The 51549-nt window shown below is 59.0% G+C and carries 40 protein-coding genes and 5 pseudogenes; 20 read left to right on the forward strand and 25 right to left on the reverse strand.

Going from position 1 to position 51549, the window contains the following annotated elements:
- Positions 1 to 4: 4 nt before the first annotated feature.
- The 10 genes from groES to O7B34_RS29510 form a co-directional block, all read right to left on the reverse strand.
- Positions 5 to 301 (reverse strand): co-chaperone GroES, encoded by a 297-nt coding sequence (gene groES, locus O7B34_RS29465; protein WP_337149320.1) that lies wholly within the window; start codon positions 299 to 301, stop codon positions 5 to 7.
- Positions 302 to 741: 440 nt separating this feature from the next.
- Positions 742 to 1506, reverse strand: coding sequence for an ABC transporter ATP-binding protein (locus O7B34_RS29470; protein ID WP_337149321.1), 765 nt, complete (start codon positions 1504 to 1506; stop codon positions 742 to 744).
- An 8-nt stretch (positions 1507 to 1514) separates the two neighbouring features.
- Entirely contained in the window at positions 1515 to 2513 is a 999-nt protein-coding gene (locus tag O7B34_RS29475; RefSeq protein WP_337149323.1) for an ABC transporter substrate-binding protein, read from the reverse strand.
- Positions 2514 to 2580: 67 nt separating this feature from the next.
- The gene (locus tag O7B34_RS29480) at positions 2581 to 3378 is read right to left on the reverse strand and encodes an ABC transporter permease (RefSeq protein WP_337149340.1); all 798 of its coding nucleotides are present in this window, start codon (positions 3376 to 3378) and stop codon (positions 2581 to 2583) included.
- Positions 3379 to 3433: 55 nt separating this feature from the next.
- Complete coding sequence (locus O7B34_RS29485) at positions 3434 to 4783, reverse strand: LLM class flavin-dependent oxidoreductase (RefSeq protein WP_337149324.1); 1350 nt, start codon at positions 4781 to 4783, stop codon at positions 3434 to 3436.
- Positions 4784 to 4822: 39 nt separating this feature from the next.
- The gene (locus O7B34_RS29490; RefSeq protein ID WP_337149325.1) at positions 4823 to 5749 is read right to left on the reverse strand and encodes a TauD/TfdA dioxygenase family protein; all 927 of its coding nucleotides are present in this window, start codon (positions 5747 to 5749) and stop codon (positions 4823 to 4825) included.
- A gap of 81 nt (positions 5750 to 5830) precedes the next feature.
- The gene (gene msuE, locus O7B34_RS29495) at positions 5831 to 6472 is read right to left on the reverse strand and encodes an FMN reductase (protein WP_337149326.1); all 642 of its coding nucleotides are present in this window, start codon (positions 6470 to 6472) and stop codon (positions 5831 to 5833) included.
- Positions 6473 to 6685: 213 nt separating this feature from the next.
- Positions 6686 to 7561: a hypothetical protein gene (locus O7B34_RS29500; protein ID WP_337144067.1), complete on the reverse strand. Its 876-nt coding sequence runs from the start codon at positions 7559 to 7561 to the stop codon at positions 6686 to 6688.
- 140 nt (positions 7562 to 7701) lie between these two features.
- Entirely contained in the window at positions 7702 to 8721 is a 1020-nt protein-coding gene (locus tag O7B34_RS29505) for a LysR family transcriptional regulator (RefSeq protein ID WP_442921015.1), read from the reverse strand.
- 359 nt (positions 8722 to 9080) lie between these two features.
- On the reverse strand, positions 9081 to 10457 hold the full coding sequence (locus O7B34_RS29510) for an alpha,alpha-trehalose-phosphate synthase (UDP-forming) (RefSeq protein WP_337149327.1): 1377 nt from the start codon (positions 10455 to 10457) through the stop codon (positions 9081 to 9083).
- A gap of 556 nt (positions 10458 to 11013) precedes the next feature.
- Between O7B34_RS29510 and O7B34_RS29515 the strand changes: the two genes are divergently transcribed.
- A complete protein-coding gene (locus O7B34_RS29515; RefSeq protein WP_337131789.1) occupies positions 11014 to 11724 on the forward strand; it encodes a winged helix-turn-helix domain-containing protein in 711 nt (236 codons plus the stop codon).
- 303 nt (positions 11725 to 12027) lie between these two features.
- On the opposite strand, the gene O7B34_RS29520 is transcribed toward O7B34_RS29515, so the two are convergent.
- Together O7B34_RS29520 and O7B34_RS29525 are read right to left on the reverse strand one after the other, a co-directional pair.
- A complete protein-coding gene (locus tag O7B34_RS29520; protein ID WP_442921016.1) occupies positions 12028 to 12858 on the reverse strand; it encodes a thermonuclease family protein in 831 nt (276 codons plus the stop codon).
- A gap of 142 nt (positions 12859 to 13000) precedes the next feature.
- The gene (locus tag O7B34_RS29525; protein WP_337149328.1) at positions 13001 to 13180 is read right to left on the reverse strand and encodes a hypothetical protein; all 180 of its coding nucleotides are present in this window, start codon (positions 13178 to 13180) and stop codon (positions 13001 to 13003) included.
- A 329-nt stretch (positions 13181 to 13509) separates the two neighbouring features.
- On the opposite strand from O7B34_RS29525, the gene aepX reads away from it, so the two are divergent.
- The 6 genes and pseudogenes from aepX to asnB all read left to right on the forward strand — a co-directional run bounded on the left by aepX (position 13510) and on the right by asnB (position 19956).
- The gene (gene aepX, locus O7B34_RS29530) at positions 13510 to 14418 is read left to right on the forward strand and encodes a phosphoenolpyruvate mutase (protein WP_337144099.1); all 909 of its coding nucleotides are present in this window, start codon (positions 13510 to 13512) and stop codon (positions 14416 to 14418) included.
- 42 nt (positions 14419 to 14460) lie between these two features.
- Positions 14461 to 15645: pseudogene (locus O7B34_RS29535) on the forward strand (aminotransferase class I/II-fold pyridoxal phosphate-dependent enzyme); the annotation flags it as partial.
- A gap of 12 nt (positions 15646 to 15657) precedes the next feature.
- Positions 15658 to 16488 carry a phosphocholine cytidylyltransferase family protein gene (locus O7B34_RS29540; protein WP_337131798.1) on the forward strand — a complete coding sequence of 277 codons (831 nt, stop codon included), beginning with the start codon at positions 15658 to 15660 and terminating at the stop codon, positions 16486 to 16488.
- 4 nt (positions 16489 to 16492) lie between these two features.
- Positions 16493 to 17104 carry a phosphatidylcholine/phosphatidylserine synthase gene (locus O7B34_RS29545; protein ID WP_337144092.1) on the forward strand — a complete coding sequence of 204 codons (612 nt, stop codon included), beginning with the start codon at positions 16493 to 16495 and terminating at the stop codon, positions 17102 to 17104.
- A gap of 16 nt (positions 17105 to 17120) precedes the next feature.
- On the forward strand, positions 17121 to 18095 hold the full coding sequence (locus O7B34_RS29550) for a class I SAM-dependent methyltransferase (RefSeq protein WP_337149329.1): 975 nt from the start codon (positions 17121 to 17123) through the stop codon (positions 18093 to 18095).
- Between the two features lie 10 nt (positions 18096 to 18105).
- On the forward strand, positions 18106 to 19956 hold the full coding sequence (gene asnB / locus O7B34_RS29555; protein WP_337131794.1) for an asparagine synthase (glutamine-hydrolyzing): 1851 nt from the start codon (positions 18106 to 18108) through the stop codon (positions 19954 to 19956).
- Between the two features lie 26 nt (positions 19957 to 19982).
- Here asnB and O7B34_RS29560 read toward each other — a convergent pair.
- Positions 19983 to 20256: pseudogene (locus O7B34_RS29560) on the reverse strand (transposase); the annotation flags it as partial.
- Between the two features lie 468 nt (positions 20257 to 20724).
- On the opposite strand from O7B34_RS29560, the gene O7B34_RS29565 reads away from it, so the two are divergent.
- The 4 genes from O7B34_RS29565 to O7B34_RS29580 all read left to right on the forward strand — a co-directional run bounded on the left by O7B34_RS29565 (position 20725) and on the right by O7B34_RS29580 (position 22476).
- Entirely contained in the window at positions 20725 to 21399 is a 675-nt protein-coding gene (locus tag O7B34_RS29565; RefSeq protein ID WP_337149330.1) for a Crp/Fnr family transcriptional regulator, read from the forward strand.
- Between the two features lie 34 nt (positions 21400 to 21433).
- Positions 21434 to 21679 carry a hypothetical protein gene (locus O7B34_RS29570; protein WP_337131031.1) on the forward strand — a complete coding sequence of 82 codons (246 nt, stop codon included), beginning with the start codon at positions 21434 to 21436 and terminating at the stop codon, positions 21677 to 21679.
- Between the two features lie 8 nt (positions 21680 to 21687).
- The gene (locus tag O7B34_RS29575) at positions 21688 to 21915 is read left to right on the forward strand and encodes a hypothetical protein (RefSeq protein ID WP_337131032.1); all 228 of its coding nucleotides are present in this window, start codon (positions 21688 to 21690) and stop codon (positions 21913 to 21915) included.
- 351 nt (positions 21916 to 22266) lie between these two features.
- Entirely contained in the window at positions 22267 to 22476 is a 210-nt protein-coding gene (locus O7B34_RS29580) for a hypothetical protein (RefSeq protein ID WP_337149331.1), read from the forward strand.
- 2 nt (positions 22477 to 22478) lie between these two features.
- Here the strand turns inward: O7B34_RS29580 and O7B34_RS32270 are convergent.
- A pseudogene (locus O7B34_RS32270) lies at positions 22479 to 23376 on the reverse strand (DEAD/DEAH box helicase family protein); the annotation flags it as partial.
- Between the two features lie 326 nt (positions 23377 to 23702).
- Entirely contained in the window at positions 23703 to 24620 is a 918-nt protein-coding gene (locus O7B34_RS29590) for a Kiwa anti-phage protein KwaB-like domain-containing protein (protein ID WP_337143145.1), read from the reverse strand.
- A gap of 741 nt (positions 24621 to 25361) precedes the next feature.
- On the opposite strand from O7B34_RS29590, the gene O7B34_RS29595 reads away from it, so the two are divergent.
- From O7B34_RS29595 to O7B34_RS29600, 3 genes are all read left to right on the forward strand, one after another.
- Positions 25362 to 26333 carry a hypothetical protein gene (locus tag O7B34_RS29595; protein ID WP_337131037.1) on the forward strand — a complete coding sequence of 324 codons (972 nt, stop codon included), beginning with the start codon at positions 25362 to 25364 and terminating at the stop codon, positions 26331 to 26333.
- Positions 26334 to 26503: 170 nt separating this feature from the next.
- Complete coding sequence (locus O7B34_RS32275; RefSeq protein WP_442921017.1) at positions 26504 to 26758, forward strand: HNH endonuclease; 255 nt, start codon at positions 26504 to 26506, stop codon at positions 26756 to 26758.
- A 180-nt stretch (positions 26759 to 26938) separates the two neighbouring features.
- On the forward strand, positions 26939 to 27382 hold the full coding sequence (locus O7B34_RS29600; RefSeq protein ID WP_337131038.1) for a hypothetical protein: 444 nt from the start codon (positions 26939 to 26941) through the stop codon (positions 27380 to 27382).
- Positions 27383 to 27604: 222 nt separating this feature from the next.
- Here the strand turns inward: O7B34_RS29600 and O7B34_RS29605 are convergent, their stop codons facing one another.
- The 7 genes from O7B34_RS29605 to O7B34_RS29635 all read right to left on the reverse strand — a co-directional run bounded on the left by O7B34_RS29605 (position 27605) and on the right by O7B34_RS29635 (position 35202).
- Complete coding sequence (locus O7B34_RS29605) at positions 27605 to 28852, reverse strand: alkaline phosphatase family protein (RefSeq protein ID WP_337131039.1); 1248 nt, start codon at positions 28850 to 28852, stop codon at positions 27605 to 27607.
- Positions 28853 to 28861: 9 nt separating this feature from the next.
- On the reverse strand, positions 28862 to 29716 hold the full coding sequence (locus O7B34_RS29610; RefSeq protein WP_442921018.1) for an ABC transporter permease: 855 nt from the start codon (positions 29714 to 29716) through the stop codon (positions 28862 to 28864).
- Between the two features lies 1 nt (position 29717).
- Positions 29718 to 30662 (reverse strand): ABC transporter permease, encoded by a 945-nt coding sequence (locus O7B34_RS29615; protein ID WP_337149332.1) that lies wholly within the window; start codon positions 30660 to 30662, stop codon positions 29718 to 29720.
- Entirely contained in the window at positions 30659 to 31621 is a 963-nt protein-coding gene (locus O7B34_RS29620; RefSeq protein WP_337143148.1) for an ABC transporter ATP-binding protein, read from the reverse strand. Before O7B34_RS29620 ends, O7B34_RS29615 begins: the two co-directional genes overlap by 4 nt.
- Entirely contained in the window at positions 31618 to 32643 is a 1026-nt protein-coding gene (locus tag O7B34_RS29625) for an ABC transporter ATP-binding protein (RefSeq protein ID WP_337131041.1), read from the reverse strand. The genes O7B34_RS29620 and O7B34_RS29625 overlap by 4 nt, the downstream gene beginning before the upstream one ends.
- A 5-nt stretch (positions 32644 to 32648) precedes the next feature.
- Entirely contained in the window at positions 32649 to 34136 is a 1488-nt protein-coding gene (locus O7B34_RS29630) for an ABC transporter substrate-binding protein (RefSeq protein ID WP_337149333.1), read from the reverse strand.
- A gap of 289 nt (positions 34137 to 34425) precedes the next feature.
- Positions 34426 to 35202 (reverse strand): DeoR/GlpR family DNA-binding transcription regulator, encoded by a 777-nt coding sequence (locus O7B34_RS29635; protein ID WP_337149334.1) that lies wholly within the window; start codon positions 35200 to 35202, stop codon positions 34426 to 34428.
- Between the two features lie 1001 nt (positions 35203 to 36203).
- Between O7B34_RS29635 and O7B34_RS29645 the strand changes: the two genes are divergently transcribed.
- From O7B34_RS29645 to O7B34_RS29660, 4 genes and pseudogenes are all read left to right on the forward strand, one after another.
- Positions 36204 to 41705 carry a DUF3320 domain-containing protein gene (locus tag O7B34_RS29645; RefSeq protein WP_337143151.1) on the forward strand — a complete coding sequence of 1834 codons (5502 nt, stop codon included), beginning with the start codon at positions 36204 to 36206 and terminating at the stop codon, positions 41703 to 41705.
- An 82-nt stretch (positions 41706 to 41787) separates the two neighbouring features.
- Positions 41788 to 41952, forward strand: a pseudogene (locus tag O7B34_RS29650) (DNA repair exonuclease); the annotation flags it as partial.
- A 561-nt stretch (positions 41953 to 42513) separates the two neighbouring features.
- Entirely contained in the window at positions 42514 to 43818 is a 1305-nt protein-coding gene (locus O7B34_RS29655) for an XRE family transcriptional regulator (protein WP_337143152.1), read from the forward strand.
- 4 nt (positions 43819 to 43822) lie between these two features.
- The gene (locus O7B34_RS29660) at positions 43823 to 44959 is read left to right on the forward strand and encodes a beta family protein (protein ID WP_337143153.1); all 1137 of its coding nucleotides are present in this window, start codon (positions 43823 to 43825) and stop codon (positions 44957 to 44959) included.
- Positions 44960 to 45431: 472 nt separating this feature from the next.
- Here O7B34_RS29660 and O7B34_RS29665 read toward each other — a convergent pair whose 3' ends face one another.
- The 3 genes from O7B34_RS29665 to O7B34_RS29675 all read right to left on the reverse strand — a co-directional run bounded on the left by O7B34_RS29665 (position 45432) and on the right by O7B34_RS29675 (position 49241).
- A complete protein-coding gene (locus tag O7B34_RS29665; protein ID WP_337149335.1) occupies positions 45432 to 46625 on the reverse strand; it encodes an IS91 family transposase in 1194 nt (397 codons plus the stop codon).
- Positions 46626 to 46627: 2 nt separating this feature from the next.
- Positions 46628 to 47536: a tyrosine-type recombinase/integrase gene (locus tag O7B34_RS29670; RefSeq protein ID WP_337149336.1), complete on the reverse strand. Its 909-nt coding sequence runs from the start codon at positions 47534 to 47536 to the stop codon at positions 46628 to 46630.
- 1057 nt (positions 47537 to 48593) lie between these two features.
- On the reverse strand, positions 48594 to 49241 hold the full coding sequence (locus O7B34_RS29675) for a TetR/AcrR family transcriptional regulator (protein ID WP_337149337.1): 648 nt from the start codon (positions 49239 to 49241) through the stop codon (positions 48594 to 48596).
- A gap of 107 nt (positions 49242 to 49348) precedes the next feature.
- On the opposite strand from O7B34_RS29675, the gene O7B34_RS29680 reads away from it, so the two are divergent.
- Together O7B34_RS29680 and O7B34_RS29685 are read left to right on the forward strand one after the other, a co-directional pair.
- On the forward strand, positions 49349 to 50245 hold the full coding sequence (locus O7B34_RS29680; protein WP_337149339.1) for an NAD(P)/FAD-dependent oxidoreductase: 897 nt from the start codon (positions 49349 to 49351) through the stop codon (positions 50243 to 50245).
- Positions 50246 to 50303: 58 nt separating this feature from the next.
- Positions 50304 to 50775, forward strand: a pseudogene (locus O7B34_RS29685) (methyltransferase family protein).
- The last annotated feature ends 774 nt before the right edge of the window (positions 50776 to 51549 follow it).

Below are 51549 nucleotides of genomic sequence, written 5' to 3' on the forward strand. Positions count from 1 at the left end.
ATGATCAGCCGATGATGCCCATGATGTCGGATTCCTTCATGATCAGAAGGTCTTCGCCATTGAGCTTGACTTCGGTGCCCGACCACTTGCCGAACAGGATGCGGTCGCCGGCCTTGACGTCCAGCGGAACCAGCTTGCCAGCTTCATCACGAGCGCCGGAGCCGACGGCGATGATCTCGCCTTCCTGCGGCTTTTCCTTTGCCGTATCGGGGATGATGATCCCGCCGGCGGTCTTGGATTCGGATTCGACCCGGCGAACGACCACGCGGTCATGAAGCGGGCGGAACTTGGAGTTTGCCATTTTGGATTTCCCTGGTGCGGATGTGGACGATTCCCCGTTGCCGGGAGCGCGATTAGCACTCACCTAGGCAGAGTGCTAACAATGGCTGGATAGGCCGTCGACGGTCGCAAGTCAAGGCGCGACGGACGGCGCAAACCCAGACGAAGTGATGTTCGCTGAGGGCTATAGCCTTCTTCAGAAGGAGCAGGAGTATAGGCCCATTTCTTGCATCTTAGACCGCCCCCCACAAAGGCGGCGACCGTCATTGAAATGGGCATCAATGCGATCAAAACGCGCCGCCGATACTGTGCCTTGCACGGTCCGCCGCGTCAGTCGGATCGTCCGACAGGCACTGGTCGGCGAGGCTTTGCTGCGGCCTTGCTCGGAAACCTTCTTGGGCCGACCGTGAACTGCGAGCGTTTAAAGCTAAGCGCGTGGTCTCGACGTTCGACCTCCCTCGATCAGTGTAGGCCGAACTCGTGCAGCAGTTCCTCGCGGTAGCGCACGAAGCGGCTTTCGCTGCGGCCGCGTGGGCGGGGCAGGTCTATGTCGATCAGGCGGGCCTTGCCATCTTTCTCCTTGGGCAGGATCAGCACCCTGTCGGCAAGGTAGATCGCCTCTTCAAGATCATGGGTGACCATCACCATGGTGACGTTCTCCTCGCTCCAGACGCGCGCCAGTTCCTCCTGCATGCCGATCTTGGTCATGGCGTCGAGCGCGCCGAGCGGCTCATCGAGAAGCAGGATTTCGGGTTGGACAGTAAGCGCCCGGGCGATGCCGACACGCTGCGCCATGCCGCCGGAAAGCTGGCTCGGCCAGGCATCGCTGAATTCGGCGAGGCCGACCAGTGCTACATAGAAGCGTGCCCGCTCCTCGGCTTCTCGCTTCGGCACGCCGCGTATTTCCAGCCCGAAAGCGACGTTGCCGAGAACGGTCAGCCAGGGCAGCAGGCGCGGCTCCTGGAAAATCACCGCGCGCTCCGCACCGACGCCGCTGACCGGCCGACCGTCGATGGCCACATCGCCGCTGTCGGCGCTTTCAAGCCCGGCAAGGATGCGCAAAAGCGTGGTCTTGCCCGATCCGCTCGCGCCGACGATGACCAGGCATTCGCCGGAGCTGATGTCGACGTTCAGTGTTCTCAGCACGGCGAGCGGACGCCCGCCGATGACGAAGGATTTGCAAAGGTCGCGGATGCTGACCTCTCCGCTGCGGTTCGTGCTGGTCATCTCTGTGCTCAGTTGGTCTTGATTTCGCCTGGCCGGTACAGGATGTCGGCCGCCTTCAATTTGCCCTTGGCGAGACGCCCGTCGCGCTCCAGTACGCTGATCCAGAAGTCGATATCGCGGTCGGTGGCTTGCGCGCCTTCGCGCAGGCCAAAGCCGGTCCAGTAGCGGGCCAGATCGCCATTTTCACCGCGCCTGTCGAGGATGGTGGCCAGCGCCTTGCGCGCTTCGCCCGGGTTCTGGCGTGACCAGTCGGCCGCACGTGCGGACTGTTGGACGAAGTTGCGGGCGGCCTCCGGATGTGCCGCGATGAAGTCGCGGCGAAGAATGACGAACCCCCCGGCGAGTTCTCCCAGAACGCCGATGTCGTTGAACACACCGCGCACCCCGCCGTTGGTGACCAGCGCACCGGCAAAGGTGGCCTGCCAGTAGCCGAGGGCAGCGACGTCAACCTGGCGTGAGCGCAAGGTCTGCTCAAGTTGTGGCCCCGGCACCACGACGAGCTTGGCGGCATCCGGTGACAGACCGACGCTGTGCAGCGCCTCGCGAACCGTAAAGTCGAGATGGGCACCCAGTGTATTGACCGCGATCGTCTTGCCGGGGAGATCGGCGATCGATTTGATCGGGCTGTCCTCCAGGACGTAGAAGACGCTCTTGACTTGCTGGTTGATGCCGTTGCTCGGATAGGCGGCAACGAAGTCGTTGCCGCCGGCGATCGAGTTGATCACCGCCGGCGTGGCGGCGGACCCCAGATCGACGCTGCCCGAGGCCAGCGCGAACAGCGATTCCGGACCGCCGCCGGTGTAGCCGACATTTTCGAGCTCGATGCCGAGGCCCTTGAAGTAGCCGAGTTCGTCGGCGAGTTCATGCGGCGAGATGCCGCCACGGCTGCCGAGGTAGCGAAATTTGACCGGCGCGGCTTCAGCGAAGGCGAAGCCGGGCAGGCCGGCGGCAAGCAGGCCTGCCCCGAACGGGGCGCCGGCAAGCAGGGTACGGCGGGTGAGTTTCATGATCTGGTTTCCTGTTTGCAGTGAAATTCGGTTTGCAGAGTCTTGGAGACTGTTTCGAACCTCGATCTCAACGATCGCTCCAGCGGCACAGCCGCCGCTGCATCATGACCAGCCCCTGGTTGGCGACCAGGCCGAGACCAGCAAGGGTGACGATTGCCGCGAACATCAGCGGGATCTGGAAATTGTATTGCGCGTTCATCACCTGGAAGCCGATGCCCTTGTTGGCGCCGATCATTTCGGACGCGATCAGCAGCAGCAGGGCCGTTGTGGCGCTCAGCCTCAGTCCGACGAAGATCGAAGGCAGGGCTCCCGGAAGCACCACGCGGCCAAAGACAGTCAGCCGCGTGGCGCCATAGACGCGCGCCATTTCGAGCAGTTTCGGATCGACTTCCTTGACGCCGCTGATTGTGTTGAGCAATAGCGGAAACAGTGTCGCCCAGAAGATGACGAAGATCTTGGAAGCTTCGCCCAAGCCGAGCAGCAGGATGAAGACGGGGTAAAGCGCCAGTGCCGAGGTTTGACGGAACAGCTGCACGATCGGATCGAGCGCCGTCTCGACCGCGCGCACCTGTCCCATCAAAAGCCCAAGCGGAATGGCAACCGCGACGGCCGCCATGAAAGCGAAGCCGGCGCGTTGCAGGCTGATGGCGATGTCGCCGAGCAAGCTGCCGCCCGCCAGGCCCTTCCACAAAGCCGCGGCGATCGTGTCGATGGGTGGCAGCACAGCTGCATTGACCCAGCCCATGCTGCTCGACATCTGCCAGAGGGCCAGGAATGCCGCGAGCACGCCATAGCGGGACAGGAAGCGGCCGCCCGCCAGGCGGCCCGCGAGCAACAAATCCGCTTTGGTTCCGCTGCCCTGCATGGCGATGGTGACCGGCCGTTCGATGTGTTGCAAAGTCATCGCTTGCCTTTCCTTTCTATTCCGCGGCCAGCACGGTCGAGCGCGCTGCGGTCCACGGGTTCACCGGCCGCTTGAGCCCGAGGTTTTCGCGCAGCGTCCGGCCTTCATAGGCAGTGCGGAACAAGCCGCGCCGCTGCAGTTCGGGGATGACGAGGTCGACGAAATCGTCGAGCCCGCCGGGCAGCCAGGGCGGCAGGATGTTGAAGCCGTCGGCGGCCTCGCTGGTGAACCATTCTTCCAGCTGGTCGGCGACATCAGTGGCGCTGCCGACGATGGTGTAGTGGCCACGCGCCGTGGCCACCCATTGATAGAGCTGGCGAATGCTGAAGTTGTGCTCGTCGGCGATCTGGCGGATCAGCGCCTGACGGCTCTTCATGCCCTCAGTTTCCTTACTCGGCGGCAGCGGCCCGTCGAGCGGATAGCCCCTGATGTCGAGCGTCTGCCCGGCGAGCCCATTGAGCAAAGCCACGCCATCCTCCGGCAGGATCAAATCGTTGAGCTGCTGGTACTTGGCCTGTGCCTCTTCCTGGGTACGACCCACGAAGGGGGCGACGCCAGGCATGATCAGCACCTGGCCGGGATCGCGGCCGGCGGCAGCGACGCGCGCCTTGATGTCACGGTAGAATTCCTGCGCCGTCTCGAGCTTCTGATGGGCGGTGAAGATCATCTCGGCCGAGTGCGCGGCGAGCCCGCGCCCGTCCTCGGATTGTCCGGCCTGCACCACCACGGGGTGGCCCTGCACCGGGCGTGGCACGTTGAGCGGGCCCTTGACGCTGAAATGCGCGCCCTTGTGATCGATGTCATGCAGTTTGTCCTCGTCGTAGAAGCGGCCCGACTGCTTGTCGCGGATGAAAGCGTCGTCCTCCCAGCTGTCCCACAGCGCCTTCACTGTCTCGACATGCTCATGCGCCCTTTCATAGCGCTCGGCGTGATTGGGCTGGACGTCGCGGTTGAAATTCTGGGCGGTCTCGTCACCGGCCGAGGTGACGACATTCCAACCCGCGCGACCGTTTGACAACAGGTCGAGCGAGGCGAACTTGCGGGCGAGCGTATAGGGCTCCTCATAGGTGGTGGATGCCGTGGCGATGAAGCCGAGATGCGTGGTCAGTGGTGCCAGGGCCGCAAACAGCGTCACCGGCTCGAAGCCGGCGATCTTGGCATTGCCGCCTTCGCGGGCGCCGAGGCCAACGGTGAGGTTGTCGGCGAGGAAATAGGCGTCGAACAGGCCGCGCTCGGCGGTCAGCGCCAGCTGCTTGTGGAACTCGAAATTCGTGGCGCCATCTGCTGGCGCATCGGGATGACGCCATGCCGCGATGTGCTGTCCACCGCCGGGCAGGAATGCGCCAAGTCTGATCTTTCTGGACATCTCGGTTCTCTCATTGCGGACTGGAGGGATTGCGTGGGCTCAGGCCGCTTTCGCGGTCGCCGGTTTGACTGCCTTGGTGGCGCTACGCCGGCCATCAATGCCAACGGGCACGTCGCCATTGATGGTCGCGCGGCGCACAACGCGGCGTTGGTCGCCATAGTCATTGACCGCGTAGTGCTGGGTGGCGCGGTTATCCCAGATCGCGACATCGCCTGCCCGCCAACGCCAGCGGACGGTGTTTTCCGGTAAGGTAATATGGGCTTGGAAAAGCTCGTAAAGTTTTTGGGAATCGTTCTTGGAAAGCCCCACAAAGCGCTGCACGAAATTGCCGAGAAGCAGCGTGCGCTCGCCCGTGTCGGGATGAACCCGTACGACCGGGTGTTCGGTCTCGTAGACCGTCGAGGTGAACACCTCTTCGAAGTGCCTGTGCTCCGCCTCAGTCGCCCGCGGTCGAACGGCTGCGTAGTCAAATGCGTTGGAGTGTACCGCCCAAAGATTGTCGGCCAGCAGCTTCAGTGCAGTCGGCAGGCTCTCATAGGCAGCGGTGGTGTTCGCCCAAATCGTGTCGCCACCCGCCGGCGGAATGACGACGCCACGCAGAACCGAGAACTTTGGGTAGGCTTCGACGAAGGTGACGTCGGTGTGCCACTGGTCGGCGCGCCCGCCGCCACGGCTTGAATCAAGCTCAAGGATCGAGGCGGTTCCCGCAACAGGACCTTGAGTTGGATGTGGCACCAACTGGCCCAGCCGTTGAGCAAAGCGCTCCTGCTCGGCATCGTCCAGATGCCCTTGGTCGCGGAAGAGAACCACCTTATGGCGCAGCAGAAGGTCGTTGATCGCCGCCACCACCGCATGCGGCAGATCGCCGGAGAGGCGGATGTTGTGAATTTCCGCGCCAACACGCACAGTGAGGGGAGCGACGTCGGATTCAGGAATGGAAGCATCGACGAGAATTGGCCTGGTCATTGTATACTCCGTGGGGAAGTGAGCTGCTGGACCGGATAATTCGGGATTGGACCCCTGTCCGAAGAGGTGCGCGGAAGTCAATCACCCCAAATTTGCGAGAGGAACTCGGGTGAACGAGCGCCCTCGCGTTCGGCTTACCGCACTGGTTGCTTCGGGCACATTGGAGTGCGTGGACAACAGGTTTGGAGTTCGCGACTCCAGATAAGGCGCGAACTGGCCGATCGCGCGTTCGAGCCGCTCGGCCAGGGCAGGGGATATGGATGTCGGATCGGCAAAATCCCGTTCCGAGGCATAGATTCCGGTCGCAAGTGTGCGTGCTTCAAAGAAGCCGAAGAGCGGCCGTAACTGATGCTCGATTACCAATGCATGGCGATCCCCACCGCCGGTTGCAGCGAGAAGGACCGGTTTGCCGTTGAATGCAGTGGGGTCCATCAGATCAATCAGGTGTTTGAAAAGGCCGGTGTAGCTGCCTTTGTAAACAGGACTTGCGACGACCAAGGCCTCGGCGTGAAGGAGGCGGTCAACAAGCCTCCTTGCGGCCGCATTGAGATCGGAAAGACGCACTGCGGCGCCCAGATGGGGGGCAAACTGGCCGATGTCGACAATTTCGGAGGTCTTGTCATATCGGAGCGCCGTTCGCCTGACGATCTCTTCGACCAGTATGCGGGTGCGCGAGGGAGAGGTGTAGCTGCCGGAAAGTCCGACGATTGCAGGGGTGGTCATGGCCGGCCCTTTTCCTTTGGAGTGCAACTTCACTCGCGAAGACAGGGTCAAGGCTAGCCAATTATACAAATTCTATAGAGGAAGCATATTGCGTATTTCGAGCCCTTGGGAAATTCGTTTTCTCGGATTTCGACGTGGTGCGGTTCTCGTGTTCGACAACGAACGATCGGCGGGTTACCGCCGATCGTCGGGATCGTTTGGCTGGAACCGACCTCAGACCTGCGGCCTGATATCATTTTGCGGGGTCGAGCCGCCGTTGAAGAAATTCTTCGCCCTCTTGAATTGAATGGTCGAGTTCGCATTCACGAGCTGCTGGAAGTTTTCATAGTCGGGCCCGCCTTTTCGGATCCGGCGTGCCTGTACGATGCTCACGACCTCGACATAGTCGATGTCGACATTGACGCGTTGCGTCGACGAGCAGCAGGATTTCAGCCCAAGGAAGTTCTGTTTGAATTCGATCTGGCGAAGAACGATCGCTCCATAGTCGTAATATCCGCCTGCACCATTATCGAGAAGGTAGCTCTGGTAGGTGCATGTCAGCGCCTTGTATTGTTGCGCCTTGGCGCTGGCGCTGAAAATGATGTCTCCCATCGCGGTCAGGAAACACTCGAAATCGCTCAGCAGCGATGCCCCATCAGTGATGATCGCCTGGGCAACCAAGGAAAGGAACGTGGCTGAAACGGAAGTGCCGAAAACTTCTTTCGAATAACCTTTCTGGTTTCGCGCTCCGATCGAAAGATTTGGAATGTTGTTGAGGACGTCTGCCCAGACGCTGATATCTAGCTTTTTCGCGTCGATGTTCGGATAGTTGGAATGCATGTAGTCGTAAATGAGGCCGCCAATCGATAAAAGATTGTCCTGGTTTTCATTTAAGATTTCGCTATACATCCGATCACGTGTTTTGTGGCCGAAGAGATGAAATTGTACAGCCCCTTGATCGTTAGCGATCATGTCGTCGGTCGGAGGTGCGGCATTTGGCATTGAAAGAAGCAGAGGACTCGCGTGGAAATACGCTTGAGAAGACTTGTAGATGTCATCAGAATATCGTTTTTCGCGTTCCTTGACATCAAGTGAAAATACATTGGACATCTTATTCTCCTATGTGAGGGTTGGAGTGGTTGTTAAGGTGTGAGCCTCTGGAGAGCCAGAAGCCTGACTGTCAGATGATTGCGTGCCTCTTCTCGATCGAATGGCGTCAAAGAAGCGAGGGCCTTTGGAGTGCGCTTCCGTTATTGTGCTGCCACTGGTGCTGTTTGCGTCAGTTCTGTTTGTGAAGCCGCTGCGGTGATCTCGTGCCGCAGCCAGCGGTGCTCCGGGTCGCGATGGCACCGTTCATGCCAAATCAGGGCGACCTCGTAGGGGGTCAGTTCCACGGGCGGATCGACAATCTGCAGAGGGAGCAGGGCAGCGATCCGCGTAGCCACGCGCCTAGGCACAATCAGCACCAGATCACTCGCCGCGACTGCCGTGGCTGCCGTCAATATGTTGGAAACCAGCACGGGGTCGCGATCCAGGAGATCTAATTTGACCAATTCGTCATGCACCCGGCCAAACCCATCCTTGGAGTCCGAGGCAAGGGCAGCGTGGTGCAATGTCGCGAAGGTCTCGATCGTCCACTCCCGCGCCAGGGCTGGATGGTTCTGGCGTAGCAGGCAGGCAAAGCGATCGGCGTAGAGCGTACGGCGCAAGTAGCCCAGTGGCGCAGCATCGATTTGGCCGACGGCCAAATGGATTTCGCCTCGTTCAAGCCGGCTGAGGGCGCCGCCTAGAAGCGAATCGGTGACGATATGGAGATAAGGCGCGTGCTCGCGCAGAATTGGTAAGAGAGGCGGCAGCAAAATCAGCGCTTGGTGATCGGGCATTGCCATTGTCGCTTTCGATCGGCATGCACCTTGGTCGCAATCGCGATCGATCATCGTGCGGACAGCATTCAGGACCGGCGGCAGGAGCTTGGCCAGGCGCTCGGCCTGTGGCGTCGGAACCAGACTGCTCGACCCACGCACCAGAAGATCGTCATTGAAAATTCCACGCAGCCTTGTCAGCGATCTGCTCATGGACGGTTGGCTGACACTCATATGCCGAGCCGCATGCGTGACGTTGCGGTGCTCCAGCAGCGCCTCAAAAGACAACAGCAATTTCAGGTCAATCGACGCCAGCATCCGCTGTTGCCGTGTGGCGCGCGCGCCATTGACAATGCGTGGCGGCCGCTCGCTCCTGCTTGAACGATCCCTGCTATAAACGAGGTCCATTCGCCTCTCCTTATTTTTCTAGCGGTCTGCTCACGCTATCGTCTCGATGGTGTGGGCGTTGCGGGCGGCCTGCTGATGACAGTAGCGATGTCGCCACTTGGTTCGGCGTGGTTGAAGGTGACCGGTCTCGATCAGTGAAACGACACAGTCGGTGCGGGTGAACGAGCACCTCCTGGGCTACGCGCGATATAGGGGGAAGCACTCGGCAATGGGGAGGCGATCGCGCTGACTAGGGGTTAATCCTTCTCGCGGCTACAGCGGTCGGCCATATCGTTCGCCCTCAGCGAGGCAGGAAAGCTGCCTCATTGATATATCTGGGCCCAGCCTCACACTGGAGCTAGGCTGGGCCCACCAAGGGCTTAGTGTCGATTCAGTGACGAGAGAAAATCGCTGCACCACTTATGGACGTCATGCTCGCGAAGAATCGTCATGATCGCTCTCCAGCGGTCAATCCGATCCTCTACCCGCAGAACGAGGGCCTTTTCCATGGTGCGCGCCATCTCCTCCGTGTCATAGGGATTGACAAGCATCGCTGCGTCCAACTTCCTGGCGGCACCGGAAAAACGCGAAAGGATGAGAACGCCCGGGTCCAATGGATCCTGCGAAGCGACATACTCCTTCGCCACCAGATTCATCCCGTCGCGAAGCGGAGTCACCAAACCGATGCGCGCCTTCCTGTAGAGGCCGGCCAGCTCCGACTGACCGACTGACTTGTTAATGTAGTGCACGGGCACCGAATCGATGGTTCCGAATTCTCCATTAACGCGCCCGACCAGTTCGGCGACGTCCTTCTGGACCGCCCTATATGCCGGTATACTTGCCCGGGATTCCGGGGTGATCTGCAGCAGCAACGTCTTGTCGACACGGTCACTGTAGTTTCGCAGAAAATCACGAAAGGCGACGATGCGTTTCTCGATACCCTTCGAATAATCGAGGCGATCGACGCCGATCGCGATGTCATAGCCGGCAATCCTCGGATAGGTCTCCTGCACACGCGCATTGAGGGCTGCATTCTCTGCGAGGCTTTCGAACTCCGCCGTGTCTATGCTGATTGGAAAGACGCCGCAGCGAAACTCGTTCTGATAGGCTTGGTAGAAACCTTCTTCGACGCGTTTCCCTTGCTCCTCGCGATCCAGACATTCGAGGAAGTTGCTGAGATCGAAATCCGTGTGGAAGCCGACGAGGTTACAGAACGAAAGCGCGCGCAGCAAAGTATTGCACTTCGGAACAGTAGAGAAGATGTCCGCCGGCGGCCATGGAATGTGCAGAAAAAAGCCGATCCTGTTGCTGCAGCCGAGCTTACGCAGCTCTTCGGCAAGCGGAATCAAGTGATAGTCGTTCACCCAAATGACATCCTCATCGCGCAGGAGAGGTTTCAGCAGCTCTGCGAACCGCGTGTTGACACGATGATATCCGGCGCTTCGTGCCTCGGAATATTCGGCCAGGTCAGGACGGCCGTGGAAGATCGGCCAAAGAACCCTGTTCGCGAAGCCCTCATAATATTCGTCCACATCCTTCTGCGAGAGATTAACAAGCTGGTAATTGATGCCGTCATCTTGCAGTGGTGTCAGCTCCCGCGTGGCGTCCTCGGCTACCACCTGCTTCGAGCAGCCCATCCAGAAGCCGTGCTCTTTCTTGAGCACCGCTTTCAGCGCGATGGCCATTCCGCCCGCGGGCGGCACCCCTTTTTTATCGGGCAGCGGAACCCTGTTGGATACAACGATCAGTCTACTCATTTCTACCTCCTGCGTTTGCATACGCAACGAGAGCCTCTTCGCTCCAGTTGTTTTTAAGTCGCCGTGCATTATTTTCGCGATCACCGAATATAAGTTCCACAAGATACGGAATAGAGACAGCGTTGATTAAGTATATTGTCGGTTATGTGGATATTTCTACACACTGTAACTGCCGAATAGATCCACCTTTACGTCTGGAATGTCAATCTTTTGGGGGTTTCAGATGAAATGCGGCTGAATCGATTGGGAGATGCGCGCTGCAGGCGCAGAAGGCCTCATCACGCTAGCCTCAGGGCCGCAGGGGAGGGGATCGGCTGGGCCAACGACCGGCATGTCGCACAGGCGGGCAGGACAAACGCCCTGAGCTAAATCGGAGAAACGGCCGAACACGCGAAGCTTGGCGAACTCGGTTCCTGGTTCACAGCGGCAGTCCCGCCTAGGACCTATGTGCCTGCGCTATTGTGTCATGCGCCCAACGAAGATTGTCCGACCTGCGGACCCTGCCTAATTTGCCTGATCGTCGCAGAAGCCAAAGCGACATCCAACAGGAGTAACCATGAAGAACATTCTCGTTTTGAGTCAGGACGCTTCAACGAGAGAACTGCTGGTGGATCTCCTGTCCAAGCATGAGTTTAGGATCAGGGCGGTCGAAAACGGCCAACAGGCCGCCAGCAAGATGGTTTCTGAAGCACTTGATCTGGCAATTGTTGATCTGAGCCTCGGTCGACAGGACGGCTTGCAATTCGTTCGGGATTTTGGCGCCAACAGGGACCTGCCGATCATCATCATCAGCGCCGATTACCTGGATGAGTCCGACAAGGTGGTCGGTCTCGAAACCGGCGCCCGCGATTACATCACTAAGCCCTTTGGCCATCCGGAGTTCCTGGCCCGCGTGCGCGCTGCCGTGCGCCAGCGACCGGGGCGTGAGCGAAACGCGATCTTTAATTTCGATGACTGGCAAGTCAGCACGAAACGCCGCCGCTTGCGTCGAGGCACGGGTCTTGAAGTGAAGCTGACTGCGGGTGAGTTCAACCTGCTCATGGCGTTCCTCAAGAACCCGGGCCGAGTGCTTTCGCGCGAGCAGCTTCTGAAGGCGACCAGAGTCTATGATCAAGAGGTCTATGACCGCAGCATCGACGTGCTGATCCTGCGCCTTCGCCGTAAGCTGGCACACCGCTCGAACCTGCAGTATATCCGCACCGAGCGCGGCGCCGGGTATGTTTTCGAGAGCGCCGTCGATGTCGAGGAGCTGAGGACGCGCCCCTAAGGCGGGCGCCCTTCCTTTGGAGCTCATCGGTGCTTCGTCAACCACTCAGCGTGTGTGCTTCACTCAAGTAAGGTTGACCGGGACGCGCGACTATGTTGTCTGCCTAACCGGCTAACGTGCCCGGCTTTCCGGGCGGGAAGCTCTTCGCGGGGCCGCCCGATCGGAAGCGTCAACTGATGTTTGCGGGCGTGGTCATTGAGGCACGTCGCGGACAAGATCGTGTGGACTGGTGTAGCCATGTGTGTTTAAAAAAGCGCGGCAGCCGGGCCGGTCACCAAGTCTCAGGCGACGAACGAGCTTTCCCTAGCAAACCGATTCGCAGGGGATACCGTCCTTGTCTCGGTCCAACTTGCCTCCCCATGAGCAGTTTGCGAGATACCAGTTGGCTTCATCACATGAGCTGATTTGAGAACATATCCGCCGCGGCTCACACGAATAGCCCGTCTGCGCGAGCAGCCTGCGGCTGACGATGCCTCGTGGTGGGCCCGACGGGGTCGCCCCATCTGCATGCTCCGCTCGCCACTCCCAAGGCGCTTGAAACTTGCCGGCCCAAATACCGACCTTCGCCGCTTCCGCCTTCAACTGTTGCGGTGCGTACGCACCGTGGCTGTAGCGGGGCCAATCCAAGGCTTGGCCGTGCTCAACCATCCAAGCGGACAAGCCGGCACCATCGGAGCGCAGGCAGTCTCCGACAAACCGGTCATAGCGATCCCAGGAGACGAACGAGCAGTGAACTGGCCTGGAGGTCGCCAAGAAGGCGTTCAACGCTTCAGCCGCACGGCGTCCGCAGGGATATTCGAAGCCTTTCGCGTCATCGCAATACTGCTTGCTCTCCGGCGCATCGACTCCGTTAAGGCGAATGCGCTGACCGTGGATCTCAATCGTGTCGCCGTCGACGACGGAGGCGATGCCGGCGACCGGTGGAGGGCTCGGCCGGGTCAGATTCGACAGACTGATCTCGGGCATGCGGCCGCCGTGCTGCATGGCCAACTGAACCATCAACGCGCCAGCAGCAGCCAGAGTCACAAAGATCAGCCGCAGCGGGATGGGTCCCCAACGCCGTGCGCGTGACCGCTTGGCACCAGTGCGCTTTCGCCACTGGTCAGACCGATAGTCGTGCCGTGATCTGTCCAAGCCCATTCTCCCTCGGGGAAGAATGCGTCGGTCAGAGCAGAGAGTCCATAGTTGCGCTGTCTCGACCCGTTGCGGATGTAGGTCGGTGCCGCTATGGCACCGGTGGCGCACGACTTTGCTCACTCGCTTGGCGACTCGTTCATTATTGAATGGCCTCTTCGGCGGCCAGTTGCCGGAACACTAAGCACAAAAAGCGGAAATCCTGAGCCCGGCCGGCAAAATTCGCTTCCAACGCGCAATACGCTGCGGCAGTCGCAGCTTCTTGCCCGTAAAGCGCGATCGCGGCGCTGACGGCTCGTCCAGGATCGGTCAATGCTGCCATATGCGGCGACAATCCCGAACGGCTGTGGAGTTTTTCGCCAATCCGCTAGCTCGGCCGCGAATGCATCGCCGCCATCGATCCTAAGGAACCCAGACGATCAAGACGAACTGCAGACGCGCAGTTTCCTTTGCCTGTTTCCGGCGCCAGATGTGAAATGTATGAACAAAAATGAAGCATAATGTACATGTTCATGAAATCGATAGCGCATAAGCGTTACTGACAATAATCTTATTTTAACTTGAATAATAATGATCGACGGCCATTATGGCTGTTTGGAAGGGGAAGGTATGATGATGCACAGCGGTGTACCAAAACAGCCTACACAAAATATGGCTTCCGCCGGTCGGACGGCCGAAAGCTTGCTTCAACTGATCACAGCCGGCGAGCTCACTTTTGCTATGGAAGGGCACGACGGTCTCTCAGCCGCGATCGTGGAGCGCGCGGGCTTCAAGGTGCTTTGGGCGTCAGGCCTGTCGATCTCATCAAGTCTCGGCTATCGCGATGCGAACGAAGCTTCCTGGTCCGAGGTTGTCAATGTTGTAGAGCGTATGGCAGATGCTGTGCGGATTCCGATCCTGGTCGACGGCGACAGCGGATTTGGAAATTTCAATAATGCGCGCCTCATGGCCAGCAAACTACGCCGATGTGGCGCAAGCGGCGTTTGCCTCGAAGACAAGGTGTTTCCAAAGATCAATTCGTTCGTGGGGGACCGACACCCCCTCGCCGAAACCGCGGAGTTTTGTGGGCGGCTCAAGGCGATCAAGGACCGAATTCCGGATCCGGAATTCGTGCTGGTCGCGCGTATTGAGGCGCTGATCGCCGGCCGCGGAATGGATGAGGCGCTGGCGCGCGCCTATGCCTACGCCGAGGCGGGGGCTGATGCCATCCTCATCCATTCCCGCAGGTCCGACGCCGACGAGATCTTCGCCTTCACCCGCGCCTGGCAGAACCTGCTTCCAGTCGTCATCGTACCAACGAAATATTACCGCACGCCGGTCTCCGCGTATCGCGCCGCAGGGATCTCCATGGTGATCTGGGCCAACCACAACTTGCGCGCCGCCACTGCTGCCATGCGCCATATTTGCGGTCGGATCGTTCGGGAAGAAACAATCGCCGGTATTGAGAGTGAGGTGGCAACGCTGGACGAAGTGTTCGATTTGCTCAAATACCAGGAACTGGCTGCGGCCGAAGAGAGATATCTACCCCAGAAGGCGAGCGGCGTCCGTCAGCCGGTTTAAACCGCCCTTTTCTGAAAAGGAAACGAGACGAGGAGGCGCAACATGCTTGCGAAACGGACAAGCTTGTTCCGTTCATCGGGGACCGCCGCCGCGCGGGCGGCGGCAAGGGCATCTGCCGATGCTGGCGATGACATCATTGATCTAACGGCCGGTGAAATCTGGAGTGACCTTGCTCCAACAATTCGCGACGGTGCGTTCGAGGCCATCCGCAAAGGTGTCAATCGCTATACCGATACCGCTGGCATGATGGAACTGCGCGAGGCGCTGGCGAAAAAGGTGTCTCTCGATACCGGACAGATGTGGAATGCCGAAGAGCTCATCACCACGACAGGGGCCAAACAGGCGCTCTTCAGTGCGGCTATGGTGGTGCTCAACCCAGGCGACGAAGTCATCATCCCGACGCCCTACTGGTCGACTTTCCCGGCGCAAGTGCTGATCGCCGGCGGCAAACCGGTCTTCGTCGAAACCCGCTCCAATGGCTATGTCGCGCGGGTCGAAGACATCGAGGCTGCAGTCACCACCCGGACCCGGGCAATCATCATCAACACGCCTGGTAATCCCACGGGTGCTGTTTATGACGCACAGACGCTGATGGCGATGGCCCAGCTCGCGATCTTTCGCGACTTGTGGATCATTTTCGATGAGTGCTATGGCGAGTTCGTCCACGGGCATCATACCCATCACGCGATCGTCTCCGTTGTTCCGGAGGTTAGGCCTCGGACGCTCATCGTCAACAGCTTCAGCAAGGCTTTGGCACTGACCGGATGGCGAATTGGCTACCTCGCCGGTCCAAAGGAGATCATCAACGCCGTGAAGGCGCTGCAATCGCACACCACATCAAATCCGAATGTCATCGCCCAGCATGCCGTGTTGGCGCATCTACAGCGAGGAGACGGCAGCTATGAGCGCCAACTGCGATCGCAGTTGACCAGCGCCAGGGAAATCGGTCTCAACGTGCTCTCATCGCTAACGCGGGTACCGGTGCCGAAGGCGCAGGGCGGCTTCTACTTCTATCTCGATTTAACGAACCTGCTAACGCGCGAGCCGTGGAATGTGATCACTGACGACGCGGACAAGATAGTGCATTCGCTGACCAAAGCCGGCGTTGCAACGGTGCCCGGCACCGCCTTCGGCGATCCCGCTGCCATACGCTTCTCCTATGGAACTCCGCCAGCAAAGCTCGAAGCCGGGTTGAGCCGCATCGTCGAGGTGCTCAACGCTTGGGAAAGACCCCGCAAGATCGCGGAACACAGAAGGGGAACACATGCGGCCCCTAAAAAGGCCGTCATTCTAGCCGCGGGTTTCGGCTCTCGTCTGCGTCCACTGACCGATCTGCGGCCGAAGCCCCTGGTGGAGGTCAATGGCACGCCCATACTACACAACGCGCTTCGAAACCTGGAAGCGGTCGGCGTTGAAGAGGCGACTATCGTCATAGGCTATCGCAAGGACGCGATCCAATATGCATGCGGCAGTCTCTTCGGTGGCCTGAAGATCAATTATGTCGAGTCGGTGGTTTTCGACCGGACCGGCAGTGCCTACTCGCTCTGGTTGGCGCGCGATGCGCTCCTTTCCGGAGACTGCTACCTCCTCGAAGGTGACGTCTTCTTCGAAGAAGATGCTCTGCGCTATCTGATGATGAGCGACGCGGCAAATACCGCTGCCGTTGCGCCGTTCGATCCATCTATGGAAGGCTCCGCAGCCATTCTTTCCAGCGACGGCTTCATATCCGAGGTCCGGTTAAAGCAGACGGCAGCAAGCCTGGCCTCAGGCGGTCCGCCACTCTTCAAAATGATGAACCTTATCCGGTTCTCTGGCGCCGATCTCCGAACAAAGATCGTCCCCGTCCTTGGCGACATCATCGGCTCGGGTGCGACCAAAGCTTATACCGAGGAGCTGCTCGGTATCCTTATCGAGCGCAACGGACTGCAGCTTGCGGCGGCGCGATGCGATGATCTGAGATGGTATGAGATCGACAGCGAAGAAGACCTACGCGCAGCCGAGAGGATTTTCAAAGTCGAGCGATCTGCGAGATGCGGCTCCGGCCACATCGCAGCCGCCGCCGGAGAGTAGCAAGATGATCCGCTATCTCTTCGATGCTGCAAATGCCATCACCGCGCTTGGGCTGATCTTCGCCACGACCGCGATCTATTTTGCCTTGGTCGGACGCTTCGAGCTTGGCATTTGTTTCGCCTTATGGGCGCTTCTGGCGGATGATGCCGATGGCATGGTCGCGCAGCATTCCCCGAGCCGTTCGGCTTTGACGGCCCAGGTGGGAGCCGCATTCGATGGGCTAGCGGATTTGGTCTATGCGGCTGTCTTTCCGGCAGTTCTCCTCTTGTCTTTCAACGCGTTCTCTATTCCGTCGCTGTTCGCTGCGGTTTGCCTTGTCCTGTCAGGGGCCCTCCGCCTCAGCTATTTTTCTGCGTTCGGGCTGGACGATGACGGATTCGGCAGAGGATTGCCGTTGAACAACGACCTCTTCGTGTTGGCCGCCCTCTTTGCCGCAAACAGTTATGTGGCAATCCCTCACCTTGGCAGTCTCATGATAGGCGCGGCGTTGCTTCTGTCCCTGCTACATCTCTCAAATTTCAGATTTCCTGGTACCGGCAACTGGTTGCGCCTGGCCAACCTTACACTCGTTGCTGCGGGGTCTTTCGCCCTGCTCGCAAATCCACCTGCATCGTAAAGTGTAGGAAAATAGCATGGAAAGCTCTTTCGAAATCCGCACACGCACTGTCTTCGATCACTATCAGCGCGACCAGGAGAATGATCCTCACATATTTGACAGGCTGGTCTCCCTCATTGAGGAGGAATATTTCGGCCTGGCAGCCGGTAGCTTCCGCGGCCTTGACGTCTTAGACGCGGGCTGCGGCTCGAATGCGAACGCGTCTTATGCGTTTCTTGAAAAGGGAGCGCATAGCGTCGTCTCACTTGAACTGGGCGACGATTGGATGGATTGCGCGCGCAAACGGCTTAGCCGCTTCGGGCCACGCTCTCAATTGGTCGCCGGCAGTGTACTCGATCTCCCGTTCGACGAAAGGAGGTTCGATTTTGTTCATTGCGCCGGGGTTCTGCCGCACACCAGCGATCCGAAAAAAGGCTTCGAGGAACTTGCCCGCGTAACTCGTCCCGGGGGCAGCTTCTTTCTGACCATCATGGGCACCGCAAACGGCGTCATCTATCGATGCATCAACCATTTGCGAGAACTCTACCAAAATGATGAACAATTTCGCAGCGCGATCGCCAATCTGAATGGATCCACCGCACGGCAAGCCATCGACTGGCTGTTAAACGTAAAAGAGAATGAAGAAAGAGAACATATCCCTGGCGAAAACAAATTCTTCCGAAGTCTTTTCGACGATGATTTGTTTGTGACGATTCGGGATCGTTTCCAGGCGCCAACCTACCACGAGTTCTCATTTACAGAGGAGCAAATCCGAGACTGGTTTGTCGAGTGCGGCTTCGACAACATTCGTAGGATCTCAAGGTATACGAGAAATTTCCACAACCTTCGGCGCTTTCTCGCGCCCATGTACCGTCATTACGACCATCCGCTTGCTCGGTTCTGGTTCGGCGATGGCTGCATCCAGATGATCGGCCACAAGCCATGCACGCAGTCGGCATCACTTGTATATGAGAGCGACATTAATGTGCGGAATCTTCGGGATAGTCCTTAAGGAGGAAGGTATGCCGGTCTCCGCGGAGGCGGTAGAGCATTGCGCGGACGCTCTTGCTCATCGCGGACCAGATGCCAGAGGTCTATACATTGATCGTTCGGTTGCGTTCGCACATCGACGGCTATCCGTTATCGATCTTAATTCTCGAGCCAATCAACCTCTTCGCGATAACGAGACCGGAGTGGTAATTACGTACAATGGAGAAATATACAACTATCGTGAGTTGAAAAAAGAATTGCAGCAATTGGGTTACCGTTTTTTGACGACGTCAGATACAGAAGTCTTGATTGTCGGTTATATCGCGTGGGGACAAGCATTCTTGGATCGCTTAGACGGGATATTTTCCTTTGCGCTGTTCGATCCTCGAAATTGCCTTGTTCTCATCGCCCGGGACCGGTTAGGCGTAAAGCCACTTTACTACACGATTTGCGATACTGGACTCGTATTTGGATCGCAGCCGAATGCTCTTATTCGCTGGCCAGGGGTCATGCGCGGACCGGATATGATCGGCGCGCTCAGCTTTCTATCCTATCGCGCAGTTGTAGGATCCCGCACGCTGTACGCTGGCATTTCCAAATTAGAGCCCGGCTATCTCCTCGAGATAAGAAGCGGGCGCTACAGGTCCGAACGTTGGTGGGATTTGTCTGAGGGCATCTCACGCTCGAAGCCGGACTCCGACATTAAGGAATTGCTCGGAAGCGCCGTTCAACGCCAGCTGGTAGCTGATGTCCCGGTGGCCGTATTGTTGTCCGGCGGGCTTGATTCCAGCATCCTTGCCTATGAGGCCGGCGCTCGCTCACGAATCCATCCCATCTGCTATACCGGCAGGGTCGAGCCCTCCGAATATGACGAGACGGGCTATGCCATGGAGGTTGCCGCTGAGTTCGGGCTCACTCACCGTGTCGTCCCAATTCCAGAACCGTCCGATATTGAGGCTGTGGCAGAGCTGGTCCGTTTGCGTGGACATCCACTTGGAATGCATAACGAAACCGCCATGTATACGCTCGCAAAGGCAATTTCGAAGGAGCACAAGGTCGTACTCACCGGCGAGGGTGCTGACGAAATTTTCGCGGGCTATAGCCGCTTGTTTCGGACGCCGTATGATTACAATCGAAGCAAATTCATCGCCGCATTGCCCTCTTCCTTGGCCCAGATCGCACGCCGGCGCCTTGGCCTTGGGGCCCATGGCAATCAGCTGCAGTTTTTCTTGGACCGTTATACGTACTTTCCGGCTGATGAGATCCGCTCGCTTGCTATCGATGGCCAGATGGGAACGGAGTACGAGATGGAACTCGTCGATCATTTTGCGGCTCAATTTGCGGAGGCCGAAGGAGACTTCTTTAGCAAAATATCACGTGTCTTCGTCTCTACGCATCTGCCAGCGCTGCTGGAGATGGTCGACAACACCACGATGGTAGCTGGGATTGAAGCTCGCGTTCCTTTCACCGATCACCAGCTTGTAACCGCCGCAATGGCAATACCCGGCTCCCAGCGGTTAAGGTGGAGGTCACCAATCGCTTCCGTCCAGGCACTTTGGCAGCCGGTCGCTTCCTTCAGCGAACGTCTTGACGTCTCAAAATATCCCTTACGAAGCGAATACCGGAGCGTCTTGCCCAAGTCCGTTTTATCTCGGAAAAAGATGGGATTTCCGCTTCCGCTGGGCCAATGGGCGGTGGGCGAGGGAGCAGCGCAATATCGAAGGCTGCTGTTTCACGAGGACTCTCCCCTAGGGAATTTATTCGATCCGCCTGCCTTGAGGCGTTGGTTTGAGGTCGGACGAGAAAGACCTTCTGATTCATTCGGTCGTAAGTTTTGGCTTCTGGCCAACCTTGCGCTTTTCTTCAGGGAGACATTCTCATGACAATGGAAGAACCAGCATGTGAGCTATTGCTTCTTCGAGAAGACTGAGTGATCCCAGGCCGCGTCGTCAACGCCGATGCCGACGAACCAGCAGAACAGAAGATCGTATTCCAGCCGCTCCATCAGGAGCCGTTCCGAGCGGATCGAATAGAACGCCTGTAGCAGCATAGCCCTGAGCAATTTCTCCGGCGGAATCGACGGCCGCCCGATCGGCGAATAAAACCGCGAAGTCCAGCTACAACGCCGAAAGTGCCTCGGTCACAATCGCTCGGATCGTCCGAAGCGGATGAACGCGAGGCAATCATCTGTCGCGTTGCGGGAGCGCGTCGGATTTTGTTTGACGCAATTCCCATCCGTCGATGGACTTCTGCAGGTCGGTGGATATGGCTTGCGCGGTGTTCGGCGCGGCCCATGAATGAGGGCAACGCTGACCGAGAATGAGATCAGCAAAGCAAAGGCGGTCGCGAACAAAACGTGGCCCTCTTTGGAAAGCACGAGCTTAACCGCCGCCAATCCGGTTCGTTCATTCACGATCCGTTAGCCTGTGTGTCGTGGTTAATCCATGCTTAACCGGCCGTGCGCGGCCATTTGCTAAACCCGCATAGGGGGCGTAGGCTCAGACATCGGCCGCCGATTTATCCGGATGCTGCCGACAGTGAGAGATACGTGCTCTTGCCCGATAGGGAGAGGAGCCATGGCTCAATCCACTTTTCGCAACCATGTTTTGAATACCCTCACGCCTGAGGATTTCGCGCTTTTACGGCCATCGATGCATCACGTCGAACTGGCCATCAAAGCCCGGCTAGAGATCGCATATCAGCCGATCGAGCACGTCTATTTCCCCGAGACCGGTATCGCATCGGTGGTCGCCGCCATGACCGGAGGGCGGCAAAGCGAAGTCGGCCTGATCGGCTATGACGGCATGACGGGCATTGCGGTCGTCCTCGGCCAGGACAGGTCTCCCAATGAAACCTATATCCAGGTCGCCAGCAAAGGCTGGTCCCTGCCGGTTGAACCGCTTCGCATTGCGATTGCCGGGAGCCAGACCCTTCAGCCGTCACTGCTTCGCTACGCTCACGAATTCCTGATCCAGTCGTCGCGAACGGCGCTGGTCAACAGCCAATCGACAATTGAGGAACGGCTGGCCCGCTGGTTGCTCATGGTCGACGACCTCATCGAAGGAGACAAAATCAACCTGACGCACGAATTCATGGCCACTATGCTTGGTTCCCGACGCCCCGGCGTCACCACGGCTCTCCAGATGCTTGAATATCGAGGGCTGGTCCACGCCAAGCGCGGCGAGATCACGATTGTCGACCGCACCGGAATGATAACACTCACCCACGGCGCGTATGGCGACGAGGAGCAGCGTCACTTCGACATCACCAACAGCCGACTGTCGGAATCGGACATGCCCTTGAAGGCTGTCAGATCTTGGCGCTAAATCATATTGGTCTGGGTTCAGGGAGGTGTTCTTGATGACCAACTCTTTTCATTCCATCACGGTTGAAAGAGCCGCCGAGGCCTATGTTCTTTCCAGAGGCAAAGCTCGCTTCCTCTCGATTGCACAAGCAATCCGCGCCATCCGAACACTCATGCCGACCTGTAAGACCTCTGACCGCCAATTAGAGGAAATGTTGGCGGCAGCATCCATCGTTCACGGCGTGGCTGTGGCTTTCGATAAAACGACGGCCGACAGCGTAGCACCCCAGCTCCATTCTTAGGTGGCCGGATGCTTGCGTTCGCCCAGAAGGCTGCTTCTTCGGACGTTCGCCAAGCGATCATCCGCCAGCTGATTGAGGACATCGGCAGGCCGTGCATCTCGATAGCAGAGGTGATTCAGGCAACCAGACGAGCTTTTCCACTTTGCGAACTGACGGATTGGGAGCTCGGCAACTTCGCTGCGCGAAGCGCGATTGATGCCGGATTTGCGATTGAGTTCGACGCAGCTGTACCTTGATCGCAAGCTCGGCTGCGCGTCCTTCGAGCGATCATGGGGCGATCATCAGACTCCCGTGCGAACAGTTGGGTTTAGAACTTCTCCGCACAGTCCATGCTTGCCGGCGCGATCGCCGCGTAAATTCCTTGGAGTTTCCATTACATACCTCCCTTCCAAGCGCCAGCATCTGCAATGAGGAGGTTGTTTTGGTTCCGAAATGCTTTTGGGCGGCACCGGCAAATTCCGCTTGGCGGCTGCTGTCAAGCGTCTCCTACGCCATCAGTCAGGGGTGTAGGGCACCGATCCGTTTTTGCTTTGCGTCGAATCTCAAAGTCAGACTAATTTCTCAGGCATTCGATTGAGGGAGGGCACATGCCAATTTATCAAAGAGCCAAAGAAGCTGGCGTCTTCGATTCCTCCGACGTCGCTCTGCTAGGTCGCGTGTTCGAGAAGTTGAAAGCTGAGGGCCAATCGCCAGAGGGATATGAAGCGCTCGCCTCCCGCGTAATCGCAAACTATCAGGCCGGAATCAGAGACGAGGAAGAACTGGCGGCGGTTTCCAAACTACCTCTGGGGCGGTGAAGTGCATCTTGTGCCGTAGCGCATCTGCCTTGTCGAAACAGAGCAAAAAGCCCGTCACCTGTTGACGGGCTTCTGACTTGCGGGTGGGAGTGTACCCAGTCGTACTCGTAGATCGGATTGCCGAAATAGAGATAGGTGTCGCGATTTTCTTCGCGTAGCGGCATGGCCGTCATGCCCCGCTGATAGCTGGGCTCGAAATGTTCAAGGATGACGCGCCATGAGCTGTCGTCTCGTGCGCTTCCTCGGTGGGCATTCATCGACGATGATGAGATCGAAAAAGTCCGGCGGAAGTCACGGAAAAGCCCGGCACGACGCTCGTCCTCGGCAAGAGCCTGATAGACAGTATCTCGGCAGCTTACCACCCACCGTGTTGTAAGGGGCGATGAGGTGGTTCACGCGCTCGACTGTTTCGATCCCGCTGCCGCCTGATAGCGCCGCCAAAGATCATCAGGCGTGGGGAAATCGGCGATGCGCGTTTCCGTCCCCTTGAAATACATCGATCTCAATAATACTACCAGCAGATCGCCATCAACCGGACGGTTGAAGCCATCCTTGCCGGAAAGAAGCGCCTGCTTCTCACCATGGCGTATCGCTGCCGTTAGTGGCGTAGGCGTATTTGAGGCCGAGGATGTCCGCATAGTCGCGGGCCTGCTGAACCGCGGTGCTCGCAGATTTGTAACCGGCCTTCGCCTCGACCACAGCAAGCGGGAAATCCCTCGTAAAGCGAAGCAGGTAGTCAACGCGCTTCGGCGGATTGCGTACAAAGCCTTCGCCTACGGGGATGACGCGGCCATCTGTGACGGTCCGCTGCTCGGCGATGGAATGAGGCTCGTGATCCCAACCGGCGGATTGCAGCTTGGGCACGACAAACTTTCGGCACGTGTCGGCTTCGTTCGTCATGTTCCCCCACTGCCCCCCGAGCTGCGGTTCTATCCTGCGAAAATCAGCTTCGCGATTCGCCGCGCGAGCGCTATGATTCACCGAGGCTCGAAATCCAGAATTTCGCACACGACTGCGAGCCTGTGGACTCTTGCTTTTGATCTCGCAGGTCTATTGGCCGGCAACCGAGAAGCTCAACCGTCTTGCCGATTGTCAACATCTGGTCTGTCTTACGTACCAGAGAACCGCGTCTGACCGCTCGCATGGCAAATTGGCAAAATCGGCGAGGACGGTCCATCTGGCCGAGCCTTCACGCATCGTGTTCGCGCTTCTATGTGTTCGCGCTTCTATTCTGCCGCGGAAACCTTCTGACGGCCGGATGCACGATAGGGATCGCCACCATCGCCAGTGAGATCAAGGTGGTATCGACGAGCGTCGAGAAGCTCAATCAGTTTGGCATGGTCTTGTACCCTGCATTGAAGACGACCATTTTCAAGCTCTTTGAACTTAATACCATGCTGAGCTGCGAGCGCTTCAATTGGTGCACGCTGGAATGCCGCCAGATTAGCATTCCCAGCCACTGAGGCCGCATGACGTGCCACTCTTGGATGGCTCCCAATTTGCTCCACAATCCTCGATAAATCGAGAAAGGTGATCGCGTCGTGGATAGCCTGGACCTTTGCGGCGGCAGTTGCAGCAACGTTTGCTACAATCTTCGCCACCTGCTCCATTGGGCCGACGTTCAAAATATAGACGTGCGCATCCGTGACGATGACGTCGAACTCCTGGTCGAGGCGAAGAACGTTCTCCTGGATCATAGTGAGTGTGTCGTCTACAAGGCGTACCAAGCGGTTACGTGCCTTTATGGTACCCTTCAAGCGCGTAGCCTTCTTTATCCCTATCGCACGGCGGCCCTGATCATCTGTGAACTCAGCGAAGTAGTAGTCCATGTCCTGAATATGGTCTTGGACGTTAGCAAGATCGTCGAGAGCCCCAGCATCAAATATCGCTGACAAATCACCCATGAACTCGTTTTTTCGCTCAGCGTAAATTCGCCTTTTCGCTCCATAATCTTCCGAAATATCGTAAGCTTCCCAGCCCGTCTGAACTGCCTCGAACGAATCAATCGTATCTCGTAAAATCGTCCGCAGCGTGTCTTTCGTTGCTGCGTCGGTCGGAACAAAGTGCATGTTGCCATTGCTGCGCAACGTAACTCCAAAGTTTACCGCAACTATCGCCATGGGGTTAAATTCGGCTTCAATCATCGTCTGCCCTATCAACAAGTACGTTGCCCCCGAGTCGGTATCCGGTTAGCGGCTCCCCGTTCACCAAATAATGCCTTCGAGAGATCACTGCATACGTGACGAGTCGCTCACCCTCTCGGTCCTTGGATGTAGTACCGCCCCGAGCTTCAACAGTAAATATGCGATATCCACAGAGTGCAAAAATCAGATTCATGTAGTGAAGGCGCATATGCCAAAACAAAAACATGACAAAGAGGAACGCAATTGATATGGCAGCAATATCACGCACAGCAGTGAGAGTGGCTTGGAATAGCGGGATGAGCATCGCAAAAAGATACGTCAGGAGGTGCTCCCGCTGATCACGCGCTGACTCCACAACAATTGTTTTCTCATTCTGGTTTGCACGCGCTCTTCGAAAAACCAGACAGAGAATTGCAGTCGGCAGTATGAAAAGGAAGACGCATGTGGGGATCCACAGCCTGTCAGAGATTGGAGTCACTCCCCGCACCGCCCACAGGAGAAAAACCGGACTTAAGCTCGACCAAACTAAAACAAATCGGACGAAGCCAAGCCCTTCGCCCGCGGTAGCTCTCGGCATAATGCCTCCAGTAAAAAATGAGTTAGCTCTATGTTCAGGATCGTAGACGAGATGGGCGTCTCCGGGAACCTCATGGCGCGTTTGAAGTCTAGGCATTGAATGGGCACAGTGGACGCTCAGCCAAGACATGTCTACAACTGGTATTGCCGTACTGGGGGGTGAAAATGGCGGAATTCAAGGCTGTTAAATCGCGAACGACCATCAGGTCAGCGATGAAGAGGTGGCAGAAGGCCTTTGTTATGCTGGGCAGTCTGAATCACGGGTTCTCCGGGCTGATTTGGGTTGAGTCCTCCGGAATCTGGCTACGCGTTGGAGGACGGGAAAGAGCTAAAGGCTTTAGGTACTGGAACGGGATCGGTGATCGGCTCGGGAGCGGGAAGGGCAGAAACCTTCTCGTCGAAATAAACCCGCCGGATGGAGAATTTCCGGGCCGTTTCCAGGGCCTTGTGGCACATGATGGCGCGAGGCGATTGTGGGTTCTGCACGCAGGTGAAATAAACATCGAAGGGATGCCCGTCCACCTAGGCGATCATGTCCAAGTGCACGGTTTGCCATCGGTCGATGTTCATTTCTCAAATGGGAAAGTTCGACAGTATTACAAAGTGGCATGCCTTGATGCGAATGAGCAATCGATTGTCGGTTCTACCAAAATATTTGCGGACGCATGCCGATTGGTCCGCATCAGTACCGGCGCTCAGTCTCAGTCGGCTGTCGAGATTGCATCTCAAGCCAAGATATTTGAGGAAGCGCTTGGCCCATATCTCGTTGGCCCCCAAGGCGCGAAATGGAAGGACCGCACTCATGCCCGAATTTGGCATGCGTTAAAACAGGCCTTGGAGGCCAAAGGTGTAAAGGTCGCTAACGAACGGGTAAGTTCCTTGGGGCCGGACTTGTTCACCTACGACGAGCCTGTACCGAGGCTTTTTGAGATTAAAACGGCAGCGGGCTCATCTGATTACCTCAAGGCAATCGGCCAACTGATCGTATACGAAAGGTTGCTGAAGAGGGGGTTCAGGAAAATGATGGTCGTCCCGAAGGACCTTCCTCCCGCTTTGAAAGAAATCTTGGAAAGCCTCGAGATAGGCGTTGTGACCTACGGCACGAAAAAGGGCACACCGCTCTTCAGCGGCCTTTGAACAAGACCTAAGCGTTACAAATAACGCCCTTAACAGCCACCCGACTTGCGAGGAATAGCTTGACGTCCAAAGACATTGACGCCTGCCCAAAATGCGGTTCCTTCGAGCGGCGACCTCGTGGAAACTGTGCTCATTGTCACCGCGAGGCAGCCGCTCGATATCGCGCTAGAGTGAAGAGCGCACAGGGTACTCACACGGAAGCGGAGTGGCTTGCCAAGGCAGCAACCTATGGTGCTTGCCCGAAATGCAGCCGCACGTGGGATCAGGTGGAGCGTCCAAACGCCCAGCGCCTACCATTTACAAAGGGCCACATCATACCGTTGGCGCGGGGTGGGACGAATAGCATCGAGAACCTTCAGCCCGAGTGTTCGCGCTGCAACTATGGGGACCACGGAGCTCATTTTACTCGACTGGCCCGCAGATAGGCGCGTGACCAAAATTCCGCACGCTGGCCGCCGAGGATTTCGTGGGGCGTCCGCATAGGGACGCGCGAAAAAAAATCCAGATCGCCTATGCGGGGGACCGCGACATGGATCGTTACAAATCAAACGAGTTGGGCTAATTGTGCCGCCAAATTCGGAACCCTGAAGCACCAAGGAGAGACCATGGCGACTGACGATTTGGATTTGGAAGCGCTGCTCGCCGAGTTCAAAGCGGAGCGAGAACTCGACGAAGCCGACCTACCTCCGTCTACGTTCACGGCCCACCCAAAGAATCCGAGGGCGAGTGCGCGGAGGAAGCTTCGGCGACGCATCGTAAATCTGGAGTTGGCGCTGGAAAACGTCGAGTGGGCTATCGGGGAGGTCTTTTCAACCGCTGGCCGCGTCAACAAGGAGAGCGAACTTAGGCGGCTGCAAGCGGCAATTGCCGCCTTCCGGGAAGAGACAGGACTCAGGAATTCCATTCAGGAGGACTACGCGCCGACCTCTGACGACGCGCTCTTCAAGATGTTCGAGGCCGCCGAGCAAACCACCCGGAACGCGATTGCCAACAGCGCCCCGCTGATGAGTTCGCTCGACCTGTCCCCCGCCAAGGATGAGGACGACTAAGCCCTCGAAGGTCCAGGATTATCCTGATCTCTACTGTGCAGGGTGGCAGCTATGTACGCGCCAACCTACAAGGGCGCGCTCGACTGGTCTGCCCTCCACGCCCGACACAGGCCCAAGTGAGGGCAGGGGATATCTCGCCCACATTCCCTCGTAGAGGTCGGTGTGCCAGTAAAGAGAAGGTAGCGATAGGGCTGACCATAGTTTCTGAAATCATAGAGAGCTCTAATCCTCTATCAGCGAGCGCCCGGCATACGGCGCCTGGGGCAAGCCGAGAACGCGCGCAAGCGTCGGCGCAAACTGGTCCGCATTTGCCTCGTCGACGGTCCGCTGGGCAACGCCGATGCCGGACAGGATGAACATTCGGTCGTCCTCACGGCTGCCCGGCCGAAAACCGTGGGTTGAGATGGCGCGCGGCCTGCCCGTCGCAGAGAGCGGGGCGGACGCATGCCTCGCTCGCTCCTCGAAGGAATGCCGAGGCGGCGCGACGAACATCGCCACAGCCCCGCGGAGTGGCTCCGGTAGATGCAGATCGTTCCAGAGTTCGACGCCGTAGGGCGACAGTCGCTCAGTGGCTCTGTCAACATCGCCGGGCGTTTTGAGGGAGACGTAGAGGCTGGCGCCTTCGGTCATCCAGTGCATGTCAGGGATAATGGCCTCTGGAAAAATCGCCGTATCGACCGGACCGTGACCGTGGTCGCTGGCGATCGCGATCACATAGTCGCCGAGCCGTCCGTTCCGCTCGAGAACTGCCAAGACGTTACCCAGCAGCATATCCGCGAACTGCATCGACCAGATCGCAGTAGGCGTGTCGTACCCGAGAGAATGCTGGAATGCATCCGGCATCTCGATCTCCGTCAGCACGAGATCCGGCGGCCGGTCGGAGCCGAGCAGAGCCACGACGGCGCGATTGAGAAACTGATCGAGTGCGAGGCCGGCCAGCAGGTGCGGCGCGCCGTCATCAACTGACTCTCGGAACCAATCCATTTCGGTCAGGCCGGCGCGCGCGAGCCGATCTTCGGGATCGTGGATTGCGCGCGAGGCCGCCAATGCTTCGGGAGTGGTCATCTTTCCGAAGCGATGACCGGTCACGAAACTACGCAACCACCAGGGCGGGACATAGATGGAAGTATCGTCCAAAGCGATCAACGCATGGCCGATCGCCGCGACATCCAGGCCGGCGGCCTTGGCATGGGTGGCAAGAGTCGGCGCCCGCAAATCCTCAGCTAGCGGCGCCATGAAGATGTCACCGCGGAAGATATGATTGCCATAGACGCCGTGCACTTCGGGTCCAACGCCTGTCAACATGGTTGCGCGGCCGGGGACAGAGGTGGCCGGCACGGCCGATTTAAGCCGGCGAACGCGCAGGCCAGAAGCCGCGAGACGGCTCATGTTCGGGAGGCGGTGCGCATGGGCTTCGAAAGTGTCGGCGCTGACGCCGTCGACGAGTATGGAGATCAGCTTTCTTTGCATGAAGGTCCGTCATTTTAGGGTCGGGTCGAGTTGATCGCGCAACCAGTCGCCGAGGACGCTTACTGCCACGGCGGTCAACACGATGACGAGACTGGGAGCGAGCAGCATCCAGGGGGCGCGGGTGATATACTCGCGGCCGGCGGCGACCATGACGCCCAGGCTGCTCATTGGCGGCTGGACGCCAAGGCCGAGAAAGGACAACCCGCTTTCGACGAGAACGATTTCAGGAAATGTCACTGTTGCCGCGACCAGAAGCGTTGCCGCACTGTTGGGCAGGATGTGCCGAACATAGACGCGCAATGGGTGGGCGCCGAGCTGGCGGGTTGCACTCGCATAGCCCTGCGCACCGGCGGCCATCGCGAGTCCCCGGGCAAGCCGCGCATTCCGCTCCCAGCCGTACAGCCCCATCAGGGCGACAAACAGCGTCAGCGAATTGCCCAAAAAGGCGAGCATGGCCAGCGCCACGATGAGAAATGGTAACGAAGCCTGGACGTCGATCATCAGGAGCAGAACGTGCTCGACCAGCCGGCGAAAATAAGCGGCGGTGAAGCCGATCGCCGTGCCGACGAACACGCTGATCGCGGTCGCGCCGAAGGTGACCAGCAAGCTGGTGCGGATCGAGTAGATAAGACGCGAGCCAACGTCACGGCCGAGATCGTCAGTTCCAAGGATATGCAGCATCGTCCCGCCGAACCCCACAGGCGGCGCCAGACGATGGCGCAGGTCGATCGCAGTAATGTCGTAGGGGGCAATGTGCGCTGCTACGAGTGCGGCCACGACCATGAGCAGAACCCAGCCCGCTGCGACGCGTGTCGGCAAGTCCATCCAGGAAGTCGTCTGAAGCCTAGGCATCATGACCGGCATCTCAATGCGATCCAGCGGACGATGCCCGCAAGCGCGGATCAACTACGCCATAGAGCAGGTCCATCAGGAGGTTGGCCGATGTCATGGTTAGTGTCACAAGCAGAAGGATGACCTGAACCACGGCGAGGTCTCGGTTGGCAACCGAGACCACCAGCAACTGGCCGATGCCGGGCCAGCCGAATACATTCTCCACCAGGACCGCGCCTGCAACTTGTCCCCCTAGCATCAGGCCGAACAGCGTCAGCACAGGAATGATCGCGTTCGGGAGAGCATGATGGCGAACCACCTGCCGCCAGGTCACGCCCTTGGCGCTGGCCGCGACGACGTATAGCTGTGACAGAACCTCGATCATGGCACTGCGCGTGAAACGCGCGATAAGGGCCGCCCCGCCAATGCCGAGCGTCAGAACCGGCAGGACAAAACCGGCAGCCCGGTCTGCGCCGCCTGACGGGAACAGGCCGAGTGTGACCGAAAAGATCAGGATCAGGAGCAGCCCAAGCACGAAGCTCGGTACAGTGAAGCCGAGAACGGTCAGCATCATAACCGATCGATCGACCCAGCTGTCGCGATGCATGGCGGCATAGGCGCCGACGGGAATCCCGATCAGCATTGTGAGTATCAGCGACGGGATCATCAGCGCCAATGTCAACGGCACGCGCTCGAGCACAATATCCAGGGCTGGCTTTCCGCCCAGCATGGAATTGCCGAAGTCGCCATGAAACGCCGCCTGGATGTAGCGCCAATATTGCACCGAAAGCGGTTGATCGAGATCCCAATGCCGGCGAAAGGCTTCGAGGTCGGCGGCACGAGCGCTGGGACCGAGAATTTGCAAGGCTGGATCTCCAGACGCGCGTAACACCACGAAGGTAAGGGTCACCACAACAAGGATCGAAAGTGCGGCACGCAAGACTTTCGGGCCAACAAAACGAATGATTGTCGCGGTCATCGATCCCTCACACGATGGCAGGCGACCTCCCGTTTTGAATCCAGTGGCAGGAGTTCGGGCAGGCTTTGTCGGCATATGTCGTGCGCTAGTGGGCAGCGTGAATTGAACGGACACCCGGAAGGCCGATCGGTGGCGCTCGGCGGCTCGCCCGAGAGCGGCACATATTGGTCGAAGCCGCCCGGCAGCCTTGGCATGGCCGACACGAGCGCCTGCGTATAGGGATGTGCGGGGTGGTCGATGATGACGTCGGCGCGCCCCTGCTCGACGACGCGGCCCAGATACATCACCGCAATGCGATCGCTGACGTGACGCACGATCCGCAAGTCATGGCTGATAAACAATATGCCGAGCCCAAGCTCCTGCTGACGATCCACCAGCAGGTTGACGATTTGTGCCTGTACAGAGACGTCGAGCGCCGAGACCGGTTCGTCGCAAACCAGAAGCGACGGTTTTGGTGCTAGCGCACGCGCCAGCACGACGCGCTGGCGCTGGCCGCCGGAAAGCTGATGCGGGTAGAGCATGTGGTGGTCTTCGCCAAGTCCCACTGCTTGGAGCAGCTCTCTTACCCGCTGCCGCCGGCTTGCGGCATCGCCAACTCCGTGAATCTCCAGCGGCTCGGCGATGAGGGCATCAACCGTCATGCGGCGGTCGAGCGCCCCCAGCGTGTCCTGAAAGACCAGTTGCATCTGCCGCCGCTGTGAGCGCCACTCTTTGCTGCCGATCCGCGGCAGCAAAGAATCTTGAAACAGCACCCGGCCGCTGTCCGGCGAATCCAAGCCGAGCGCGATCCGGCCGGTGGTGGATTTGCCGCAACCAGATTCGCCAACAATGCCGGTCGTTTGCCCCGCCTCGACGTTCAGCGACACGCCATCGACCGCAGCGAGATATTTCCGCGGTCCGAGAATCGACGAGCCGACCGGGAAGCGGCGGGAAACGCTTTCGAGACGCAGCAAGGTCATCGCTCGGCTGCAGCCTTCAGGCAGTGCACGGAATGCCCGGCAGAAACCTGCCGCGCTTGCGGTCGGGCTACGGCGCATGCAGCGACGGCGTCCCTACATCGCGGTGAGTAGGCACATCCAGGCGGCAGGTGTCGCTGCGGTGGCGCGCCCGCTATTGCGGTCAACCGTATGCGCGGTCCACACGATGGCGGAATGGCTCCGATCAGGTCGCGCGTGTAGGGGTGCTCCGGCGCTGTCAAAAGCGTGAGTGTCGATCCGGCTTCGACGATCCGTCCGGCATACATGACGCAAACCCGATCACAGATGGCCGCTACTGCCGCTAGATCGTGGCTTATCATCACCAAGGCCATGCCGGTGTCTTGCTGGATCTTCTTGAGCAGCAACAGGATCTGCGCCTGCACAGTGGCATCGAGCGCAGTCGTCGGCTCGTCGGCAACCAGCAGTTCGGGCCGGCCGGCAAGCGCAATGGCGATCATTACGCGTTGGTTTTGGCCGCCCGACAACTCGTGCGGATAGGCATTGACCCTATTTGCAGCATCCGCGATGCCGACTTGGTCGAGCAGTCGACGAGTCTCAGCCCGAGCGGCGGGACCGGTCAAGCCGCGATGCAGGCGAAGTGCTTCAGCAATTTGCGCGCCTATGCGATGCACCGGATTCAGGGCGCCGGCCGGATCCTGGAAGATCATGGCAATACGCCCGCCACGCACGCGATCCAAAACTGATGACCGGGCGCCAACCAAATCGAGGTCGCCAAGCCACGCTTCGCCCGAAACATCGGCGGATCGTGGCAATAGATCCAGCACCGCCCGCCAGGTCACGGACTTGCCGCAGCCGGATTCGCCGACGATACCAACGGCCTCGCCTTTGCCTACAATGAGATCGACACCGTGTAGGACAGGCACACCCCCGAAAGCGACCGTCAGGTCAACAATCTTAATTGCAGGGTTGGCACAGGAGGGCGGAACGCCATGAGCCGGCAACAGCGCGAGGCTCGCGCTGTTCTTGTAAGACTTGTTCAGCATAGAGCTCAGGCCACCGGCTCAGGCGATATCTTCGGGCCAAGATACATTTGCGGCAATGGGTTCGGCTGCCAACTGACATTCGACTTCTGCCCATAGATAAAGGGCATGGAGTGCAGTGGTGTGATGCAGGGGTCCTCAATCTCGACAATGTCCTGCATCCGTTTGAAGGCCGCCTTGCGCTTGGCGAGATCGGTCGTCGTTTCAAGCTCATGGCCGAGCGTGTTGAATTCGGCATTGGTCCAGCCGCCGCCCGCCTGCAGGTCATTGGTCGGGCCGATAATCTGCCAAAGCATGGAGACGGGATCGGCGTAGAAGGCACCCCCCGACGTATCCGCGATGCCGCCGAGATTGTCGACCTGCGTCCAGTTCTCGCACATGATCAGCTTGACGTTGAGCCCAGCGGCTTTCCACATTTCGACCAGTGCCTGATTATCGGCAAGCTGCATCGGATAGTATGTGCCGACGGAAGGGTAGGGGATTTCCTCGCCTTTGTACGACGACTTGGCGAGGAGTTCCTTCACCAGCGCCGGATCGTAAGACACGCCCTTGCGCCCGGGATAATTGATGGCGCCGAAAATCGGCAATTGCCAGCCATTGAGCGCCTTCGCCCGGCCATTCCAAAGGCCGTCGGCCAGTGCATCTCGATCAATCGCGCAGGCAAGCGCGCGACGCAGGTTGACGTCCTTCAAAATGGGCGTCTTGAGTGGCGAGAATGTGAGGAAGCGGAACCATGTGGTTTCGACGCCGGTGACCGAAAGGCCCTTGACGCCTTCGATCTCCGCAATGTGGTCCGGGGTGATGTCGGTGACGATATCGTAATCGCCCGCCTGCAGCCCAGCGATACGTGCGGCGATCTCCGGCACCCGCTTGAAACGGATCGACGCAAACGGCGGTTGGCCGCCCCAATACTCATCATGCGCGACCAGCGTGATCTCGTCGCCGCTACGCACGTCGCCAATCTTGTAGGGACCAGTGCCGATCGGCTTTGCAGCCCATGCATCGTAATTCTTTGCAGCATGCCATGCCTTGGCACTGATGATTTGAGTGCCCCATGCTCCAAGCCGGTTGGTGAAAACCGGGTCCTCTGTCGTGGTCAACAGACGGACAGTGCGGTCATCGACCTTCTGCACATCGGCAAGTGAGGAAAGGAAATTGGCAAGCACGGCCGCACCTGGTGCCTTTTCGCCGCGCAGCCGATCCGGCCCGAGCGACAAGACAACATCATCCGCGCTCATTGTGGAGCCGTCATGAAACTTCACATTATCGCGCAAACCGATCTCATACGTTTTCACGTCGATCTGCTTCAAGGATTTTGCGAGTGCGAAATTCAGACGGAAGTTGTCGTTGTAATCTGTCCGCAGAAGCTGGTCGAAAATGCTGTACTGCACTCGCCAGGAAACGTTGGCGATGGAAGCGCTATCCACAGGTTCCAGAATGGTGCGCAGATCCTGGACGGCGATCTTGAGGCTCGGTCGCTGGCCGCCTGCGGCCATGCGCGGCAACGCCATCGCGCCAGCCGCAAGGGCCGTCATGCCTAGAAATGTGCGACGTGTCGTTTGCATATCAAAAACCTTCTCCTGTTGTCGGGACGGCAAGCCGGCCGAACTCCGCTTCTTCCCGAGACGGGCAGAGACATAGCGCAGTTATGTGAAGGTTTTGTGTGGCTTTAAGACGGATTGTGGTGGGTTTGTAATGGAGGCGCAAAGGCATTTCACAAACTGTCGTGAAACGACCGCATTCCTGCGAGCATGCCGCAGCAGGGTCAAGGTCATTTATGCCGGGTTACGACGGCTTTTGCTGCGGATATAGGACTTGGGCACCAGCGGCTTCGATCTGCTTCAGCACGTCCAGTGCCGGCTTCCGGTCGGTGATGATCGAGGAAATCGCTGAATGGGGCAGGATGCGGTAACGCACCGACCAGCCGAATTTGGTGTGATCGGCGAGAACGATGATTTTCCGCGTCTGTTCGCAAAGTGTCGCGGCGAGATCCTGCCCGACCTGTTGATGATCGAAGACGCCTAGAGTGGGATGCACAGCGTTGACCCCGATGAAAGCAACATCGATCTGCTGTTCGCGAAGCGTGCGCAGACCAAGAAATCCTGTCACGGTCCGGAAGTCGGGATTGAATTCACCGCCTAGCATGACCACGCGATGCCGACGGCCGTCGGCAGCTGCGATCGCTATATCGACCATGTTGGTGACGATGCGCATCTCCGGCAAAGCCGAGATGCGACGAGCCAATGCCAGCACCGTGCTGCCGCCCCCCAAGAAGAGGTTCTGCCCGGGCTTGAGAAGACCGAGCGCTATCTCGGCAATAGCGTTCTTTTCCGCACGCTGAGAAATCGCGCGCGACGAGACGCCCAATAACTTAGGCTGCTGCGTGGCGACGGCCCCACCATGGACGCGCACGACCAAGCCGTCCTGCTCGAGCTGTTTGATATCCCGCCGCGCGGTCTCCTCAGAAATGTTGAATTGCGCTATCACATCTCGGATACGGACTTCGCCATCCGTTTGGATCATTTCGATGAGCTTCTTGTGGCGATTGTGGCTAAGTGACATTCTTCCCTCTCACGGTATTTGCGCGAAACTAGCGAGCTCGAAGCGCAAACGCCATCGTGGAGAGCAGGTTGGCCTGAATGGAGGTAGCGTCATTCGGCAAAGCATGCCGCCCGGGCCGCAGACTGAGCTGACCGCGCCCACATTCGGCGCTCGGCTAGATCGCGCCCGCGGCTTATGCCGCTAATCTCATTGCAACGCGCGATCGGCTGTTCAACCCCGACCAGCTCCGCCGATCACCCGTTGCTCAACCCGCGCCACACGGCGTCCAGGCCCGGTAACGAGGCGCCGGAGCGGACGGACGCTGACCGATACTGGCCTACTGAAGATGAAATGGCTGGCGATGTAGCCGGACGCCACATTTATGACTATGCCCAGAATAATGGCTCCGAGAGTAACCCGTAAAGCGCCTTCCAACGAGTGAAACGGCGCTCACCAACTCCAAAATGATAGACGATTGCTGGGAAGAACATCTGCGACAGTAGTGGCACACCAAACATCGCCAACAGCACGACGATGAGAGCTACGCTTGGGTTGCGATTGAACAGCCCCGGAAACGCAAATACAGCCGCGACGATAAATGGGAACGTAATCAGTAGGATGATTGAGAAGAAGGCTACCCCGGCACCCTAGCCTATCAAATTCAAGCCGCTGTACCAGGCCCTGCTCGACTGGAGGCATTCCGAAATTGGCGGGTGAGATCGCGATCGCTGTGACAAGATCTGCCTGGCTTCAGCGGCACGACGCCGCCTCAGGGCGGCGCGGCCTTCTCGCCACAGAGTTGAGGCATGGCTCAAATCAAGTAACCGACGTATCCCATTTCACAATGCTGCGGACCCGTCCGCGCCAACAGTATTATCGAAATGCGGATAGCTTTTTTTGTTGCGGCTGCCGTTGCGCAGGATCTAAGGTCGGCTTTGGGCGAGGGGGCATAATTGTCAGAATCCGAAAAGTCAGTCTTCCAAAGCGATATACCGCTAAGGGAGAAGCTCGAGCGCGCCAGGATGGAGCTGCTCGACCTTTCCGCGCGCAACCGACTCTTGAACGTTCCGCGTTTTTCTAAAAGCGCTAAAACCATCGACGTCGTCGATGAGCGGTCATCCGAGATTTATCGGTTGCTGGTAAATGAAGGTAAGGCCTTTACCTTCCTCGCCGGTAAGCCGGATAGGCCAAAGGCCGGTCAAGAGAGTGCCACTGCGGATAACGAGATCGACTACTCGCCGATTTCCCTTGCTCAGCCCGAAGACGACGAGGTGGACGATAGGGGTGTGTCCTCGCGACATTCGGACACCAAGCTTCAGACTCGCATGACCCCAACCGGTTTGCAACGCAGGCTGCTCGATCTGTACCACGATGCGCGAACGCTAGAAGAGGAGCAGGGCGTCAACATCCTCTTTCTGGCTCTTGGGATGCTGAGGTGGATTGACCCGAATAACAAGGAAAACATCCGTCAAGCTCCGCTCATTTTGGTGCCGGTCCGTCTCGAGCGAGGTACGGCTGGGGAAAAGTTCCGGCTACGCGGCAGACCGGAGGATCAGAGCGCAAACCTCTCCCTCGAGCTCTATCTTGATCGCATGCACAAGCTCGCGATGCCGAGCTTCGATGCGGGAGATGACTTCAACGCCGCAAAGTATCTCGATGCCGTGGCCGAGGCAGTCTCAACAAAAGAGGGTTGGGAGGTGCTCCGGGACGATATGGTGCTAGGCTTCTTCTCGTTCGCGAAGTTCTTGATGTACCGAGATCTTGATCCCGAGATCTGGCCCGAGGGTTCCAAGATCATCGAACAAGCGAAGGTCCGCTCGCTCCTTTCGGATGGTTTTGAAGCACGCGAACCGCTGATGTCTGACGATATCGCGATTGATCCGCACATTGCGCCTGCGGAGATGTTGCATATCGTCGACAGCGACAGTTCCCAGACGCTCGCGATCCATGATGTCAGGAAGGGTCGCGACCTTGTGATCCAAGGTCCGCCCGGGACAGGAAAATCGCAGACGATTGCAAACGTTATCGCGTCAGCCGTTGCGGACGGTAAGACCGTGCTTTTCGTGGCCGAAAAAATGGCCGCGCTGGAGGTCGTGAAGCGTCGCCTCGACAATGCCGGGGTAGGGGATGCCTGCCTGGAGCTCCATAGCAACAAGGCGAACAAGCGCATGATGCTGGAGGAGCTGCGTCGTACTTGGCAGCTCGGATCGCCTCAAGGACAATTCCCGTCTGCGCTCCCCGATCAACTGTTGCAGGCGCGCAATAAGCTCAATGCTCATGCCGACCGGATGCATGTCCCGTTGGGCGCATCCGCCCTGACGCCCTACCAAGTTTTCGGCCAGATGACCCGCCTCAGGCAGAACGGGCAAAAACCCGTAGATATCGAACTTGAAGGTGCGACCGATTGGACGAGTGATGGCGTTTCGGCACGCCGGAAGCTGCTTGACGAGGTTTCTCAACGCATCAACGAAATTGGATTGCCGATCCACCATCCCTGGAGAGGTGTTGGCTTGGATGTCGTTCTGCCAACCACCGTCGAGCGGCTCGTCCCGCGCATCGGGTCTTTGCTAGATCAAGCGAAGGCCGTGCAGGCCAAATTGATCGACATCGCCGCGCGGATAGAAGCCGGGCCCCCGCAAATTCTCAGCGACAGCGGCGACATAGAAGATCGCGCAGAACTTCTCGCGTCCGCACCAGAGCTTCCCGCCGACGCGTTGGTCTCGCCGGTGTGGGATGCCCAGCCTAAAGAGATCTCGTCGCTTCTTTGGACAGGATCGGATTTCGCCCGCAAGTTCGAAGACGTTTCGCAGCATTTGGCCGCGACGGCGATCGACACCCCAATTGAAGATCTTGAGACCGACCTTGCAAACCTGCCATCGGAATTTGCGAAAGACGGCTTTGTTCGCGCGCACCACCTGACCGTTCTGCTCCCACGATTGCGGGATGAAGCGGAGAGGTTGAACCAAGAGCTGGGGTCGACGGCTGTGCCGGACACGCTGGCAGGGCTCGTTAGATTAATTGTGACGGGGGAGAGAGTTGCGGCTGCACCCGACGCAAGCCCCGAAGCGTTTGCTGCGACCGTCTGGGACTCCGGACTTGAACAAGCGGCTGAGCTTGCCGAGAGCGTCGCGATCCTTGAAGCGATCCAAGCAGAACTGAAAGGGAGGGTTGTCGATGCTGCCTGGAAGATGGACGCAGCGCCGACAAGGCAGGCCCTCGCCACTCATACCGGACTGTTGAAGGCATTGAGCGGCGACTACCGTCGCGCCAAAGCACTTGTGCGATCCCTTCTGGTCGATCCTAACGCGCCGTCGACAGAGATAGTGCGTCTCCTAGACCTGCTGATGAAGGGGCAGGCCGCGGCCGCAAGGGTTCGTGATGGCGACGCCTTTGGTCGTTCCGCCTTCGGAGCAGATTGGCGGGGTGAGAGATCATCTTCGGCACCGCTCTTAGCGTTAGTGGAATGGATGCGCACGCTAAGAGGGCTTGGGTCGGAACCTCGAATTATTGCCGGACGGATGGCAGAACGCTCCGAAGCGGGGGCGCGGGCGCTACGAGTTCGCAAGGTGATCGATATCGGCCGACCGCTGATCGAGGGTTTCTGGAACGATCTCGGCCACCTTGCGCCGTCCATGCTGGGTGATGTGGCTTCCGCCGAAAGGGCTTCACTGAAGCTGATGGAAGTGAAGGCGCGTTCCGTGGCACAAGCGGACGAAGCGTCTCGAGACGTTCTGGCCAGCGTGCCTGATCAGTTATCCGACCGGGTGGAGCTCGTCCGGCGACTGGGCGCGTTACAAAAGCTCGCTCAAGAGATCGATGCCGCTCAAGGTCTTGGCATTTCCGCATTCGGTTCGTCATGGCTCGGGCGAGGATCCAACTGGGCCGCGCTTACGCAGGCCGAGCTCTGGTTGAAAAGCAATAGCACACTCCGACATCTAGTCGCCCGTTTGCCTGAGAGAGCCGAGATCGCGAACTCAGCTCGTTCTACTCGAGAGGCGACGCAGGCAGCAGCGCTGCAATTGAAGGCGCTTGCGGAGGATTTGAAAGCAGATGCTTCGTCTCTTTTCGGAGTAGGCGATTTCTCGGATATCGTGATTGCCGAGTTGATTGCTCGATTGGAGGGCTGGGTCGGGCATCAGGAACAGCTCTCGAAATGGGTCGCCTACGAAGAACGATCGGACAATGCTCGAAAGGCCGGACTAGGGCAGTTGATAGACGGCCTGGCCAATGGCCAAGTTCCGACCGCATCGGCGCGATCGGTCTTCGACATGGCCTATTACGAGAGAATGCTGGCGGCGATGGTGAATATGGAGCCAGAGCTCGGGAGGTTTGACGGCGAGCTCCATTCCAGAGCTGTTCGCGACTTTGCAGATTTGGACCGACAAAGGATCAAGGCTAGCGCCATCGAGGTCGTGACCGCGCATCATCGCAAGATCCCTTCAAGGGATGGCGGAGCGGGGCCAGTCGGTTTGCTTCGATCTGAGATGGCGCGCAGACGAGGCCATATGCCTATCCGGCAGTTGATGCTGAGGGCAGGGCCTGCTGTCCAAGCGCTGAAGCCAGTGTTCATGATGAGCCCACTTTCGGTGGCGCAGTTCTTGTCGCCCGGTCGTATGTCGTTCGACCTCCTGGTTATGGACGAAGCGTCTCAGATTCAGCCGGTCGACGCACTCGGCGCAATTGCCAGGGCGAACCAGGTGGTCGTCGTGGGCGATGAACGCCAACTGCCGCCGACGACGTTCTTTGCGAAGATGACAGGCTCGCAATCTGAAGATGACGAGGGAGAAGGTGCGCAGGTCGCTGACATCGAGAGTATCCTCGGGCTTTTCACGGCCCGTGGCTTGCCGCAGCGCATGCTTCGCTGGCACTACCGCAGCCGACATCAATCGCTAATCGCCGTGTCGAACAGCCAGTTTTACGAGAACCGGCTGTTCATCGTGCCGAGCCCTTATACCCAGGAGGCCGGCATGGGGCTGCGGTTCCATCATGTGCCTGAGGGGGTGTTCGATTCAGGTGGTACCGGAACGAACCCGATCGAGGCGCGGGCCGTAGCGGAAGCGATCATCCGTCACGCGAAGTCGAATCCGCAAGAGACTCTGGGCGTTGCGACTTTTTCTGTTAGCCAGCGTCGTGCCATCCAAGATGAGCTCGAAGCCTTACGACGGCTGAATCCCGATACGGAAGACTTCTTCCACGCCCATCCGAGTGAGCCGTTTTTCGTCAAGAACCTGGAGAACGTTCAAGGCGACGAGCGGGACGTGATCATGATCTCGGTGGGATATGCCAAGAACGCCCAGGGCTACATGGCCATGCGCTTCGGCCCACTTGGTTCGGAAGGCGGCGAGCGTCGCCTCAACGTCCTCATAAGCCGGGCTAAGCGTGCCTGTGAGGTGTACGCGTCGATAACAGATGAGGACATCGACCTTGAGCGCGGAAAGGGGAAGGGGGTCTTCGCCTTCAAGCTCTTTTTGCACTACGCGAGGACTGGACGCATCTCGCTCGCGCAGACGACGACCCGGGAGATGGATTCAATCTTTGAAGAACAGGTAGCCAATGCATTGATTGAGCGAGGCTTTCAGGTCCATGCACAGGTAGGCATCGCAGGCTTCTTCATCGATCTGGCCGTCGCTGATCCGGAGCGGCCAGGGCGGTATCTGCTGGGCATCGAATGCGACGGTGCTGAATATCATTCTTCACGCTCCGCCAGGGATCGGGATCGGCTGCGCCAGGCTGTGCTCGAAGACCATGGCTGGATCATTCATCGCATTTGGAGTGCTGATTGGTTCCAGCGTCCGCGTGAACAGCTTGAGCGGACGGTGTCAGCGATCGAGGCCGCAACGAGAGAACTCGCCGAACGTGCGGAGTTGGGAAATCAGAGAAGCCGTGCCGCTGCAGTACAGGTCGTGACGGTAGACAGAGGTAACATCACAGAAATCGGCTTGGAAACCACGAACGGAGCCGCGGCGCCAGACCGAGCCTACGCGGAAGCCAGGGTACAGAGACCGCACGGACAGTTTGAACTACACGAGACGCCCACCGGTCTGCTGGCGGGGATGGTCGAGCAAGTCGTGGCTGCGGAGACTCCGATCCATCTCGACGAGGTGGTCTCACGAATCCGGGATGCGTGGGGCCTGCAGCGGGCCGGCGGCAGAATCCAGGACGCAATCGAGCGCGGCCTTGTTGTCGCCGAATCTCGGGGAGCAGTGGCACGGCGAGGAGACTTTTGCTTCAAGCCCGGCGCCTCTATCCGGCTGCGAGACCGTAGTGGTGTGATGTCCTCTGGATTGCGCAAGCCTGAAATGATCTCGTCGGAGGAAGTTGCTGAAGGAGCAATCGAGGTGGTGAGATCCAATCTCGGCGCGACGGAGGACGAAATCGCAACGAGCGTTTCGAGGATGTTGGGCTTCAAAGCCACAAGCGCTCAATTGAGGCAATTGATTTCGACGGCGGTTGCCGGTGCCGTCGCGAACGGATTGTTGCGAAACCAAGACGGATTGCTGATCGACGGCGCATACGGTCAGTGAGACATCACCGTCAATGCGGGGGCGGCTGCCCTCGCTAGATCTGACGAACCTGGGACGAGGTCTGTCCTTGGTTGGAGGCTGAATGGCGTTTCGATTTGTTCACACCGCCGACATCCATCTGGATTCACCGCTGCGTTCGCTTGCGCTGCGAAATCTCGAGCTCGCGGAGCTCGTGGGTGATGCCAGCCGCCAAGCCTTCGTTTCCATAGTGGATTTGTGTCTCGAGGAACGCGTGGATGCGCTGGTCCACGTCAGGCCTTTTCTCGCCGGCCCGGTCAGTCGTGCGGCTGGGGAAATCGTCGCTGGAGCCATGGGTTCGGAAGTCTGATCACCCGAGCCACCAATCAGGAGAATACGCCGTGATGTTCCATCATGTCCTCATTGGTCTGGCGAACCTCGGAACAGGAAGAGGACTAGATTTTCAATGCAAGGTGTGTCTCTACACTATCCCAAAAAAGGGACGAGCTCGGCTGGTTTGAGGCTGATACAAGACTTTCCGCTTCTGAGCGTCGAGGATTATAGCTGCCGTTAAGCGGAGGGCCGATCTCGATGGCGGTTTCCGACCCAGTTGTAGCCGTTCGGCGCGCTCCATCATCGCCCTGTCCTACTGCGGCGCCACCATCCCAAACGGGGCGCATCGGCGCCATGCTCACCGCGACAAGCCCTTGCTCAATGGCCTTGGCTTCATGCTGGGTCCGATTGACCCTCATGCGATTGCTATGAGGGTTCAACACCGTTCTTCACAAGCCGATGACCTCTCTGCTGCCCTCCATCTTGAACACAACGATTTTGTTGTGTAGTTGAGGGCATGACGGAATTTTCGGTGATTCTTAATGAACGGGAAGCACGCAACGCTCGAGAAATGACTTCCGAGCTCGATGAGTTATTATCATCGGCACGGACGTTCGAACCGATCGTCGCCGGCCTGCCCCCTCAGGTGGTTGACGGCTTCCGAAACGCCATCAAAGCCGAAAGAGGAGAGCTCGAAGCTCTGGTCAAGGCGTATGAGGCGGCGAAGGCCGGGGACTTTGAAGACCTTGAGCGTCGGGCCGAGAACGACCCCGGCCTCACGCTAATAGTCGCTCGTATTGCGCGTGGGCTGACGCAAAAGGAGTTGGCAAGAAAGCTGGGCCTAAAAGAGCAGCAAATTCAAAGATACGAAGCCGACAGATACAGATCCATAAGCCTCGCCAACTTTCGACGCGTAGCGAGGTTCTTGGGCGTCGATTGGAAGATGGGCCTATCCAACTGGTTTGGCGGCGGCTGGAACATAGCACGCGATGTCTCTGCTGCCGAGGTTAGGAAGGTACTGAAGCACGCTCGCACCAACGGCTGGTTCGGGGATGATGATCCAGAGATTGTGGCCGAAGAGGAAAGCTTCAACTATCTTCAGCGCTACGTGTCGGACCACATCCTAAAGTACGGCAGCCCTTCTCTGCTGCGAACTGGCATGAATGTGCAAGACCACTCTGAGGACCTCCTGGTGCTGGCTTGGAAGGCGCGGGTGACCCGCCGCGCCGAGCAGATCATCAGCGCCCACGCCGTAGCCTATCGCCCGCTCGACATAACTTGGCTCATGGAACTGGCTAGACTCAGCCAGCACGGAGATGGACCGGCGCGTGCGCGCGACCTTCTGCTGAGCAAGGGGATCGTACTGGTGGCCGAGCCTCAGATACCCGGGATGAAGGTGGATGGTGCCGCATTCCTGTTGGAAAGCGTGCCGGTCATCGGCTTGACGCTGCGGCGAGACACGGTGGACAACTTCTGGTTCACGTTGCTACACGAGGTCGGGCACGTCATCCTCCACTACCGAACCGGCCTCCGCACAGGTTTCTTCGACGACACGGACACAACCGACGTCGACGAGATCGAGGAGGAGGCGAACTCGTTCGCCTCCAACGTGCTTATCCCCGAAGAGCGCTGGAAGCGATCACCGGCTCGAATCACGAAGTCCCCCGCAGTAGTCGAGAAGTTCGCGAAGGAGCTGGGGATAAATCCTGCCATCGTCTTTGGCAGGATACAAAAAGAGAGGGGAAACTACGCGGTCTTCTCGAACTCGATCGGGAGAGGCGCGGTCAGGAAGCATTTGATCGGGCCCTCGAAAGGAAGCTAGACCCATGGCTCGCACTCGCCCCATCTACGTCCCGGCACTTCGCCTCAAGCAGGGCGAGTATCGCGGCTTGCAGCGCCTCGCCCCCGACGTGGCAGATAAGATCGTCCCGCGTCTCGTTGTTCCTCCTCCCAAGGAGCGCGACCCGGAGAAGCACCGTCTCCTTACCAAGGACGAAATCGTCCACGAGACCGGGCGCCGCATCGCCGATCACTGGAAGATGCGTGACGCCTTCCTCGACGTGCGCTTCCTGTTCCCGGAGTTCGGAGAGGCGGAGTGCGCCGAGTGGCTGCCCAGGATGTTCGACGTGGCGCGTAAGGCCCATGCCCAGCCGATCCCCATCCTGAGTCTGGAAGACGCCATCGGGCCTCGGATGGCGGCCTTTCGGCTGGCCCTGGCGACCGACGGTGCAACGAGGGTCGCGATACGGGTCGAATCCGGCGAGATCGACAGCGAGCTCGCCGGTCGCTTGGCCTCGGCCATGTCCCGGCTTGGCGTGACTCCGGAGAAGTGTGCCATCCTAGCGGACTTCTCGGACGCTGACTTCTCCGACGCCCTCGCGGTGGCCAACATCGCGCAAGCCGCCCTTGAAGATCTACAAGGCATTGGCCGCTGGCGGCATGTGATCTTCCAAGGGACGAACTATCCTGAGTCGAATCCGGCAGAGGCGGATGGCAACGCAATCATTCCCCGCAACGAGTGGCTGGCCTGGAAGGAGGCGATCAAGCTAGACGGGACCTCGCCCGAGCATTTGATGTTTGGCGACTACGGAGCCGACTGCGCGAAGTTCGAGTTCAGAAAGAACTCCGGTGGGATCCCGATCCGGCACTACCGGTACACTACCTCCGACAGCTGGCTTGTCGTCCGCGGCTCGGCTGCGGGCCAAGCCGAGGCCGTCATGCGCGGCGTCTGCGAGCGCATCCTCAGGAGCGGCAAGTTCGCCGGGCGGGGCTTCAGCTCGGCCGACGACTATATTTTCAAGACCGCTAAGGGGTGGGACGGACCAGGTAATGGCTCGACGTGGCGCGAGATCAACACGACCCACCACATTACGCAGGTGGTCCGCGACATAGGCGGCATCAAGGGGATGACGTTCACTGAGACAACTTTTGTCGACCCAACCGATCAGCTGTCAATTATCTAATGTGGACGTGATTCCGATGTAGCATCGCGCGCCGGCGGCTTGTGGGGCGCCGTTAGCGACTATGGAACGGCCGAGAAAGGGGTCGATAGCTGACGAGGCAAGCTTTGGCCGATGACCGTCAACTCGAACGGCAGCTTACCGCCTAGCGCTGCTCAAAAGCCGACCGTCCGGATACGTGAAGAGTTTCGGGCGCTGGCAGGCGTACGAAAGTCCCCGAGGAAGGAACCCGCGGGCCACAGGTCGATTTCTATGGGGATTTCGGATTCCGGCTGATGTCAGCGGTGGCGCGACCGTCTCCGGGAAGCGTCGCGATTGATACGGACATGCCGCATTGTTGCGCTTCCGCACGATGTTGCCGGCTCGGCGCAGGTCCGGACGCGCGCCTTTCGGCGACGGTAGTCACCATGGACGCGTGGATCCGTCGCCGGCGGCTGAGCGCCTGCAGCTGAAGGTTCGACCATGCCATGCCGGGTCATGGGACGTTCTCCCGGTTCGTCGCCGTTGCGTCCGGCGGTCCGCGCGGTTGCCTCCACCGTTCGAACACCTCGATGACGATCATGCGTCCGCCGCAGCAAGGGCACGGCGGGCGGAAGTTGTCCGGATCGTCGAGGTTATCGTCATCGGGCGGCGCGGCGACGTCCAGGAGTTGGCGAGCGAGCGCGAGGCAGTCCTTGCGAGAGCCGCCTGCGAGCAAGCCGTAGTGACGGATGCGATGGAAGCCGCGCGGCAGGACATGGAGCAGGAACCGACGAATGAACTCGTGAGTGGCAAGCGTCATGATCTGCTGCCGGTCGGCGCCGTTGCGGCGATAGTCCTTGTAGCGGAAGGTGACGACGCTCTCGTCGAAGGCGACCAGGCGCCGGTTCGAGATGGCGACCCGGTGCGTGTAGCGCGACAGATAGGCGAGCACCGCTTCCGGTCCCGCGAACGGCGCCTTGGCGTAAACCACCCAGCGCTTCCCCCGGACGGGAGCAAGGTGGCGCAGGAATGCCCGTCGCTCGGCGAGGCGCACCATCGATCCGAAGAAGGCGAGCCGCCCGGCGTCGTGCAGCGCGACCAGACGGGTCAGGAACAGCCGGCGGAACAGTTTGCCGAGCACGCGCACCGGGAGCAGGAAGGCCGGCCGTGACGATACCCACCGACTGCCTTCCGGCGCGATGCCGCCGCCGGGCACGATCATGTGGACATGCGGATGGTGAGTCAGCGCGGAGCCCCAGGTGTGGAGGACGGCGGTGATGCCGATCCTGGCTCCGAGGTGCTTCGGATCGGCCGCAATGGTCAGCATCGTCTCCGATGCCGCCTTGAACAGCAGGTCATAAATCGTCGCCTTGTTGTGGAAGGCGATGTCGGTGACCTCGGCCGGCAGCGTGAACACGACGTGGAAGTAGCCGACCGGCAGCAGGTCGGCCTCGCGCTCGGCCAGCCATGTCCGTGCCGCCGCGCCCTGGCATCTGGGGCAGTGCCGGTTGCGGCAGGAGTTGTAGGCGATGCGCCACTGGCCACAGTCCTCGCAGGCTTCGACGTGACCGCCGAGCGCCGCGGTGCGGCAGTGCTCGATCGCCGACATGACCTTGAGCTGGCCAAGGCTCAGGTGCCCGGCATGAGCGACCCGGTAGGCGGGCCCTGCTGCGCGGAAGATGTCGGCGACCTCGATCGAGGCGCGCACGCTCAGCCGTCGGGCGAGATCTCTCCCGGCTTGAACAGCCCGAGCTTGTCGAGCGGGCTCGTGACCGTTCTCACCGTCCGGGTCGCGACCTTGGCGTAGAGGGCGGTGTTGTTGAGCTTGGCGTGCCCGAGCAGAACCTGGATGATCCGGATGTCGGTGCCGTCCTCCAGAAGATGGGTGGCGAAGCTGTGGCGCAGTGTGTGCGGCCCGACCCGCTTGGCGATGTCGGCGGCATGTGCCGCCTCGACGACGATGCGATAGAGCTGACGCGTGCTGATCGGCTTCATCGCATGTTGCCCCGGGAACAGCCAGCCGTCGCGGTGCATCACGCCCTGCTGACGTCCGACCTTCCACCACTCACGCAGAAGCGTGAGAAGATCCTCCGAGAGCATGGCGTTGCGATACCGCCCGCCCTTGCCGCGCTCGACGCGCAGCAGCATGCGTTCGCTGTCGACATCGGCGACCTTCAGCATCGACACCTCCGCGACACGCAGGCCGGCGCCATAGGCGACCGAGAGCGCTGCCTGGTGCTTGAGGCAGGTGGTGGCGTTGAGCAACCGGGCAACCTCATCGCGGCTCAGCACCACGGGCAGGTTACGCGGATGCGCCAGCCGGACGAGCCTGCGCGCCAGGTCCGGGCGGTCGAGCGTCTGGGCGAAGAAGAAGCGCAGCGCCGACACGATGCTGTTCATCGTCGGCACGGGGACGCCATCCTCCTGCTGCTCGATCTGGAACCGGCGCAGGTCGTCGGCGGTCGCCGTGTCCGGCGAACGCCCGAGGAATGTCGCCAGGCGTCCGATGTCGCGGAGATAGTTGCGCTGCGTCTCCCGGGAGAAACGCCGCATGTTCATGTCGTCGATCAGCCGCTGGCGCAGTGGGCTGATCGGTGCATCGAGAGCGGGGTGGGTCATGGTCAGGCTCCTTGTTGAAGAAGCCCGTCATGCTCTGCCGCTGCCGGACGACGCTCAATGCGAGCGCGACGCCCGGCCCGTAACCGCTACGTCAACCGCAGGCGCCCTCCCGCGCAGCGGGTTCGTTCTTCGGCCTCAAACCAGCCGAGCTCATACCCGCGGCAACAGGCCTTATCGGCTCCTTTTGCGGGATGGCACATCCACAAAAGGGATCGCCCCGAGTGCGATGACGTACGGTCTTGGAGACAATCGAGCCGCACAGATGCATTCAGCGCACCGCAGCACATTTATGCAGCGATTTCAAAAGCGCTCCTTTTTAACGGTAAAATTGACGGTAAATTGCGAATTGCCGCACAAGATCTTATGTAAAATCAATAACAAAGGATGATCGTAAACAATGGAGTGGGAGTGAGGGAAACGGCGATGATAAGCGGCTCTAACGTAGTATTTCGCAGAAAATACAATGATTTGCGGGCAGGGCAGACTGCTGGCCAGAGCACATTATCAACGGAATCGAACAAACCTATCAAGTCATTGAAATCGTTTAGTTTATCGGAGCGCCTGGCGCGGCTCGCAGCTTGTAGCAAATCACACTGACGGTACTTTTGACGGTGTTTTTCGTATCCGACAGAGCATTCTAAAAAGTACCGTCATTCGTTTTTAGAATTTGACGGTACTTTTCTGCGTATCAACGCTTTGAATATATAACGAAAATGCCCTGTAGCATGACATTTCTGCGCTGACGGTACTTTAGTTATCGACATACATAGTTTCAGCTCTGGGCTGCGGTACCGACGATGTTCCGGACACGATCGCATATCGTCGGATGGCACCGTCGCATCACCTATCGAATGTTGTCCCGACTGCTGCCGGGTCTGCGATGGAGAGAAGCGTTGACCGTATCCAGGCGGGCGCTTGGACCGCGGTAAATGCGAGCGTCTTTTTATCGTTGGGAGAAAGATGAGGTGCCGCGATCTGTGCAGCTCGGCGGCGCGCCGGCCCAATATGACGAAGCGCCTGGACCACGGTCCCGGCCAAGCCAGGAGCAATCAAATGCTTATCCGCCCGCGTGGTCGTTGCCACCGTGCGCGGCGATGAACATGGCGACGGCCGATCGGCAATAGGATTCGATTTCGTTGTCGTCCTCTGCTCTCGCCTGATCGAAGCGTGCGATCATCAGGAGATCGCATCCTTTGAAAAGCGCGGCAAACAAGCGGGCGGACCGGAGAGGATCGGGCACGTTCAGAAGCGACTTCGCGTGCAACTGACGCAGCAAGGCCTCGATTTGAGCGATGATGTGGGCGGGGCCGGCTTCGTAATGGAGCTTGCTCAACGACGGTTGATTCGTCCTGTCGGTCATGACCATGGCTTCGACGCTGCGGACGCCCGGGCGCAACAGCGTGCGAAGCAGGGATGATCCCACCGCCATGAGCTGATCTTCGGCCGAACCGTCGACGTCTTCAAAAAGGGCCTGTGGTATTAACTGATGGCAGCGGGCCGCAAAGGCCGCGCTGAACAGGGCCTCCTTGTTCTCGAAGTGCCTGTAGATGCTGAGCTTGGATATCTTCGCCCGCTGAGCGACTATGTCCAATGTCGTCGCTTGAAAACCCAATTCAACAAAGAGTTCGCCCGCGGCGTCGACTATGGTTTGGCCAAGCGCCTCGTTGGCGGGCCGGCCGCGCCGGCCCCGGCTATTTTCAGTCACGACAATTCCAGTCCTTGACAGTATCTTAATTCTTGAATTATGATACCACGCAGTTTCTAAAATGTGCAAGCCAACCCCAGCCTGGCCACAACACGGAGCTCATCACCATGGATGACGTCATCATCATCGGCGGCAGCTTTGCCGGTCTCGCTGGCGCACTGCAACTCGGCCGTGCCCGCCGCAAGGTCACCGTTCTCGATACCGGCCTGCCGCGCAACCGCTTCGCCGGCCACTCGCATGGTCTGCTCGGCCACGATCACAAGCCACCGCTGGACATCCTGGCCGAGGCGCGGCAGCAGCTGGCCCGCTATCCCACCGTCAAGCTGGTCAATGCCCGGGCCGACAGCATCTCCGGCGCCATCGACGATTTCTCCGTCCTCACGGGTGATGACGAAAGCCTTGCGGCGCGTCGCCTGATCCTGAGCTATGGCGTCACCGACCAGATGCCTGATGTTGCGGGCTTTGCCGAAGGCTGGGGCAAGTCCATCGTGCCCTGCCCCTATTGCGACGGCTTTGAAGTCGCCGGCCAGCATTGGGGCCTCGTCTGGTCCGGCCGGCAGTCGCACAATCAGGTCAGGCTGTTCCACGATTGGACCGACAGGTTGACGGTCTTCGCCGATGGTCATGACATTCCGCCCGATATCCGGGCCGATCTGACGCGCCGCAACACGCCTGTCGTCGATGGCCGGATCATCGAGATCGCTCATCACGGGGGCCATAACGCCACCGTCAAGCTCGATTCCGGCCCAAATGTCGCGGTCGACATCCTGTTCGCGCATCCGCGCAACAAGCCGTCCGCAAGCCTGCATGAATCACTGGGCCTCGCCACGGTCGATACGCCCCTCGGCATCATCCTCAAGGTCGATGAGCGCCGCGAGACCAGCACGCCCGGCATCTACGCCGCCGGCGACCTCGCCAACCCCGTTACGCCGCCATCGGTCACCCTGGCATCATCGCACGGCGCGATGGCGGGTATCTTCGCCCAGCAGTCGATGCTGGTTTGACATCAGAGATTCTCGTCTCCGGTTGCCGCGCATAGATAGCACTGATTGGAGGATGAACATGGCCGTCGAACCGGACAGCGCGGGTGTGCGCTTCCCTCCGCCCTCATCTATCTGGGAGCGCTGCTGTTAGGGCTGGCGGTGGAGCGGTTCGTCCTCTGCGCTCTTTCGGCATCGACTGGCGGTTGCTGGTCGCGACGGGCGCGCTGCTGTTCGTTGCCGGCGCGGCGATAATGCTTGCGGCGGCGGGGCTGTTCCGGCGGCTGGGCACCAACGTTCCGCCGTCGCTGCCAACGACCCTCATAGCAACGACCGGTCCCTATCGGTGGACCCGCAATCCCATGTATCTCGGCATGGCACTTATCTATGCCGGCCTTGCGATCGGCTTCGACGGGCCGATCGCCTTCGCCTTGCTCCCGTCGGTGCTGATAGCGATCCAGACGCAGGTGATCGCCCGCGAGGAGCACTATCTCGGAGCGAAGTTCGGCGACGATTACCGCCGCCACAAGGCCGAGGTTCGCCGCTGGCTCTGACTATTCCGCAGCTGCTGCCTGCGGGGCCTCCTCTCGCTGAGGGGCGTCTTTGGCCGATCAGTGGGTCCGGAAAGGCGATCGACTTCGATAGATGCCGAAACCGCACAAAAATTTTCGTGCTATTTTTCCCTTTGAAATCAAAACTGTAACGTTATGACGGCCCATGGGTCGGCTTTTTGCGCGGCAACGAATAAAAAACCTGGATATGTCAATGGCTTAACTAGATTTAGAGCAATCGAGTGGGAGTGAGGGGAGTACCGTGGAGTAGTATCGGATAGCAGAGGACATTCGGCGAATCCTGGGCCATCGATAGCAGTCGATGGATTCTAGGCGACCCGCAGATATGCCGCTCTGTCGGGCGTCTCCCCGCTCTTCGAACGGCGCCCATGCGCCGTCAGGCCCACTCCAATTTTCGCGACTTGGTGGCCTTCAAATATTCGGTCGCGCTGCTCGAAGAAGTTAGCGCGCTCGACGCCGTTGAGGGCCTCGACCAGCCAGGGCAGCGGATGTGGCCTGACATAGCGATAGCCTCTCTCGGTCTCCTCGAAACAACCGGGCACGGAACACGGGCGGGAGCTGGGTGAGACGCCAATCGGCGCTCATCACGCTTCTTATGCTGAGGGTGGCAATCACAAGGTCGGCGCCATTGGGTAGTGTGCTGAGAGTTCTGCAAATTCGCTGAGAGAGGGCGGTCATGGCAGGCTGGTGATGTTCAACGTCACCTGATTCCCGCGAAGGAACGCCACCATGACCAAGATTGAGAGTAAGACCGCC

It is taken from the genome of Mesorhizobium sp. Cs1299R1N3, from assembly GCF_037179625.1.
GTDB classification, from domain to species: domain Bacteria; phylum Pseudomonadota; class Alphaproteobacteria; order Rhizobiales; family Rhizobiaceae; genus Mesorhizobium; species Mesorhizobium salmacidum.

Excerpts from the sequence above, each read along its gene's own strand:
- groES (WP_337149320.1), bottom strand. The coding sequence starts at position 301 with ATGGCAAACTCCAAGTTCCGCCCGCTTCATGACCGCGTGGTCGTTCGC.
- O7B34_RS29470 (WP_337149321.1), bottom strand. The coding sequence starts at position 1,506 with ATGACCAGCACGAACCGCAGCGGAGAGGTCAGCATCCGCGACCTTTGC.
- O7B34_RS29475 (WP_337149323.1), bottom strand. The coding sequence starts at position 2,513 with ATGAAACTCACCCGCCGTACCCTGCTTGCCGGCGCCCCGTTCGGGGCA.
- O7B34_RS29480 (WP_337149340.1), bottom strand. The coding sequence starts at position 3,378 with ATGCAGGGCAGCGGAACCAAAGCGGATTTGTTGCTCGCGGGCCGCCTG.
- O7B34_RS29485 (WP_337149324.1), bottom strand. The coding sequence starts at position 4,783 with ATGTCCAGAAAGATCAGACTTGGCGCATTCCTGCCCGGCGGTGGACAG.
- O7B34_RS29490 (WP_337149325.1), bottom strand. The coding sequence starts at position 5,749 with ATGACCAGGCCAATTCTCGTCGATGCTTCCATTCCTGAATCCGACGTC.
- msuE (WP_337149326.1), bottom strand. The coding sequence starts at position 6,472 with ATGACCACCCCTGCAATCGTCGGACTTTCCGGCAGCTACACCTCTCCC.
- O7B34_RS29500 (WP_337144067.1), bottom strand. The coding sequence starts at position 7,561 with ATGTCCAATGTATTTTCACTTGATGTCAAGGAACGCGAAAAACGATAT.
- O7B34_RS29505 (WP_442921015.1), bottom strand. The coding sequence starts at position 8,721 with ATGGACCTCGTTTATAGCAGGGATCGTTCAAGCAGGAGCGAGCGGCCG.
- O7B34_RS29510 (WP_337149327.1), bottom strand. The coding sequence starts at position 10,457 with ATGAGTAGACTGATCGTTGTATCCAACAGGGTTCCGCTGCCCGATAAA.
- O7B34_RS29515 (WP_337131789.1), top strand. The coding sequence starts at position 11,014 with ATGAAGAACATTCTCGTTTTGAGTCAGGACGCTTCAACGAGAGAACTG.
- O7B34_RS29525 (WP_337149328.1), bottom strand. The coding sequence starts at position 13,180 with ATGGCAGCATTGACCGATCCTGGACGAGCCGTCAGCGCCGCGATCGCG.
- aepX (WP_337144099.1), top strand. The coding sequence starts at position 13,510 with ATGGCTTCCGCCGGTCGGACGGCCGAAAGCTTGCTTCAACTGATCACA.
- O7B34_RS29545 (WP_337144092.1), top strand. The coding sequence starts at position 16,493 with ATGATCCGCTATCTCTTCGATGCTGCAAATGCCATCACCGCGCTTGGG.
- O7B34_RS29550 (WP_337149329.1), top strand. The coding sequence starts at position 17,121 with ATGGAAAGCTCTTTCGAAATCCGCACACGCACTGTCTTCGATCACTAT.
- asnB (WP_337131794.1), top strand. The coding sequence starts at position 18,106 with ATGCCGGTCTCCGCGGAGGCGGTAGAGCATTGCGCGGACGCTCTTGCT.
- O7B34_RS29565 (WP_337149330.1), top strand. The coding sequence starts at position 20,725 with ATGCATCACGTCGAACTGGCCATCAAAGCCCGGCTAGAGATCGCATAT.
- O7B34_RS29570 (WP_337131031.1), top strand. The coding sequence starts at position 21,434 with ATGACCAACTCTTTTCATTCCATCACGGTTGAAAGAGCCGCCGAGGCC.
- O7B34_RS29575 (WP_337131032.1), top strand. The coding sequence starts at position 21,688 with ATGCTTGCGTTCGCCCAGAAGGCTGCTTCTTCGGACGTTCGCCAAGCG.
- O7B34_RS29580 (WP_337149331.1), top strand. The coding sequence starts at position 22,267 with ATGCCAATTTATCAAAGAGCCAAAGAAGCTGGCGTCTTCGATTCCTCC.
- O7B34_RS29590 (WP_337143145.1), bottom strand. The coding sequence starts at position 24,620 with ATGATTGAAGCCGAATTTAACCCCATGGCGATAGTTGCGGTAAACTTT.
- O7B34_RS29595 (WP_337131037.1), top strand. The coding sequence starts at position 25,362 with ATGGCGGAATTCAAGGCTGTTAAATCGCGAACGACCATCAGGTCAGCG.
- O7B34_RS29600 (WP_337131038.1), top strand. The coding sequence starts at position 26,939 with ATGGCGACTGACGATTTGGATTTGGAAGCGCTGCTCGCCGAGTTCAAA.
- O7B34_RS29605 (WP_337131039.1), bottom strand. The coding sequence starts at position 28,852 with ATGCAAAGAAAGCTGATCTCCATACTCGTCGACGGCGTCAGCGCCGAC.
- O7B34_RS29610 (WP_442921018.1), bottom strand. The coding sequence starts at position 29,716 with ATGCCGGTCATGATGCCTAGGCTTCAGACGACTTCCTGGATGGACTTG.
- O7B34_RS29615 (WP_337149332.1), bottom strand. The coding sequence starts at position 30,662 with ATGACCGCGACAATCATTCGTTTTGTTGGCCCGAAAGTCTTGCGTGCC.
- O7B34_RS29620 (WP_337143148.1), bottom strand. The coding sequence starts at position 31,621 with ATGACCTTGCTGCGTCTCGAAAGCGTTTCCCGCCGCTTCCCGGTCGGC.
- O7B34_RS29625 (WP_337131041.1), bottom strand. The coding sequence starts at position 32,643 with ATGCTGAACAAGTCTTACAAGAACAGCGCGAGCCTCGCGCTGTTGCCG.
- O7B34_RS29630 (WP_337149333.1), bottom strand. The coding sequence starts at position 34,136 with ATGGCCGCAGGCGGCCAGCGACCGAGCCTCAAGATCGCCGTCCAGGAT.
- O7B34_RS29635 (WP_337149334.1), bottom strand. The coding sequence starts at position 35,202 with ATGTCACTTAGCCACAATCGCCACAAGAAGCTCATCGAAATGATCCAA.
- O7B34_RS29645 (WP_337143151.1), top strand. The coding sequence starts at position 36,204 with ATGGAGCTGCTCGACCTTTCCGCGCGCAACCGACTCTTGAACGTTCCG.
- O7B34_RS29655 (WP_337143152.1), top strand. The coding sequence starts at position 42,514 with ATGACGGAATTTTCGGTGATTCTTAATGAACGGGAAGCACGCAACGCT.
- O7B34_RS29660 (WP_337143153.1), top strand. The coding sequence starts at position 43,823 with ATGGCTCGCACTCGCCCCATCTACGTCCCGGCACTTCGCCTCAAGCAG.
- O7B34_RS29670 (WP_337149336.1), bottom strand. The coding sequence starts at position 47,536 with ATGACCCACCCCGCTCTCGATGCACCGATCAGCCCACTGCGCCAGCGG.
- O7B34_RS29680 (WP_337149339.1), top strand. The coding sequence starts at position 49,349 with ATGGATGACGTCATCATCATCGGCGGCAGCTTTGCCGGTCTCGCTGGC.